Origin of the sequence: Dietzia aurantiaca, assembly GCF_021033825.1 — a bacterium.
Taxonomy (GTDB): Bacteria; Actinomycetota; Actinomycetes; order Mycobacteriales; family Mycobacteriaceae; genus Dietzia; species Dietzia aurantiaca.
This window is the reverse complement of sequence record NZ_JAIFXZ010000002.1, coordinates 345706-401319: the sequence shown is the minus strand read 5'-3', so window position 1 is coordinate 401319 and position 55614 is coordinate 345706. Positions and strand designations below refer to the sequence as shown.

The following is a 55614-nucleotide window of genomic DNA, read 5'->3' as shown; positions in this document are numbered from 1 at the left end:
TCCACCACGTCGCAACCGATCCACGACTCGTCGATGTTGGGCGCGATCCGCGCGATCCCCTCGTGGATGACGGTCGGTACGGCCACCCCCACCGGCCCGTCCCAGTTGAACTCGTCGACCATCTCCCGGATCGTCGCGGCGATCGCGTCGGGGGTGGCGGGCTGCGGGGTCGGCCTGAGCAGACGGTCGCCGATCAGCTCGCCGTCGGCCAGGTTCACCCGCCCGACCTTGATGCCGGTGCCGCCCACGTCCACCCCCAGGCCGACGGGGGCGGTGTCGGAGGAGTCAGAGGTCGTGTCGGCCAAGGAGAGCTCCCGGGTACGGGCCGCGATACACGGCGGGGATGGATCCGGCCCCGCGGGACGGGGCACGATGGGCGGTGGTCGCCCGCCCGACAGGCTATCCGCGGCGCCGGTCAGAGCGGGCCGATTGGACGACGACAACGACGACGAGGATGAGGATCGCATGACTGGAGACACGGCATCGGCGAGGTCGGACGACAGCCGTCCCGGGGTCATCGACGAGTTGCGGGAGCTCGCCGACCGGCTGGCTACCTCCGGGGGCGAGGTGGCGCGGCGGATGCTCGCCGAATTCGAGGGACAGGGGCTGGGTGCGCGGTCCAAGAGCTCGGCGACGGACCCGGTCACGGTAATCGACACGTCGGTGGAGAGTCATCTACGCGGGGAGATCACCGCGTACCGGCCCGGCGACGCGGTGTTGGGTGAGGAGACCGGCGAGGCCCCCGGCTCCGGTGCGGCCAGCCGGGTGCGGTGGGTGGTCGACCCGGTGGACGGGACGGTGAACCTGCTCTACGGCATCCCGTTCACCGCGGTATCGGTCGCGGCTGAACTCGACGGTGTCGTCGTCGTCGGCGCCGTTCACAACATCGTCACCCGGGAGACCTGGACGGCCGCGCTCGACCGCGGGGCCACCCTACGGGCAGCAGACGGTCAGGTGACCACCCTCGGTGTATCCGGCTGCGACGACCTGTCCCTCGCCCTGGTCGGCACCGGGTTCTCCTACGACGCGACACTGCGGGCCGAGCAGGGCAGAGCGGTCGCGGCACTCCTTCCCGTGGTCCGCGACATCCGACGCTGCGGATCCGCGGCGCTCGACCTGTGCATGCTCGCCACCGGCCGTCTCGACGCCTACTACGAGCGCTGCCTCAAGCCCTGGGACTATGCGGCAGGGGGCCTCATCGCGGCGGAGTCGGGAGCGATCGTCTCGACCTCCAACGACGACGCCGTGCCCACCGTCGCCGCAGGCCCCGGCGTCTCGGAGGCGTTCCGGCAGGCGCTACGGGATTGCGGGGTCCTCTAGGGGCGTCGGGCCAGCCGGAGACCAACCGGCGGCTTCAGGCCCCGGAATTGTCAGCAGCTGACGGAACGGGCGGCCGCGAGCTCGGTGGAGATCGGCTGGCGCCCCACCTTCAGCTCGTCGAGCGCCCCCACCGAGGACACCGAATCGGACAGTCTCGAGAAGGTGGTGCCCAGCACGAGATCCACGGACGCGTCGTCCCGGCCGTCGGTGACCAGCTGCATGCACGGCGCCGTCAGGGAGAGCGAACGGGCATTGGCCTCGCCCGCCTCGCCGTAGCGGATCTGCCCGTGGCACTCGAGCGCCTGGCCGTAAATCGGGTCGTTGCCGGTCGCGTCGGTGCCCGTGGGTTGGAAACCGCTCTCCGCGAGCTGAGCGGCGACGGCGCCCGCCTGACCGCTCTGCCCGTTGGCGTTGAGCACCCGCACACGGGTGTCGTCCAGGAGCGCCGGCTCGACCTCGTCCAGAGCGTTGGCCGACTGCGACTCCAAGCCGGCCCCCTCCGCAGCCTCCGGGATCGGACAGGCGACGGCCTGGGTCGCGGCGTCATTTCCACGGAGCGCGAACGCCCACACGAGGCCTCCGAGGACCAGCACCGCGACCACGAACAGCACGTAGGGGGCCCGCAGGCGCGCCATCCCCCGAGCGGGGGACGGGCTCGGAGTGCTCTGTGTGCTCAGGTGGGCGACCATCGATGGCCTTCCTGCAGGTGGGCGGCGTGACGGCCCGGCAGGGCCCTTCGGCAACACTGTAAACGCCGACTCAGTCGCGCCGCCGCCGGGACACGGAAGGAACCCGTGGATGAAATTCCGTGGGGATTCCGTTAATATGCGTGCGCCGGTCGGACCACGACCGATGCGCGAACCCCTCGACTCGGACCCGCAGAAAAGAGACTCATGGCAACCGACTACGACGCACCCCGCCGGACAGAGGCGGACGAGCTCGCCGGCGATTCGCTGGAAGAGCTCAAGGCCCGACGCGCCGAGGGCGCCACGGGCGAGGTCGACGTGGACGAGACCGACACCGCCGAATCCTATGAACTGCCGGGCGCAGATCTCTCCGGTGAGGAACTGACGGTCCGTGTGGTGCCGGAGCAGGACAACGAGTTCACCTGCGGCGAGTGCTTCCTCGTGCATCACCGGAGCCGCTTCGCCGAGGAGCGCGACGGCCTGCAGATCTGCGTGGACTGCGCGGGCTGAGACCCCGCCGACCGGCCACCGGGTGATCCCGGCGGCCGGTCGGGCGATGCCCCCGCAGAGCACTGACGCCGGGCCCGACGGGCCCGGCATCAACGCATCAGGTGTGGTGTCAGCAGTAGTGGTTGTCCGGCAGCGCCGCGGCGAGTCCCTCCGGGTCCCGGGTGCTGATCAACCAGTACGGCGTGGGATCCAGCGGGTCGTCCAACACGACGATCACCATCGTGGGGATGTAGCCGCGATGAACCACGAAGGCCTCGGGATCCAGCTGCCGGCCCATGGCGGCCTGCTTGGCGGTGGCGGGAACCACGGCCGTGCGGGAGATGGCGTCGAAGGGGAGCCGGGCCCGGCCGGCGTAGAGGGTCCCGCCGCCCTGCCCGTCCGACTCGACCTCGATCTTCTCGCGGCTGACAGTGACGAAAAGCCAGGCCGTGAGCGCCGGGATGACCACGATCAGCAGCCACATCCACCACCGGGCCCCGAGCGCGGCCGCCAGGGCCGCCGCTGCAGCGGTGATCGCGACCAGGGCGATCCACCACCACACGGGCACCCGGAGAGACTCCGAGTGAACCGGACGAGGAGCACGGTCGCGGGGTGGGCGGAGATCTTCTTCGGTCACGTGAACCAGACTAGCTACTATCCGGAGCGACGCCGTAGGAGGGCACAGACACCATGAACCACGTCCATGACACGAACGGATCGGGTCAGGTGCTCCGTCTGCAGCGACTCGATGCCGGTCTTCCGCTGCCGGTACGGGCCCACCCGACCGATGCCGGAATCGATCTCCACGCCGCGCACGAGTGCGAGTTGGCACCCGGTCATCGATCCCTGGTCGGTACGGGCGTCGCGATCGCCCTGCCGGTGGGCTACGTGGGGCTCGTGCACCCCCGCTCGGGACTGGCCGCGCGCGCGGGGCTGTCCATCGTCAACGCCCCCGGCACCGTGGACGCCGGTTACCGGGGCGAGATCAAGGTGAACCTGATCAACCTGGATCCCGCCGAGACGGTGCACATCGTCCGCGGTGACCGGATCGCCCAGCTGATCATCCAGCAGGTCGAACTGTGGGATGTGGTGGAGGTCGAGACCCTCGAGGACTCCGAACGAGGCGCCGGTGGCCACGGATCCACGGGTGGGCACGCCCGCCTGACCTGACCGGGGAGGCGGCTGTTGGGTAGCGTCGACCGAGACGGTCCTGTCCGGGACCGGGGCGCACGGGGAGAGGATTTCCACCATGTTCGGACGTAAGAAGGCGGCGACCGGGTCCCGCGAGTCCGCCGCAGCGGACGCGGCCGCTGCCTCGACCCCGCCGGCCGAGGGGCCTCACGACCGTTCGGTCATCGGTGATGTCCGCGAGTACTACACCGACCTCGGTTACGGGCACATCGACCTCGGCTCGCTGGCGATCGGTGTCCCGCCGGGTCGTGACCTGAACGTCGCCCTGGACCCCAACGGGCAGCCCGAGTTCCACGTCGTCACCCAGGTGTCGCGGGTCATCCCGCGCGCGTTCGCCGCGCCCAAGTCGGCGGGACAGTGGCGGACTATGGTCTCCGACATGCGTGAGCAGCTCGAGCAGCAGGGAGCGGACGTATCAGTCGTGGACGGCCCGTGGGGTCGGGAACTGGTGGCAGAGCTTCCCGGCGCGGTGTTCCGCGCGATCGGAGTGGACGGGAACCGTTGGACGGCCGAGGTCCGGGTCATGGCCACTCCGGAGCTCGCGGAGCAGGCGGCTGACGAGGGCCGCGAGGTCCTCCGTCATCTGGTGATCAACCGAGGTGACGGCCCGATGCCCGTGAAGGAACAACTCGCGCTGACCATCCCCGAGGAGATCCAGTCGGCCCTGACCCAGGCGCGTTCACAGCTCGCCGCGCAACAGCAGGCCCAGGCGTTCCAGCAGCAGATGGCAGCCGGCGGCGCGGACCGGCAGGCGACGCAGGGCGACTCCGGACAGCAGGCACGAGCCGCCACAGCGCCGGCGCAGCAGCAGGCAGCTCCGAACCCGGCTACTCAGAACCAGTCTGCCCAGAACCAGGCTGCTCCGGCTCAGGATGCACCGTCCGGCCCGGCTCGGAACGAGGGGCGTCCGGCCGCGCCGCGGCGCGACGGTAGCGCGATGGACCGGCTCCGTGACGGCGACGATCTGTAACCCGCCCGGCTATGGCGAGTAGCTGATGTCCACGTTGGCGCGAGCGCTGCGAAAGATCTCCGCGCGCCTGACCGACCCGGTCGAGGTACTCGACGCGGCCGAACTGGCGGGTCGGGTCACAGGCTCCGGATCACTGTGTGTCGTGGACGCGTCCCGGGGCGACCGGGCGAGCCTGACCGGTCGCATTCGCACAGTCGTCTCCGGTGGGGGCGATCACCATCTCGGCGTCACCGCCGAGGTCTTCGACGGAACGGGCGCGATCGAGGTCTGCTGGCTGGGGCGACGGTCTATTCCCGGAATCGACACGGGCAGGTATATCCGTGTCACCGGTCGTGTCGGACAACGGCACGGCCGCAAGATCATGTTCAACCCGCGCTATGAACTGCTGGCAGGGCGGCCGGGCCACACCGTGGAGGAATCAGATGACCGAGCCTGAGCAGCGGGCAGGCCGGACCACCGGCCCCCGATCGGCGTTCGGCGACCCCGACGCGTCGCTGATCGACCAGATGGGCGGGATACGCGGATTGGTGTTCTCCTCGATCCCGATCCTCGCGTTCGTACCCATCAATGCGATCTGGGGACTGACCGCGGCGATCTGGGCCGCGTTGGGTGTGGCGGTCGCGATGCTCGGCTGGTCGCTGGTTCGGCGTGAGAACCCGCAGCCGGCGATCTCCGGGTTCATCGGCGTCGCCATCTGTGTCTTCATCGCGTGGCGGACCGGAAGCGCGAAAGGGTACTTCCTGTACGGGATCATCACCCAGGCCGTGTACGGCGGAGCGTTCGCGATCTCCGCGTTGATCCGGTGGCCCCTGGCCGGTGTGATCTGGGGCTTCCTGGACGGTAGGGGTATGGCCTGGCGTCGCAATCCCCAGGCCAGGCGCTGGTACGCGGTCGCGACCTGGGTCTGGGCGGCGCTTTTCGCGATCCGCGCCGTCCTCCAGTACGTGTTGTACCTCAACGACGAGGTCAACTGGCTGGGCGCGGCCCGCATCGGGATGGGATGGCCGCTGGCGTTGGTGGCCTTCGTGGTCACGGTGTGGGCCATACGCCGTGCGATGACGCATGAAGAACCCGTGGAGACGGATGACACCGTCGTGGAATCGCAGGAGGCGACGGGGCAAGGAATTGAAGCCCGTGGTGAGCCCGTCGCGAGCAAGGTGGACGACTCGCCTGAGAATGATACGACGGTGGGCGGGTAGGAGCGCTGACTGTTTCAGCGACGAGTGATACCGCAAAGCCCCGGCGGCCAGGATGGCCACCGGGGCTTCTGAGTCCCCTCGGAAGGGTGCTGGATATGGTCAGACGGCGCTGGCCGCGGTACGGGAGAAGTCGCTCGGTCCGGTGATGGCTCGGTAGGCGACCGTGGAGGCCAGTGCCGTGATCGGGATCGCGACGAAGAGGCCGACGAGCAGGGCGATGAACCCGACGATGATGATCAGGACGTTCAGGATCGCCAGCAGGAAGAGATTTCCGCCATCAGACTTGATGGCGTTGAAGCTCGACTTGATCGCATCGCCCGGGCCCATGTTGCGGTCGATCACGAAGTGGAACGTCCAGTACAGGAAGAACATGATCGCGATACCCGGGATGATGAGCAGGACCAGCCCGACCGTCGTGGCGATTCCAACGATGATGCCGGCGACGACGAACGACCCGAAGTTGGTGAGCTTGAAGAAGCTGCCGATGTCCGGCTTGTATCCGTCGACTTCGAGCAGGGAGCCCCGGATCGAGAAGGCCTGGATCAGGAACCCGACCACGATGGTCAGGATCGAGCCCATAAGGGAGACGCCCACCGATTCGGAATTCGAGAAGTAGCTGGTGATGGCGTTGGCGAGGAACGACACGAGGGTGATGAGCACCCACGGCAGCGGGTTGTTCTTGAACAGTTGCCAGGCAGCGCCGATAGCCTCGGTGGCGGACGGCCTGCCGATCGCTACACCGCCTCCGCCGGCTCCTGCGTGCGGGTAGGCGGCGCCGTAGCCGGGCGCTCCGTACTGCTGCCCGTAATCCTGCTGGCCATAACCCTGGCCGGGGTACGGCTCCTGCGGTGACTGACCGTAGCCCTGGTGACCGTAACCTTGCTGACCGTAGCCCTGGTCGGGGTAGGGATCCTGGCCCTGCTGGCCGTAGCCCTGCCCGTAGTTCGAGTCGCCCTGCTGCTCCCAGCCCTGCTGGCCCGACCCGGTGTTGTACGGGTCGTTGTGCGAACCGTCTCCGGTCGGGGAGCCTCCGCCTCCGGTGGTCATGTCGTCTCCATATCGTCAGAGTGGCCGCAGATACTTTCCACGACACCTCCTACGAACCTAGTGCCGGCGGGGGCTTCTGGGGAGGTCCAACCCGCCGTGGAGCGTGAGCCTGATCCCGGGAAATACGAGATAGCCCCACTGACCGATCGTCAGCGGGGCTATCTCGATCACCGTGGGGTGAGGTCAGATGTTGGCGTCGATCTCGACGGCCTGTGCGACACCGGCGACCGTGGCGGCGACCTTGACGGCCTCCCACGCCTGCTCCTTGGTGAGGCCCTCCTTGCGGATGACCGCGTCGTGAGCGGCGGTGCAGTTCTCGCAGCCGTTGATCGTGGACACGGCCATCGACCACAGCTCGAAGTCAGCCTTCTCGACACCCGGGTTGGCGATGATGTTCATTCGAAGGCCCATGCGGACCTGGGTATAGTCCTCGCCCAGGAACTCCTTGGCACGGTAGGACACATTGTTCATCGCCATGATCGAGGCGGCGCCGAGGGCGGCGTTGAACGCCTCGTCCGACAGGTGCCCGCGGGCCTCATCCGCGATCTCCGACAGCACGGTGGCCGAGCGGGTGGCCGCGGCGGTCGCGAGGAAGGTGCCCCACAGCTGCTGCTCGTTGAGCTCCGTGGAGCGAGCGAGCGAGCTGAGGTTCAGCTTGAGATCCTTCGCGAACTCGGGGAGTCCGGACTTCAGGTTCTCGATGCTCACTTGATGCCCTCCTGCAGCATCTCCATCTTGTCGATGTTCTTGGTGGGGTCGTTCTTCTGCCAGTTGCAGGCGCAGACCTCGGAGGACTGGAGGGCGTCCAGCACTCGCAGGACCTCGTCGACGTTGCGGCCCACGGCGTCGGGGGTGACCGAGACGAACTGGATGACGTTGTCCGGGTCGACGATGAAGGTGGCGCGATCGGCCACGCCGCCGGCGTTCTCGACGCCCAGGGCCCGGATCAGCTCATGCTTGATGTCCGACAGGAGCGGGAAGGGGACGCCCTTGAGCTCATCGTTGGTCGCGCGCCAGTTGAAGTGCGCGAACTCGTTGTCGATGGAGCCGCCGAGGACCTGCGTGTCGCGGTCCTGGAAGTCCTCGTCGAGCTTGCCGAACGCGGCGATCTCGGTGGGGCAGACGAAGGTGAAGTCCTTCGGGTAGAAGAAGATCACGCGCCACTTGCCGGCGTAGGACTGGTTCGAGATGGTCTCGAAGTAGTCCTCGGGCTGCTGCGCGTTGACCTCGCGGAGGTCGCCGCCCTTCAGAGCGGTCAGCTCGAAGTCGGGGAACTGGTCGCCGATGGTGAGAAGTGCCATGTGATCCTCCTGAGGATTGGGCCGTTGTGGGACGGACAACGCCCACTATGCACGAGCCCATTCAACAGGTGAAGCCTAATGAGACAGAGATCACTCATAGCTGCAGCCGAATAATCATCGACTTCGGGCTATCTATCGGCCTAGGCTGATCGGCATGGTTGATCAACGGTTCGTTCCGAGCGTGATGCAGCTCAGGGTGTTCCTCGCAGTCGCGGAGAGGCTCCACTTCCGGAGCGCCGCGGAGGAACTGGGCATGAGTCAACCTTCGTTGTCGCAGGCGCTCGCGACGTTGGAGGACGGGCTGGGCCTCCATCTCGTCGAGCGCAGTACGCGATCAGTGCTCGTCACGCCCGCGGGTCAGCAACTGCTGCCGTATGCGCGCGCCGCGGTGGCCGCGATGGACGCGGTCGCCGATGCCGCGGCAGGCAGCGGTGGACCGCTCGTGGGCCAGCTGCGAATCGGCGTGATCCCCACGGCCGCACCGTACCTCCTCCCCGGGCTGTTGCCCGCGCTCGCCGAGAGATTCCCGGGCCTCAGGCCGCGGGTCGTGGAGGACCAGACCGCCAGACTCGTCGACGCGCTGCGCAGCGGCGCCATCGATCTGGCGCTGATGGCGGTTCCGACGGATGCGGCAGGGGTGGTGGCCATCCCGCTGTACACCGAGCGGTTCGCCCTGCTCGTCCCGTCCGGACATGATCTGGACGGCGTTGACGGGATATCGCCGGAAGCTCTGGCCGACGAGCCGCTGTTGCTGCTGGACGAGGGACACTGCCTGCGGGAACAGACCGTCGAACTGTGTCGACGTGTCTCGGTTCCGGTCCTGGGCCGGGAAGAGTCTCGTGCGGCGTCGCTTGCCACGGCCGTCCAATGCGTCGCCGGAGGTCTCGGGGTGACGATCGTCCCCGAATCCGCGGTCGGGCCCGAGACGCGGGATCCCGGTATCGGGGTCGCGACGTTCGCCGATCCTTCGCCGGGGCGGACGATGGCGTTGTTCTTGCGGACCGCGGCCGCCGCGGACGACGCGTACAGGGAGTTCGGCCACGTCGTCACGGAGGTCGCCGCGGAGGTCTTCGGCGCACGGGCCGTATAACGTTCAGCCCGCGTCGTCCGGGGTGTCTGCCGGGCCGGTGAGGGCGGTGGACGACATCCGCTCGAGCCGGTCCGTCGCCCGCACGAAGCGTGCACGCAGGGCTCCTGTCCGGACGATCCACTCGCGTTGAAACGCGACGAACTCGGCTCGGCCTCGCGCGGTCTCCACCGGAATCGGCTCCAGCCCCCATGCCGACAGGTCGTAGGGAGACGACCTCATGTCGACCTCTCGTGCATCGAACGCTGCGTCGAGGGCGTCCAACAGGAGTTCGCCGGGTGCGCCGGCTTCCAGCAACGCCGTGTACGAGTAGATGTCCATCCCGGCGTGTAGGCACGCGGGTTGCTCGTTCGCGATCTGCCCGTCCCGGGAGAGGGGCGGCTCGTTGAGTGGGGCAGCGGCTTCGGTGAAGAACCTGTAGGCGTCGAAGTGGGTGCAGCGCAGGCGGGAGCCGCGCACGACGCCGTCGATCGCGTCGGGGGATATCCGCAGTGGCACCTGTCCGTGCCTCGCCCCGTCGGCCCCTGCACGGTAGAGCATCGCCCATTCGTGGAGGCCGAAGCAGCCGGTCGCCCCGGGTCGGGTGGCGGTTGCCTCGACCAGGCTCCGCGCGCGTCGAATCCGGTCCCCGCGTCGAGCCATCACCGAATCCGGATCGACGACCAATCCGCAACGTCCGTAGAGGGAGTCCCGACGATAGTGGCGCCATTCCGCTCTGTCATCGTGGTGCGCGTTCTCGAGGATCACGCCCGGCCCGGGATGCCATCGGCGGACGGTACCGACGCTGGTGCGGTAGTAGGTGAAGAGGAAGTCGACGACCGGGTGCTCCGCGCCGCGCCGTCGACGATCCAGGTGGTCGCCCGTCATCGCGTCGACGAGTTGGTGATGACGGCGCTCCCTGGCTCGCCAGAGTGGTTCCGGCAGCAGAACGGGGGAGCGGGTCGGCGCCCGCATCGGTTCCCGCGCCACCGTCACAACCGCTTTTTCCTCTTGGGACGGTGGACCCGCGAGCGGGCGGGACGCCGGGTGGCGGGCTTGGGCGCGGGTTCGCGCCGCCGGCGGGGGACCTCGATCTCAGGCCCGAACACTGCGTCGAGCCGGGCCTGCGCGCCGGTGGCGTCGGCATCGACCCGGTCGATGCTCATGCCGGCTTTCTTCGCCTGCTCGATCACCCGCGTGGCCTCTCCGGGCCGCACGACCGCGGCCACCGTGCCGGCCGCGTTGCCGCCGCGGCCGGTCCGACCGGATCGGTGCACGAGGTCCTGGATGGAATGGGGAGGCCCGACGTGGACGATCTGTCCGATGTCCTCGAGGTCCAGGCCCCGCCCGGCGAGGTCGGTGGTGACGAGCACCCTGACGGCGCCGCTGGCGAGTTCTCCGAATGCGGTCGCGCGGCGGTTCGGGGAGGCGGAACCCGACACGCCGGCCGCGGGGACACCGACGTCGGCGATCGACGCCCGGAGCGGTTCGACAGCGTCCCTTCGGGCGACGAAGAACAGCGCGCGCCTGCATCGTGCGGACAGCGAGGTCGCGCATCGCTCGGGATCGTCGGCAATGAGGATGATCAGGTGTCGCGGCTGGCTGCTGTCCGCGGGTACGGCGGCCGCCGGCGATGTGGCCGGTCCGTCGCCCCGGTGGCCCGGGACGGCGATCACGGTTGCCGACTCGGGCGCGCCGGGGTCGTCAGCGCCCGAGGTCTGGTCGCCACCGCCTTCGATGCGGTGGATCCGGAGGTCGGGGTGACGACGACGAGCCGCGGCTTCGACGTCGGCATCAGCTGTGGCGGTGGTCGCCATCAAGGTGGCACCGGCGCATCGGGCCAGCAGGGCGGCGGTCTGCTCCCCGAACGACGCATCCAGCAACTGGTCGACTTCGTCCAGGACCACGATCCGGATATCAGCGGGGTCGAGGGCCCCGCTGCGGATGAGGTCGACGAGGCGCCCCGGCGTGCCCACCGCGATGTCGACGGGAGCGATCAACGCGCGTTTGTCCTTGGCGAGGGGCTGTCCGCCCACGAAGCTGGCGGTCCGGAGCCCGGCTCCGGCACCGACCTCGGCCAGGACCTCATCGTTCTGCAGCGCCAGTTCCCGGGTCGGGGCGACCACGATCGCCCGCGGTCTACCCGGGACGCTGGGTGCGCCGGAGATCCGGTGGACGACGCCGATGGCGAAGACGAGCGTCTTGCCGGAACCGGTCGGTGCGACGGCGAGAAGATTCTCGCCGTTGACGGCGTCGCTCAACGCGGCTGCCTGGATCGCGCTCACCGGTCCCGAGACGATCCCCGAGACGGCATGGCGGATGGGGACCGCGACCCCGAGCTCGGTGAGCAGGCGGTCCAGGGCGGGGCGTGCGTCGCCGGTCAGGCCCGGACCTCCGAACGATCGCCGCTCCACTGGGTGTGGTAGCTGCCTTCACTGTCGGTGCGCAGGTAGGTATGGGCACCGAAGAAGTCGCGCTGGCCCTGGATGAGGGCGGCGGGAAGCCGCTCGGTGCGGAGACCGTCGTAGTAGGCCAGCGCCGCCGAGAATCCGGGCGCCGGGATCCCGGCGCCCACCGCCGTGGTCACCACACGACGCCAGCTGTCGACGCAGTCGGCGAGAGCCTCGGCGAAGTACGGAGCCGCGAGCAGGGTGGGCAGGTCCGGGGTCTGCGCGTAGGCCTCGCGGATCCGGTCGAGGAAGGTGGCTCGGATGATGCATCCACCGCGCCAGATGGTCGCCAGATCTCCTCGTGCCACATCCCACCCGTGCTCGGCGCTCGCGGCGGTGATCTGGTCGAAACCCTGCGCGTAAGCGATGATCTTCGACGCGTAGAGCGCCCGCCTGACGTCCTCCACAAAATCGGTACCGGGCTCCGACGGGGTGGACAGACTGCCTGAGGGGAGTCCCTGACCGGCATCACGCTGGGGGACCGAGCTCGAGAGCGCGCGTGCGAAGACGGCCTCGGCGATACCGGTGACCGGCACGCCGAGGTCGAGTGCCGACTTGACCGTCCAGCGACCGGTGCCCTTCTGACCAGCCCGATCCACGATCACATCGATCAGGGGACCGCCGGTCGCCGCGTCGACCTGGGCGAGCACCTCTGCGGTGATCTCGATGAGGTAGGAGTCGAGCTCGCCGGTGTTCCAATCCCGGAACACCTCGGCCATGGGGCCGGGCTCGATTCCCGCGACCCCGCGGAGCAGGTGGTAGGCCTCGCCGATCAGCTGCATGTCGGAGTACTCGATGCCGTTGTGGACCATCTTCACGAAGTGGCCCGAACCGTCCTCGCCGATGTGGGTGCAGCAGGGCGTGCCGTCGACCTTCGCGGAGATGGACTCGAGCATCGGCCCCACGACCTCATAGCTGGAGGCCGGGCCGCCGGGCATGATCGACGGTCCTTCGAGGGCGCCCTCCTCGCCGCCGGAGATGCCGGCGCCGATGAATCGGATGCCGCGCTCGGCCATGGCCTTCTCGCGGCGGATGGTGTCGGTGTACAGCGCGTTGCCGCCGTCGATGATGATGTCGCCCTCGTCGAAGGCGTCGGCGAGAGCGTCGATCACGGCGTCCGTGGGCGCGCCCGCCTGGACCATCACCAGGGCCCGACGCGGCGAGCTCAGTGCCGCGGCGAACTCGTCGATCGTCTCCGTGCGGATGAAGCTGCCCTCGGAGCCGTGCTCGTCGAGCAGGCGGTCGGTCTTGCCCGCCGACCGGTTGTGTACGGCGACCGTGTAACCCCGGCGGGCGAAGTTTCGGGCGATGTTGGAGCCCATCACGGCAAGTCCGGTGACCCCGATATCGGCGGTTCCGGTCGTGGCGGTCGCGGTCTGCGCGTCCTCGCGCTCAGTACTCATGGGATCAAGGGTAGTCGACGCCGTTCGACACGGCGGACCTGCGGTGATGGAGGATCCGGTGGGGACTCGCTGCTGAGAGGCTTCTATGAACTATCTGACAGATCACAGTTGCACTCAGTGCAGAGTTTGACGGAACCGGCCGAAAATCCTTGGAGTTGCGTGGCGATGTGTTGTAACACTTAGTACCGGGCCGGGTGACGGGCGCCACTGCGGGACGGGGGGATCGGACCGCGTGGTGTGCCATCCCGAGGGGTGCCGGCCACTGTCAAGTGGGGATATACACAGGGGGAAGACCAGATATGACCAGCTCCGTTCTGCCTGGGCAGATGGTTGGTATGAGCACGGTGTTCGAGGACACGACCGAGAAGCTCGGCACGTTTCGGGCCGGATACCCGAAGTTCTATTCGATGGCGGACCTCGGGACCCAGTCCCGTCGCCGCTGGGTCCCGCTCGAGGACGCCGTGAACGGCGGTCGGGTGGAACTGATGTTCCGCAACTACTTCGCGGATTCCGGCGATATGCGATTTTCCACCTATCTCGTGGCGGAGGCGTTCACCCATGGAGTTCTCGGCCGTGCGGTCGCGAGTTTCGTGACCATCGGACGGGTCTGGGACACCGGCGCCGAGAACATGGCTGTGCGGACGGACATCGAGGGGGGCCTCGACTGGGCGGGCGTTCGCGACACGACGCTGCGGGTCCTGCGGGACGACCCGTGCGCCGGCTCGCCCGGCACGGTCGTGCTGCCGTGCGAGCAGGCGCTCGCCCAGTGGCTGGCCTGCCGCGCGCGGGGCACGCTGTCGACCGTGTTCGCCGGGCTCGCCGAGGTGAGCAACTGTAGCCAGGAGACGCTGTGGTCGGTGGCCGGCGAGAGCGTTCTGGGTGCCGCGACGATCGTCCCGACTTTCGCGGGGACCAGCCCCGAGATCGGGTACCGACGCGGGCAGCTCGTGCTGCAGGCCTTGCACGACTCCGGTCTGGCGGTGCGAAAGCGGAGCCGCCTGCCCCGTACGCCGGGCGCCGGTCCGATCCCGGTCCGCGACCGCGGGTGGCGTTCGGTTCGCTGACATGCCCTGACGCGCCTCCCCATGTCGAGCGCGCGGGTAGCCTCTGGACGGTCGCCCGGGCACTCCGGGCCGGACGGTCGCCCGGAGTGCCCGGGCCGGGAGAAGAGGTCAGATGTCGGAGACGAACAGCGATGTGATCAGGCAGGTCCGCGAGCATGAGGATGTGGGCTTCGGCGGGGTGATCGGTCTGGAGTACCGCGACGTGAGCCCGGATCGAGTAGTCGTGACCGTTCCGGTCGGCCCGCACCTCCATCAGCCGCACGGGATCGTCCACGGCGGCGTGTACTGCGCGATCGCGGAGACGGTCGCGAGCGTGGCGGGCTCCGTGTGGCTGGGCGGCGAGGGCCGGGTCGTGGGCGTCAACAACTCCACCGATTTCCTGCGCGCGGTCACCGAGGGGACACTCACCGCGACCGGGACCCCGGTGCACCGCGGGCGATCTCAGCAGCTCTGGCGGGTTGAGATCGCTGACGATCAGGACCGGGTCGTCGCGGTCGGTCAGGTTCGTCTCGCCAATCTCCAGTAGCACCGGGAACGGATCGCACGATGCGAGAAACCCCCGGCGGGACACTCCCGCCGGGGGTTTCTCGTATCCACCCGCGGCCGGCTGTGGAGGTCCGGAGCGGGCGGGCGGACTCGTCGGCTAATGCACGGACTCGGCGTCCTGTCCCGCGCGGTCGGCATTGCTGTCGGTCGCCGCCGAGTCGCGCCGGGCCTGCTCCGCAGTGCGCAGCGCCGCGGCTTCGTCGGCGGCGACCCGCTCGATCGCCTGTCGCGCGTACACCCACTGCTTGGTCGAGGTCAGCTGGGAGCGATGGTCGCCGCCCATGTGCATTCCCCAGGAGAACATGGTGGTGATGCGGTTCTTGAAGCCGATCAGGTATGCCAGGTGGACGATCAGCCACATCACCCAGGCGATGAAGCCGGAGATCTCGATCTTTCCCATCTTCACCACGGCGCTGTACCGGGAGACAGTGGCCATGGAGCCCTTGTCGAAGTACTTGAACGGGGGCCGGTCGGCCGGCGTCTTGCCCTTCTCGACCTCGTTGATGATCTGCTTGGCGGCGTATTTTCCGCCCTGGATCGCGACCTGGGCGACGCCGGGCAGATTGTCCAGACTCATCATGTCGCCCACCACGAAGATCTCGGGGTGCCCGGGCAGCGAGAGGTCCTTACGGACGAGGACGCGGCCGGCCCGATCGATCTCGGCGTCCGTCTGGTCGGCGAGCATCCGACCGAGCGGGCTCGCCTTCACACCGGCGGACCAGATCTTGCAGGAGGCATCGATTCGCCGGACCGAGCCGTCGGGATCCTTCACTTCGATGCCGTTGTAGTCGACATCGGTGACCATCGCGTTGAGCTGGATCTCGACGCCCATCTTCTCCAGACGGGCACGGGCCGCATTGCCGAGATTGTTGCCGAAGGGAGGAAGCACGGCCGGCGCGGCGTCCAGCAGGATGACGCGGGCCGAGGCGGGATCGATACGCCGGAAACTGTCCTTGAGGGTGTGCTGGGCCAGCTCGGCCACCTGGCCGGCCATCTCGACGCCCGTGGGGCCGGCGCCGACGATGATGAAGGTCAGGAGCCGGCGGCGCTCGTCCTCGTCGTCGATGACCTCGGCCTGCTCGAAGCAGCCCAGGATGCGACTGCGCAGCTCGAGGGCGTCGTCGACCGTCTTCATGCCGGGCGCCCAGCGCTCGAAGTGGTCGTTACCGAAGTAGGATTGGTTGGCGCCGGCGGCCACGACCAGGCTGTCGTACTCCAGGTCGAAGGCGATGTGACCGGCGGTGGCGTGAACACGCTTGCCGGCGACATCGATCTTGTTCACATCGCCGAGGACCACGGTCGCGTTCTTCTGGTCGCGCAGGATCAATCGCGTCGGTGGGGCGATCTCACCGACGGACAGGATCCCGGTCGCCACCTGGTACAGCAGGGGCTGGAAGAGGTGGTGCCCGGTCTTGGCGATCAGCGTCACGTCGACGTCGGCCTTCTCCAACTGCTGCGCAGCGAACAGGCCTCCGAAGCCGGAGCCGATGATGACGACACGGTGCCGGCGGGGCACCGGCGTGGCTGCGGTGACCTGGTCGGATGCGGGCTCGGTCATGGTGGCTCCTGTGAGGCTCGGTGTAGGTCGGGGCGCAGTGGCCTCATCGCTGTTCAGGGCTCGCGGGAATCGCGCGGGCACGGGTTCCAAGGATAGTGGTCGCGCGCACAGCGCGCACGAGGAGGCGGGAGGATCACAGTCCGGCGCCCCCGACGCGCCTGCCCGCCCCCGTCGACCGGCGGCGGTACGGTCCAGGTTCAGGCGAGCCCCGTGAGGAGGGAACCGGTGGTCAGAGTCGAACCGCAGACCGTCGACCTGGAACGCTGGCCTGCCCTGGCCCCGCCCGCCGGTGTCGGGGGGAGTTCAGCCGGACTCGTCGCGCAGTCGTTGCGCCGCGCCGCACGTGATCTCGGTATACGCATCGACTACCCGGACTCGTCGGCCGCAGGTGACTACGACGCGGACGTGCGGGTGGTCTTGAGGGACCCAGACCACTTCTGGGCGCGACTGGCCGCCGCCGGAGTCGTGGGGCTCGGCGAGTCCTTCATGGCGGGTGAGTGGGCGACCGCGGAGCTCGGTGCGGCTATCGCCGCTCTCGCGCCGTGGATCGCCGACAATCCGGACTGCGCCGACCCGGGGGAGCGGGCGTTCGGTCGCGACGGGCGGGGCCACTCCGGAGCCGGGGGGCGCCGCGATCGGGCGCAGCAGGTACCGCTGGAGGACTCGGTCCCGGGTGCGCTCACGTCGCTGTACACCGATGAGACCATGTCGACCTCCGGCGCGGTCTTCGCCTCAGGCGCTCGGACACGAACCCGTCTCGATGACGGGTCAGACGTCGTCCACCTCGAGGCGCCGGCCTCCCCGCCGCGACGCAATGACCTCGGCGACGCCCAGCGACGATCCGCGGACATGCTCCTGACCCTCGCGGGGGTGGGTGAGGGGGCCCGGGTGCTCATCGCGACACCCGGCTGGGGTGAATTGCCGATGCGTGCGGCTGAGCGAGGTGCGCACGTGCGGACCATGACGGGGTCCACGGAGAGACTCGCTGCGCTGGGTTCGCGGTTCGCGGCCGCGGGCCTGGAGGACAGTGTCTCCCTCTTCCTGGGGGAGCCGTCGGAGGCCGGAGGTGCCCTCGACGCGGTGGTGGCGACCGACCCCGGGGTCGAATCCGGATTGGCCGGCATCGGCGGGGTCGTCGGTGTGGCGGAGCGCCTTCTGGAACCGGGCGGCCGGATGGCGTTCCAGGCGTTGGTGTGCCCGGGACGGCCTGAACGTGCCCACGTGGAACTCGCGGCGTGGGGATCGAAGTACGTGGCCGAAGCGGGTCCGGCGCCGTCGTGGTCGGACCTCGTCGAGATGATCGCGCGTTCGTCCCGACTGCGGTTGCGCGGACGGATCGAGATGACCGCGCATCACGCGGAAACGGTCCGTCTCTGGTCGGAGTCGTTCGCGCTCAGAGGAAGAGATGCCGCGGCGCTCGGCTTCGACGCGGTCTATCGTCGGATGTGGGCGTTCCACCTGGCCGCGATGGAGGCGGGGATGCGCCACGGCTGGGTGGAGTCCGTCCAGGTGTTGGCGGACGTCCCCGACACCGCCGTCTAGCTCATGAGGCAGCCGGGGCAATAGGCTCTGCCCATGAGCAATATTCTCACCCCGGTCGCGATCTGGTTAGGGCGGCAGGACGCGACCCGAGAGAACTCCTCTCTCGTGGTGACGGTCGACACCTGGATGTCCCGCGTCTCCGGGGGGCGCCTGCCCCTCCTGCGGGTCGCCGGGCTCCCCACTCTCACTCTCCACGTGCCGGGCCGCAGGAGTGGCGCGATCCGAAGCACACCGCTTCTGTGCGCCTCGTGGAACAACGGGTTGATCATCATCGGCTCCAACTGGGGTGGAGAGAAGACGCCGGCATGGGTCTACAACCTCCGCGCGGCGGCCGACGGACTCGTCGAGATGAGCGTCTACGGGGCCCGGCTTCCCGTGGACGTCTGCGAACTCTCGGACGCTGATCGGGACTCGGCGTGGGCCGCGGCGGTCCGGGTGTGGCCGAACTACGAGCACTACGCCGCGCGCACGACCCGACTACTGCCGATCTTCCACCTCACGCCGCGTTTGTGAGTTGAGCCGGGCTGCCTGGAGCCGGACCCGCCGACCGCGGTCAGCAGGGCCGGCTCCAGGGGGGCGGGGGGCTCAGCGTCGCCGGGCGACCATGTTCATCGCGGTCGCGGTGAGGATCGGCTCCGCGTTCTGGTTGATGAGCGTGACGTCCGTGGTGAGGATCCCGCGGTCCGGCTTGGTCCGAGACGGACGCACTCCCGTGGTCTCGCAGATCAGGGTGAGCCGGTCGCCCGGGCGCAGGGGCCGGACCCATCGGAGCTCGTCGACGCCGGGTGAGGCCAGGCTGGCCACGCTGGTGAGGTAGTTGTCCGCGAACAGCCGCATCATCAGCGCGGCGGTCTGCCACCCGCTGGCGATGAGCCCGCCGAACGGGCCGCCCGCCGCGGCCTCCGGGTCGGTGTGGATGCTCTGGGGGTCGTACCTGTGCGCGAACGCGACGATCTCGTCGGCGTCCACCGATTCCTCGCCGAAGCGGTAGCGGCCCCCCTCGGCGTAGTCCTCGAGGTACCTGTCGTCGATCGGTGCGGTGAACTCGTCGAAGGTCTCGTCGTTCATGTCTTCTCCTCGCGTAGCGCGTGTAGGGTTTGAGTTAACCACGATTCACCGACTGGAGGGCGGGGATGGCCTACTTCGAACGACTCAGTGCGGCCCGGTTCCGCCCCACCGAGCACGTCAGCGGCGCGTGGGACGAGTCGACCCAGCACATCGGCCCCGCCCTGGGGCTGCTCGCCCACGCGGTCGAGTCGGACCTCGCCGCCCGTCGCGACGATCCCATGGTCATCTCCCGTCTGTCCTACGAACTCCTGGGGGTCGTCCCCATGGACGCGGTCGACGTGGCGGTCGAGGTGATCCGGCCGGGACGGACAATCGAACTGGTCGAGGTCACCTACTCCCAACGTGGTCGTACCGGCATCCGGATGCGGGCGTGGCTGCAGCAGTCCCGCGATACCGCCGGTATCGCCGGGGACGGCTTCGACCCCATTCCGCCCCCGGATCAGATGGAGCCCTGGGATCCCACCACGGTCTGGCGGGGCGGCTACCTCGCCTCAGCTCAGGTTCGTCGCATCTCTGACGGCCCGGGGCGGTCGCGCTACTGGGTGCGCACCGACGTGCCGCTGCTGGCGGGCGAGGAGGTCAGCACGACCGCGCGGATGGCCGCCCTGTTCGACATCGCGAACGGCATGGCGATCCGCGCGGACCCGACCGCTGTGCACTACCCGAACATCGACCTGTCAGCGCATCTGGTCCGCCCGCCGCAGGGGGAGTGGCTGGGCTACGACACCCGGGTCACCTTCGGTCCCGGCGGCCTGGGGCTGACCGCGAGCGTGATTCACGACGAGTTCGGCCCGCTCGGCACCATCGCGCAGTCACTCACCGTTCGGCCGTGATCGGCCGTCTCCTCTACAGCTGACGTAGATAACAGCGCATCCCGGAACCCGAGTCCGGGTCGACGTCGGAGAACCCGTGTCGGGCGTAGAACCTGCGAGCGTCGATGTCGTCGGAGTCGACGTTGATGTGCAGCTCCTCGCCTCCCCGGACCCGGACCTCGGCGAGGGCCCGGTCGAGTATCGCGCTCCCGACGCCGGCCGAGCGGTGTGCCGGACGGATGTAGAGGTCCTCGAGTTGGGCCAACGGTCCGTCCCAGTAGGGCGTGGGCCTGAAGGTGAGGAGTGCGAAGCCGATGTCCTCGGGGTCGCCTGCGCAGCCGTCGCCGTGCGCGGACGTCGTGGAGGAACGACCGGCGACGACGACGAGGACGTCCTTCCGCCGCAGCAGGGCATCGAATCGACGCTCCCCCTCCGCCGGGGTCGGGGAGGGGCAGTCGAACTCCGTGTTGAACTCGTGGAGCAGCAGCGCGACCCCGGCGGCGTCTACCGGGGATGCGATCCTGATCTCGGCCGTTGTGGCCTCGCCCCCGGCAGGCCTGGTGACGCCGCAGACCGGCGATCTCTCGAGGAGACGCTTGAGACGGCCGAGATCCGCGGCCACCATCGCGCAGTCGCGTTCGAAATCCTCGTCGTCGTCGCCCTCGAGTTGTCGGATCGAGAACACGACCTCGGCACCGGCCGGGTGGGGGAGGACCCGCATCGGGTTGTGGACGCGCGTCCCGTCGGGCAGCGTCACCTCATGGTCGAGGACACCCAGCGGGTTGCGATCGACGAAACGCACGCGGACGCGTCCCATCGGGGACTCGACCACGAACTCGTCGTCGTGGATCATCGCCTCGCCGGTCGCCAGGCCCGCAGCCCATTCCGGTAGGCGGGTCGGGTCGCCGGCGAGGTCATAGACCTCATCGACGGGGCGATGGACGACGACACTGACGTGGCGGCTCCGCATGGTCTGCAGATCCTACGGTCACAACGCGCGTGGGCGCACCGTTGGACGATGCCGCGGACTCACGCCGACACGGCCACGGCCGCACCCAGGAGGGCCGTCGCGCACACGACGGCGGTGGCCAGCGCCCGGGTCGCCGCACCGGGAAGTCGTGATCGGCCGGCCATGACCACGCCCACCGCCAACGCGACGCGCGGCGGCGAGACGATGATGGCGTACGACCCCGCGACGTTCTGACCCGCGAGGGCGGTGAGGGGATCTGCTCCCAGGCTCGCGGCCGCGCCGGTCGTGGCGGCGGAGAACATCGCGGCCGCGCCGGTGTTGGAGCCGGTGAGGTACCCGCCGAGAGCGCCGATCGCCGGGATCAGGGCCACGAAGACATCGCCCGCGCCGGTCGCCAGGGACGCGAGGTGGCCGGCCATCCCGGTCGCGGCCATCACCACGCCGATCAGCATGAACACCACCGCGTTGCCGGCGACGGTCGCCCACGTCCGCAGCGCCTCGCGGACCAACGGGACGACGGCGGGTCGAGGAACACCCGACGTGCTGATCGCGATCAGCGCCGCGATGTTGATCCACACCGCGGGGCCGGCGAGCCACTCGAGCGCCGGCGGGGAGCCGGCCAACCCGATCGCCGCGCTCGTGCCGAGGATGCCGGTGAGCAGGATGAGATAGGGGACCACGGCCCGCACGAGGGCACGATCGACCGCCGGGAGCGCGCCGTGGCGGACCCGCGAGATGCCGAGAAGGAGCACGGTGACCGCAAGAGAGGCGATGATCCCTGCGGGCGGAGCCCCGACGAACAGATTGGCACCGACCAGCGCGATCCACTGGGTGAGGATGACCGCCGCGGCCAGACCAACCAGCCACACGGTGGGGCGGCGGCCGAGCACCACGAGGACGCCGATCATGCTCACGACGAGCACCGGCAGGGTCAGCAGTGCTGACCGGTAGCCCAGCTCCACGAAGCCCTGCCCACCGAGTTCGGCGGCCACCAGGGTGCCCGGGGCCAGTGAGCCCCACGGGACGAGGACCAGTCCGAGCAGGCCGGTGACGACCGCCTTGACCGGCCCGAGCCCCATACGGACGAGCAGCGGTGCGGTGATCACCACGCCCAGTCCGAAGCCGGTGACGGACTCCATGAACGGTGTCAGTCCGAAGACCAGCAGAAGGATCGTCACGATCCGGTCGGGCCCGGGCTCGACCCTTTCCAGCCATCCGGCGATGCGTTCCTGCGCTCCGGCCCGCGACATGACCACGGAGAGCATGACGCCGCCGAGCAGAATGAGGGCGACCTCCAGGACGGTCGGTCCCATCTGGCCGAAGGATATGGAGATCTGGTCGGCGGTCGGGCGGAACACCGCGACGGCGGCGAGGACCGTGCCGCCGAGTCCGGCCGCCCCGGCGACGAGGGACGGCACCCGGAGGGCCAACAGCGCCAGCACCAGGGCGATGGGGGCGAGTGCGGCCGCGGAATCGAAGTGCTGACTCACCGCGGCCACCCGGGTCGGTGGGCGGCCCCGGCGTCCGAGGGCGGCGGGAACGTGCGGCCAGTCGGGCCGACGATCGGCCCGACCGACCTGTCAGTGCCGGTCAGCGGTTGACGAGCTTGAAGAAGGTGCTGCCCTCGCCGTCGGACTTGTGGTCCTGGTAGAGCAGCGCGAGATTCTGGGACTCGAACTTGTCGACCCAGGCGGGAATCTCGTCGTGGTCCGTCGTGGTGGTCGATTCTGACGTCATGCCTGGATACTCCTTCGGGTCGAGACCTACCGTAGTCCGTTGGTCAGGGTGTGGGCATGCCGCCGTTGACGTGCAACGTCTCGCCGATCACGTAGCTCGACTCCGATGAGGTGAAAAAGACATACGCCGGTGCGAGCTCGGTCGGCTGGCCCGCACGGCCCATGGGGGAGACCTGGTCGAACTTCGGAAGATCCTCCTTCTCCTGTCCGTCCGACACCTGTAGTGGGGTCCAGATGGGGCCGGGCGCGACCGCGTTGACCCGGATGCCCTTGGTCGCGAGCTGCTGGGCCAGCCCCTTGGTGAAGTTGTTGATGGCCGCCTTGGCGGACGCGTAGTCCAGCAGGTTGGGTGCCGGCTGATAGGCCTCGATCGAGGTCGTGTTGATGATCGTGGAACCGGGTGTCAGGTGCGCGAGCGCCGCCTTGGTGATCCGGAACATCGCCAGGATGTTGACCGCGTACGTATCGGTCAGTTGCTCGTCGGGCAACTCCTCGAGGCTTGGCGCGACGACCTGTTTGCCGGCGTTGTTGACGAGGATGTCCAGACCGCCGAGAGCGTCGACGGCGTCGCTGACGACCGAGGCGCACAGCGCCTTGTCGGTCAGGTCGCCCGGCAGGAGCACGGCCGTGCGGCCCTCTCGTTCGATGATCTCGCGGATCCTGTCCGCGTCGGCGTGTTCGTCGGGGAGGTAGTTGAGTGCCACGTCCGCGCCCTCCCGCGCGAAGGCGATGGCGACTGCCGCTCCGATACCCGAGTCCCCGCCGGTGATGAGCGCTTTACGTCCGTTAAGTCTTCCGGTTCCGCGGTAGGAGGACTCGCCGTGATCGGCCTTCGGCTCCAGTTCGGCGTCCAGTCCGGGCTCCGGCTGGTGCTGGATGGGCGGTTCCACCGTCGAATAGCGCGTGACGGGGTTCTGAAACGTCAGTTGATCACTGTCGGCTGCGGTGTTCGGTCGCGTCATCGCTGCTCCTCTCGGTGCTTCTACACAGCCGACCCTACGGTGGTTCGATCCCCTTGCAACTGGTCGAGCACTACACTGAACGGGCGCCCGGGGGTCACATTGGACGGATCGCGAGATCCCGGTGGTCGTGCACCGGGCCGTGTGACTGCCGAAGAACGCAGGGGAGAGGGGGAGGCTATGACACTCATCCGCAGGGAACACCGCGGCGACGCCGTTGCCATCAGGGATGTCACCGCGGCGGCGTTTCGCGCTGCCGAACACAGCGCGCCGCCGGTCGAGCCGGGCGGGCCACCTGGGGAGGTGAACCTCATCGACCGACTTCGTGAGGACGAGGGCTGGATCCCGGAACTGTCACTGGTGGCGGAGACGGCGGGGCGCGTCGTGGGCCATGTGGTCGGATCGAGGGCGTTCGTCGGTGGCGTGCCCGCGATCGGTCTGGGGCCGCTGAGTGTCGAGCCGGAACTGCAACGGTCCGGAATCGGTGCTGCGCTCATGCACGCGGTCCTGGGCGCGGCGGACGCGCTCGGCGAGCCGCTGGTCGGGTTGCTCGGCGATCCGGCCTACTACGGGCGTTTCGGCTTCGCGCCGGCCGTCGCCTTCGGCGTCGAGTCGCCGGACCCGGCTTGGGGCGACTATTTCCAGGTTCGCGCCCTCACCACCTACCGCGGCCACTCCGGGCTGTTCCGCTACGCGGCGCCGTTCGACGTGGTCTGAATGAGTCGCGGCCCTGGTGACGCCGGGTGGTGCGGTGCCATACTGGCGCCATGCCACTTCACGGGGAGTACGAGCCGAGTCCGAGCACGTGGGCCGCTGATCAGGCCGAACTGATCGAGTCGTCCGGCGGCACCGAGGGCACCAGCCTCCAGGGGCGGCCCGTTGTTCTTCTGACCACCAAGGGGGCCAAGAGCGGCAAACTGCGAAAGAGCCCGCTGATGCGAGTCGAGCACGACGGCGAGTACGCGATCGTCGCGTCCATGGGTGGGGCGCCCAAGCACCCGGTCTGGTACTTCAACGTCAAGGCAGAGCCACACGTCGAGCTCCAGGACGGCCCCGTGAGGCAGGACATGCGTGCCCGCGAGGTGACAGGGGAGGAGAAGGCCGGCTGGTGGAAGCGGGCGGTGGAGGCGTTTCCCGACTATGCGGTCTACCAGGCCAAGACCGATCGTGAGATCCCGGTGTTCGTGCTCTCGCCGATGTGACACTCTGTCGTACCCCGGTAGTTGAGATGCGGTGACGAAATGGAGCTACAACGCCGAGGTGGACCGTCCGGGTACACCACGATGTAATCGCCCTGGGACCGGTGCGGGTGAGCTGTCAGCGCACCCTCCGCATCCCCGAGTCGGGCCTGCACAGTCTCCCACCGGGCCTCGGGCCGTTCCCGCTGCGCCGAGTGGCGGACTACCCTGGGACCGCACCCGCAGAATGACTCGCTCGAGGCCGTGATGTTGCCCCTCTACCAGCGAGAGGCACTGTGGATCTCGCTGCACAGTGACGAGCCCGCGGCTCGCGCACCAGGATCCGGGCAGGTGGGAACCGGAGCGGTGTGTGCGATCAGCGGGGAAGCCTGGGACGACGCGCTTTCCCAGAGCCCCCGGAATTACGCTGTCTTGCCCGGTGAACCCTGGCTCGACGGCATCAACTCCGCTGACGGGCACATCCGGCAATGCGTCGCCGTCCCACTCGGTCGCGGAGCAACCGTCTAAGCTCAGGTCTCGGGCTCAGAGAAATACGGAGTGGTGCAGCTCCGGGCCGTGGGTCTGACCTCCGCCGCTCTGAAGTCGTGGACAGAGAGCCAGGACGGCGCAGGAGATCTCTGGACCCGGACACCGTTATCCACCTCAAGGACGCCGGTGGCGACCTCGTCGAGGACGGGGAGTGGTGACGCGGCGTATCGGTGCGTGTAGCCGCGATTGTATCTATTGCTCCCAGTTGGGACAGAAGGCCGAGTGCGAGGGCGCGATAAGGCCCGGACTGATATCACGGTGGGGTGAAGTTCAACCTCGCCGTCAACCTCGTCTTGGCCACCTGGAGCCTTGTGTACGTGGGCCGGTTGGTGACGACCGCACCGAATGACTGGGCTTCGGCATCGTTGTACCTGTGTCTGGCGCTCGCTGTGCTCGGCGCTATCTGGCGGGGGACCAAGTTCCGTCAGGAGCCGGCGGTCTTTGCTGCTGTGACTTACCTGCTGTTCGGGGCGATTGCCGTGGTCGCGGAAGCGATTGCCGGTGACCCCACTCGAGCGGTGATCGGAGCGATGCTGTCGCCGCTTGTTGCGGTCTTCGCAGTAGTGGAGCCGCAGTTCCGGCGGTGGATCAACCGCATTGCGCGGTACCCGGGGGGCCCCGCTCGACCATGAACTCGGCGCCCTAGCCGAGCGAGCCTGAACGCGCGGCGTCCATAGCGAACGTGTCAGATCTCGGTGGGCTGGTCGACCAGGCGCGGTTTGAGCCGTGCGGGTGAAGGATCGGCGCCGCGCCGAACCTCGGCACCGAGCTCGTCGGCGTAGGAGATGAGTCCTGTCGTATCGATTCCGTGAGGTGCGGGGCCATTACCGTGGCCGATACGCTCGGCCGCACGTTCGAGTAGCGTCAACGCGCCTTTGGTGTTGCCGCGCTGGATGTGGGTGATGCCGACGGCCAGTTGGGCCAGACCCTGCCAGAGCATGCGTTCGTCGTCGGGGCAGCTTTTCCAGGCGCCTTCGAGTACTTCGTGCGCGTTGAAGGCGAGGCCCCGGTTCAACAGGTCCTGCGCCCACACCAACGATTCGGCGGGCGTTAGATCAAGATCTTCGGGAATGCGCTCGACCCCGACGCTTCCTGGCGGCAGGGGGCGACCGAGCTCGTCGCGGGGACGTGAGTTACGCGCGCGACCGTCGGCGTCACGATCGCGTTCGGTGCCGTCAGAGGTGCGCATGACCTCATCGTCCCACCTGATGCAGCGGCTCGGTAGATGCCCGGAGGGGCGCGCTGGGTGTACTTTACATAATGTAGATTATCGGCACTTGGGGTACGTCAGACCTGGAGCGATGCGGGTTGCGTTCCCGCGCTTCGAATGGCCCGGCTCACCGCGTCCAGGGCCATCAGTCGGACCGTGTCGACATCTGCCGGTACCTCGCCAGTTGCCGCAGCGATGAATGCGTCACCGTCGTACCGCGTGTGCGGCGGCGTGAGCGCGCGTGACAGTCCGTCGTGCGCGCCCTGTGCCATGACGTAGCACGCCGTCTTGTCGAGCCGGGCGTTCGTCACCACCGCGCCGATGGTCGTGTGGGTTCGCTCGCTGCCGAAGTTGAATGGTGGCGCCAGGTCGGCTACGGCCGACAGGTCGACCTCGGCGTCACCTCCGTGGTCGATGTCCCCGAACGCGTTGACCGCGCACCATGCGCCCACCACGACCTCTCCGAGAGTGGTCTCCGCATACCGGAGCCCGCCCGGGCGGGCCGCGTCGCGGCCACGCCACCAGGACGTCAACGCGCCGCTACCTGCGCCGATCTGGCCGACTTCGAACTCCGGACCCGAAGCCGCCTGGGCGGCCGTGAACGCGTTGTCTGCGCTCGGCCGCACGGAGGCATCTCCGATTCCGAGGTCGAACAACGCCAGTGTCGGAACGATGGGCACGCGACCGCCGGGTGTCGGCACACCGCGGCCGGCGGCCTCGAGAAATCGCATCACCCCGTCGGCTGCGGCCAGTCCGAATGCCGAGCCGCCCGTGAGTACGACGGCGTCGGTTGAGTTCACGGCCTTGTCCGGAGCCAGCGCGTCGAGGTCCCGGGTGGCCGGCGCGCCGCCTCGGACCTCGCGGGACGCGACTGTCCCTTCGGGAAGGATCAGAACGGTGCACCCGGTTCGGGCGGCGTGTTCCGACCAATGTCCGACCGAGACGCCTCGCAGTCCGGTGCTCTGAAGTATGGCGCTGTCGGGGTGGCTCACGGCGCTACGGTATCCGGCTGTCGGGTTCGGTGGTGGCGAATTGCCCACGGTTCCCCGGGTTGTAACGTCTGGTCCCTTGGCCGTCCTAGAAACGTCACTGTGACGGTTTGGCGGGCTGGCGGAGGATGGTGCGAAGGCGATCCGGTGGTGTCTTCCGCGGGTCGGACAGATAGATCTCGTGATGACGTCCGGCGGCGACCATGCCGTGTCCCGGCAGGACCTCATCGTGTATCCGCGCGATGGTCGGGCCCTCGGCGTCGTAGGGGCCCACATGGAGCGTCTGGACCGCTGGCCCCTCAACGAGGGTCGCGTACCGTACGAGATCCTTGACACCCGGGATCTTCTTCGTACCCACCGTGTCCAACGCAGACGCTGCCACATCCGGGGTGATCCACTCGGGCTGCCAGATCATCATGGTCCAGTGCCATGCGCCTTTGTCCCGTGCGGTGAACACACTGAGATCGTCCGCGTACCAGAGGCCCTCGAGTGGTCCTACGGTGTGCACTCGTCCTAACCGGGACCGTGCTGCCGCCCGGATCGCATAGGCCGTTGTATACAAGGCCTCGACGGCACGGCGATAGTCGTCTGCGAGGTTCGGATCGCCGTGGCCGTCCGCCATGAGGAAACTCATCTCGGGTACGTCCACCACATCGAACCTGCCCGCTCGTCCGCTGTACAGGTCCCGACGGTTCTTCTTGACGTCGTAGTTCGCGGTGAGCCGACTCGCGGCCCCGGGGTCACCTGACATACACCGACCCTAGCGCTACCTCCGTATCACGAGCGTTGGCCAATCGCTGAGATCGCGAAGCAGTTGCCGGTCGTGAGTGGCTACGGCGACGGCACACGACGCAGTCCTCAGGGCGGCCGTGAGGGCGTCGACCAGGGAGAATGACAGATGATTGGTCGGCTCGTCGAGTATCAGCAGATCTGGTTTCTCCGCGAGGCACAGTGCCAGGTGGAGCCGCCGCTGTTGTCCCTGCGACATGCGCGACACGGGGGTCCCCACCGTGTCGGAGCCGAGTAGTCCGGTGGTCACCAGGCCGGGCGCGGACGTCGCTCCGAGCCGGTCCACGTGGTCGCGATAGATCTCCACCCCGGTCCGGTGCGGATCCCACCCCGGCACCTCCTGGCTGAGGAGCGACACCCGGGCGTCCGGGCGTCGATCCACTCGGCCTGAGTCGGGTTCGATCTCTCCGGTCAGCAGATCCAGCAGGGTGGATTTCCCCACGCCGTTCGGGCCGGTCAGCAGTATTCGGTCGCCGGTATCGATCGACAGGGACACCGCGGCGGTGAGTCGGCCGGTGACCCGCGGCTCGACGCAGGTGAGCACGGCACGTCCGGCGGGCACCGACCATTCCGGCCACAGGAACCGCGCGGGCGGCGGTGGCACGGTCACCCGGTGGCGATCCAGTGCCTCACGTCGCCGGTTGAACGCCTGCACGGCACCGGCGGCCCGTGTCGCCCTCTCGTGCCGACCGTGCCCCTTGGCGGGACGCCACGAATCGTGGAGTCTCCCACGCGCGTCTTCTGCCGCACGACTGAGTCGGTCGTGCTCGTCCACCTGTGCCGCGTGAGTCTGTTCCCATCGCACTCTCTCTCGGCGTCGGCCTTCGATCCAGCCCTCATAACCGCCCCCGTAGAGTCGCGGTACGCCATCCTGGCTCGGGTCCAGGTCCAGAAAGTGGGTCGCGACGTCGCGCAACAGGGCCCTGTCGTGGCTGGCCAGGCCAAGCGCGCCGGGGTGTTCCCGCAGTCGTTCCATCAGGAACGCCAGCCCGGACGCGTCGAGGTGGTTGGTGGGCTCGTCCAGCAGGAGTATGTCGTGTCGGGCGCCGAGGACGCATGCCAGTCGCACCCGGTACCGCTGCCCCACCGACAGCGATGACAGCGGCCGTGTCCGATCCGTGCAGGCGGACAGTCCCTCCAGTGCCACGTCCACGCGGCGGTCGGCGTCCCATGCGTCCAGCAGTATGGCGCGGTCCAGCGCGGATGCGTACGCGTCGTCGGCGCCGGGCCGTCCTTCGACCATCGCGGTGGTGGCACTGTCCAACGCCTGGAGAGCGTTGATGCTGTCGGCGATCTCCAGGTCCACGGCATCTCCGACGGTGCGGCCCTCGGAGATGTCGAGATGCTGTTCCACGGTGCCGACGCTCCCGCGGCGTGTGATGGTGCCGGCATCGGGGCACCGGGCTCCCGCCAGAACCTCGAGCAGGGTGGTCTTGCCCCGCCCGTTCTCCCCCACCACCGCCAGTGCGGTGCCGGCGGACAGGGTCACATCGACCCCGGTGAGGACGGGCCGGCCCCCCAGGGCCACTGAGGCGCCGGTCAGACGGAGGTGGGCGCGGGTGCCCGCGGGAAGATGATTGTTCGGTGTGTCAGGCATGGAGCTCTCTGCAGAGTTCGTCGCGGAGCCGGACAGCACGAATGCGCCGCCCGGCCGGTGGGCCGTCGACGGCGTGCAGAGATCAGAGGTGAAGTGTGGACCCTGCCGCCGTCAGCGGCGGGACCAGGGCTTCAGGGAGTACGCACCGGGATACATGTCGGACACCGTACATCAGTCGGCGCGCCCGTGTCGACGGAGCTCATCAACCCGCGCCTGTAGTTCATCGATATCACGCTGGTACAGGCCGGTGAGTCTGTCGATGTACTCGCGATCCCACCGTGGCGTGATGTGCTTGCTGCAATTGGCGTCCGAGGCAACGAGTTCCACGATGATCGCCCGCTCCACGTGGCCGGTGTAGGTCTTCTCCCCCATCGTGCGCAGTCGCTCGATCAGCGCGGGATCCTGCTCCGGCTCAACGATCCGTGCGTGCCCGAACACCTTGAGCCGGCTGCGCGTGGGGTAGTCGATGAAGAACAGGCACACCCGCCCGTCGGAGTCGATGTCGCCGGTGGACACGTACTGCTGGTTGCCGCGGAACTCCACCCAGGACAGCGTGGTGTCACCGTCGACATGGACGAATCCCGCGGGCCCGCCGCGATGTTGCACATAGGGCCACCCCGTTTCGGTGACCGTGGACAGGAAGAAGTGGTCCGCCCGCCTGATCTGGGCGATGTCCGTGCCCTCGAGCGCGAACTCGCCGGTCTGCTCGGGTCGGTTGACGCCCACGGCGTCCTGCCTCGCGCGTGCGGCGGGGCCGAATGCGATCTCCGGATAACGGTTGGCGGTCATGGCGTCGACACTAACGGCGTCGGCACCGGTCTCGGCAGCCCCGAGACGGAACGCGACGTCAATGAACGTTGACGAGAGGGTGGGGTCAACGTAGATTGACGTCGGGGGTGGTTACGGTGGAAACCGCACTGGGATACGACGACGACGAGGGCGGGCCGGTCGCCCGACTGGCCGCGATCGCGGGAGCCAAGGCAGATCTCGCCCGTGAGGAGGCGGCAGCCGTCCGTCACGCCCGTATTCATGGGATGAGCTGGGCGGAGATCGGACTCGTGCTGGGCGTGAGCAAGCAAGCGCTGCACAAGCGCTTCGGGAAGGTGGGCTGATCACTGTCGAGGACGACGAGGCCGGCGGCGGAGTTCCTCCGGCAACTGGTGACGCTCGCACCGAGCCCGCCGCGGTTGCGGAACGCGATCAAGGCGGGACTGACGGTTCTCCTGTGTCTGTCGGTCCCCACCCTGCTCGGACGACCGGACCTCGGACTGCTGACGGTCACGGGGACCTTCGCGGTCCTGTACGCCCCGGCTGCTCCCCTGCGCCGACGCGCGGTCACGGTGGCGGGGATCGGCCTCGGGCTGATCGGTGCGACGGCCCTGGGGGCGTTCACCGCGGGGTCCGTCGCGTTCTTTGCCGTCTCTGCGATCCTCCTCGCCATGGTGACCGCCGGGCTGTGTCTTGCGCTCCGGGTCGGGCCACCCGGCTCCTACTTCCTCGTCCTGTGCGCGGGAATCGCCTTTCTGCTCGTCGGTGAGCACGGAACCGCGCCCTGGCTCGTGCCGGCGATGACCGCGGTCGGTGCGACCGTCGCGTGGGCGGTGACGATGGCCGAGCTCATCCCCGACCCGCGACGGCCCGAGCGCCTCGCGGTGAAGGCTGCCGCCGATGCGGTGACCGCGTACGCCGCTTCCGAACCGGGGCCGGACGGCCGCCCGCTGCACCGGGCAGCCGCCTATGCCCTCGCGTCCGCGGAGGAAGCAGTCGCCGAAGGGATGTGGACCGCCGACCGGTCGCTCGCCGCCGCGCTGGAGGGTGCGCACCGCGAATACGCCGAGCGCAGTGCTCGGGCGAAGCTGCACGTCGTTCCCGGGGAGGAACTCGGGTGGGATCCCCGCAATCCCGACGCCGGTCGGTGGATCGAGGACGATGCGGGGCATGCGGACGTCGAGATGCCGACGGCGGAGGCCGCCGGACGTGTCGAGAACGCACTCTCCGACGATGAGTTGCGCAGCACGGGCTCGCTGCGACGTCGGCTGGCGGACGGACTGCGGTGGCCGGGTGAGCCGTGGTCGGTGGCGCTCTCCGTAGGAGTGGCCACGGCGATTTCGATACTCGTACTGCTGGCCATCAGTGGACCGGATCAGCCGCACCTGTACTGGGTGGTGGCCTTCTCGGCGCTCGTGCTCCACCAGGGCGGTCCCCGTGTCGCCCGGACCCACCGCGCTCTCCACCGGTTGACGGGGACGGTGCTCGGGCTGGGTCTGTTCCTGTTGCTGACGCTGGTCCATCCCTCGGGGTGGTGGCTGATCGTCCTCATCGTCACGCTGCAGTTCGCCATCGAGCTGCTCGTCACCCGCAACTACGGGCTGGCGGTCACGCTCATCACCCCGCTCGCCCTCCTCGTCGCGACCGGCGGGCAGATGCCGGAGGACCCGTTGGCGCTGACCGGTGAGCGGCTGCTCGACACGGTGATCGGCGTCGTCGTCGCCATCGTCGTCCTGTGGACACTCGGACGTCGAGCGCCCCACCGGGCGGTCCGCGGCGACACCCGTCGCGCTCTCGCAGAGCTCGCGGAGTTCGCCCGCGGCGACGCACAGACCCCGACGGAACCGACACTGGCCTCCGTGCTGCGCGACCTCAACACCAGCACGACCCTCCTGATCGCGGACGGGCACGGCGATTCGGCCGAGGCCCGCACCGCCGAGGCGGTCACCTACGCGGGCTACCTCATGCTCGGCACGCTCGATCGGCAGACCGTCCGCATGTCCGCACCGCGCTGGGTCGCGCTCGCCTCGGCCGAGCTGCCCTCCGGGGTGCGGTCGGTGGGCGCCGAGCACCCGGCGGACGTGGCGATCCGCCGCGAGTGCCGGCGGGCCGGCGCGGCGATCGACTGAGGCTCCGCAGTAACCGGAGGTGACTGGCCGCGGTCCGTGACAGGTTAGGACCGCGACGGCGCCTTCCCCACGTATTCGGCCAGGTGCTCGCCGGTCACGGTCGAGGGGTCGGTGATGAGTTCGGTGGGTGTCCCCTCGAACACGACGCGCCCGCCGTCGTGGCCGGCACCGGGACCGAGATCGATGATCCAGTCCGCGTGCGCCATCACGGCCTGGTGGTGCTCGATCACGATCACGGACTTGCCCGAATCGACCAGCCGGTCGAGCATCCCCAACAAGTTCTGTACGTCGGCGAGGTGCAGACCTGTGGTGGGCTCGTCGAGGACGTACACCTCGGCCTTGTCCGCCATCTGGGCGGCCAGCTTGAGCCGCTGCCGCTCGCCGCCGGACAGTGTCGTGAGGGGCTGGCCGATCGTCACGTACCCCAGCCCCACATCGCGCAGCCGGACGAGGATCTTGTGGGCGGCCGGGATGCGCCCCTCCCCCTGCCCGAAGAACTCCTCGGCGGTGGCCACCGACATCCCCAGGACGTCGGCGATATTCCTTCCACCGAACTCGTAGTCCAGCACCTCCGACTGGAAGCGTTTTCCCTCGCAGTCCTCGCACGTGGTAGCGACACCCGCCATCATCCCGAGATCTGAATAGACCACCCCGGCGCCCTTGCAGGTGGGACACGCGCCGTCCGAGTTGGGGCTGAACAGGGCGGGTTTGACGCCGTTGGCTTTGGCGAAGGCCTTGCGGATCGGCTCGAGCAGCCCGGTGTAGGTGGCGGGGTTGCTCCGGCGGGATCCGCGGATCGCTGTCTGGTCGATCGCCACCACCCCGTCGCGGGGCGAGACCGAGCCGTGGATCAACGAACTCTTGCCCGACCCCGCGACTCCCGTCACCACGCACAGCACGCCGAGCGGGATGTCCACGTCCACCCCGCGGACGTTGTGCGCGGTTGCGCCCCGCACCTCCAGCACACCGGAGGCCGGGCGCACGGCGTCCTTGAGCCTCGCGCGGTCGTCGAGGTGCCGACCGGTGACGGTCTCGCTCGCGCGCAGTCCTTCGACGGAGCCCTCGAAGCAGATCTCACCACCCTCGGAGCCGGCGCCGGGTCCGAGGTCCACCACGTGGTCCGCGATCGCGATGGTCTCCGGCTTGTGCTCCACCACCAGGAGCGTGTTGCCCTTGTCCCGCAGCCGCAGCAACAGGTTGTTCATCCGCTGGATGTCGTGCGGGTGCAGGCCGATCGTCGGCTCGTCGAAGACGTAGGTGACGTCGGTGAGGGCCGACCCGAGGTGGCGGATCATCTTGACCCGCTGCGCCTCGCCACCCGAGAGCGACCCCGCCGGCCGGTCCAACGAGAGGTAGCCGAGACCGATCTCGACGAACGAGTCGAGCGTGTGCTGCAACGACTTCAGCAGCGGGGCGACCGACGGCTCGTCCAGGCCTCGCAGCCACTCCGCGAGGTCGGTGATCTGCATCGACGAGACGTCGGCGATGTTCATCGCGCCGATGCGCGAGGACCGGGCGCCCTCGTTGAGGCGGGTGCCGCCGCAATCCGGGCAGGTGGTGAACACGACCGCGCGCTCGACGAAGGCGCGGATGTGGGGCTGCATCGCCTCGACGTCCTTGGCGAGCATCGACTTCTGGATCTTGGGGATCAGCCCCTCGAAGGTCACGTTGATGCCTTCGGCCTTGATCCTGGTGGGCTCGAGCCGCAGGAGACGGTGCATCTCCTCGTCCGAGAAGTCCTTCACCGGTTTGTCCATATCGAAGTATCCGGAGCCGGCATAGATGCGGCCGTACCAGCCGTCCATCGAGTACCCCGGCACGGTGATCGCGCCCTCGGCGAGCGACTTGGATCGGTCCACCAGGGCGTCGATGTCGAAGTCGGACACGCTGCCCCGGCCCTCACAGCGCACGCACATACCACCGGTGATCGAGAACTCCGCCTTCTCCCGCGTCCCGTCGGCCTTCTTGAGCACCCCCGAGCCGGTGGCCGACGCCACGTTGAACGAGTACGCCTTGGGCCCGCCCAGGTGGGGCTCGGCCAGGCGGCTGAAGAGGATCCGCAGCATCGCGCCCGTGTCCGTGGCGGTCCCCACGGTCGACCTGGGGTCGGACCCCATCCGCTCCTGGTCCACGACGATCGCCGTGGTCAACCCCTCGAGGACGTCCACGTCGGGCCGGGCGAGCGTCGGCATGAAGCCCTGGAGGAAGGCGCTGTAGGTCTCGTTGATCATCCGCTGGGACTCGGCCGCGATGGTGGCGAACACCAGCGAGCTCTTCCCGGAGCCGGACACGCCGGTGAACACGGTCAGGCGCCGCTTGGGCAGCTCGACATCAACCGACCTGAGATTGTTCTCCCGCGCACCGAGGACGCGGATGATGTCGTGGCTGTCTGCGGTGTGGATGCTCATCGCGGTTCTCCTCGTCGGGCCGGTACCCCCGATACGCTAGACCCGGCCGGGCGAGAAGTGGAACAGCCACGCGACCGCAGTCCTGCCATCGCACGGCGCGTCGGACCTCATCCGCGCGCCTGGGTCTCCATCGCCAGGTCGTGAAGGCGGGCGAAGCGACGGAACTCGTCGTCGTCCCAACCTTCTCGGCCGGTGGCCGCCGCCCACCCGTCGAGGATCTGGTGATCGTAGAGATGCCCGTATCCCTGCGATCCTCCGATCGCATTGCCCAGGTCCGCGGTCACCTGGAAGAAGGTGAGGACGGGCATGTAGAACATCCCGGGGTGGCGGCCCTTCCCCGGAGGTTCGGCCAGCCATGCCGGGCGCTCGAACAGCATGTTCGGGGTCCACCACACGACCGGGTCGGTCGCGTGCTGGACGTACAGCACGTGCGGCGGTATCCACGGGGTGTCATCGCTCCGGAACTCGGCCGGATCCTCCGAGAACCGGACCAGAAGCCCGTCCGCGTAGACCGGTTCGGTGACGGGCGACCCCGGGTCCCGTCGTTCGACGAGAGATTTCCAGATGCGGTTGGAGTTGGGCGGCCCCATCCACAGCACGCCGTCGACCGTGTTCCGGATGTCCCGGATCCCGGAAAACGCGGCCTCTCCCGCCTGGGTGCCCAGACTCTCGCCGTAGACGTACAGATTCGGACGGTGTGCATCCGGCGGCAGCGACTCACGCCAGTTCACCACGGCCTCGATGAGCGACAGGCCCGCGGCCTCGGCCTTCTCCCTGTCGGCGAGGAACGAGATCCAGCTCGGTAGGTACGAGTACTGGGTTCCGACGATGGCCACATCGCCCCCACTGAGCAGTTCGATCGCCTGGGCCGCGTGGGGATTGATCCAGCCGGTTCCGGTGGTCGGTACGATCACCACGGAATCGCGCTCCCAGGCCCGCGTGCGGTTGAGCTCCTCCACCACCAGGGCGGAGCGCTCGTCGTCGGTCGCAGCCGATTCGAGGCCCGCGTACAGGCGGATCGGCTCGAGAGCGTCCTCGCCCAGTAGGTCGCTCAACGCCGCCTGGTCGAGTCCACCGCTGATGAAACGCCGGCCCTGCATGCCGAGATCGTCGAAGTCCACGACCGAGCCCGGCCCCCCGGATCGCTCGGGCGTCGTCGGACGCGTCGCGCCCGGTACGCGTTCGTCGTTCTGAACCCCGGAGACCCGGTTGGCCGCCTCGAAGAACAGCCGGGGCACCACTCCGTCGACCACGCCGAAGAGCAGTGCCGCGATCACGACGAAACCGGTGAGTCGGGCGGTGTACTCCCCCAGGTTGAACTGACGGCGGATCGTGCGGACGAACGCCCGGTATGCGGCCCGGATGCCGCGGGCGAGTACGAGCAATCCCACGAACACCGCGAGGGCGATCCAGGGGATGCGCATGTAGTCGGCCCACGGGGGCCGGGGTGACTCCACCAGGTCCGAGACCTGATCCTGCCAGCGTATCGCGGTCGCGGTGGCCGTGATGAGGTACACGACCAGCACATACGGCGCTGACAGGCGGGCGAAGGCCAGTAGGCGATTGCCGAGTGCGTCGAGATCGCGGTGGACCCTGATGCGGGGAGCTGCCAGCCGCTGCCAGAGGGTCCGCAGAGCCACGCCGACGCCGTAGCCCACCGCCATGGAGACCCCGGTGACGATCCCCTGGTAGTGCCATGCGCGAGGCAACAGCGACGGCATGAGCGAGACCCATGCGGCCAGGGCCGCCATCACGAGCCCGGTGACCGAGGGGTGCCACCGGGTCCACCACCCCCGGAGAACTGTGACGATCGTGTTCACCGCAGCCGTTCGGCCCTTCTCGCGGCGGCCACCAGATCGGCGGACATCCGGGCCACCTCGGCCGGGTCCTCACCCTCGGCGATCGCGGTATCCAGGTCCTCACAGGCGCAGCGCAACTGGAACATCCGGTCCATCAGGTCGGCTGACTCCGTCTCGGTGAGCACGACCGTGCCCTCCGGGAGATCCTGCATCAGCAGGGACCGACGCTGCTCATAAGCGCGCTGACGGCACGATCGCCGACAGTACCGACGGCGGCGCCCGGTGCTGCCCTCGTCCACCGGGCGACCGCACCACGCGCACGAGGCCTCGCCCCGCCTGGGCGGGGCCTGCTCTGTCCTGACGTCGGTTTCCACGCATGTCAGGCTACCCACGAGGCCCCCGGGGTAGCACGGGACACGGGGGCGTGGGAACATTTCGGGGTTCTCTTGGCGTTGACAGGAGCAGGTACCACGCAGCGTCTGTGTCGATCCGCGGATATCGACCGAAGACGCGACACGGCAGAAGGAGTTCGCATGGCAGATCGAGTGCTCAGGGGCAGCCGCCTCGGTGCGGTGAGCTACGAGACGGACCGGGACCACGACCTCGCCCCCCGCCGGATGGCCAAGTACCAGACCCCCAACGGGGAGGTGTACGAGGTCCCGTTCGCTGATGACGCGGAGATCCCCGGCGCCTGGATGTGCAAGAACGGTCAGGAGGGCCAGCTCATCGACGGCCCGGCCGTCGAGGTGAAGAAGGGCAAGCCGCCGCGCACCCACTGGGACATGCTGCTCGAGCGCAGGTCCCTCGAGGATCTCGAGGACCTGCTCAAGGAGCGCATGGACCTGCTCAAGAAGCGTCGTCGCGCCGGGTCGCGCTGACGCTCCCGTCGCGCCGAGCCGGAACTCCCCGTCCCTGAAGCCCAGGGACGGGGAGTTCTCTTTTCTGGCTCGCGGGGCGGGCGCGGGCGTCAGGCCGTCAGCGGCCGAGGAGTTCCCTGAGCTGCCGCCGCCGTTTCTGCCAGCCCCAGCGGGCGACGTTGACCGCGGCCTCGCGGAATATCGACTCACTCATCTTGGAGTGCCCGACGGTGCGCTCGGTGAACGTGATGGGCACCTCGACGACCTTGCGTCCGTTGCCCAGCAGACGCCACGTCATGTCGATCTGGAAGCAGTACCCCTTGGACTCGATCGAATCCATGTCGAGCTCGGCGAGGGCGCCGGCGCGGTAGGCCCGGTAACCGGCCGTGATGTCCTTGATGCCCACCCCGAGCATGATGCGCGAGTAGACATTGCCTCCGCGCGAGATGACGTGCCGCTGCCACGGCCAGTTCACGATACTGCCACCGGGCACGTACCGCGATCCGATGGCCAGGTCGGCGCCGGCGTCGACCGCCTCGAGCATGGCGGGGAGCCGCTCCGGCGGGTGGCTGCCGTCGGCGTCCATTTCGACCAGGACCGTGTAGTCGCGGGCCAGGCCCCAACGGAAACCCGCGATGTACGCGGCCCCGAGCCCCTCTTTGCCCTTGCGGTGCAGAACGGTGATGCGGCCGCGCGGGTCCTCGGCGGCCAGCCGGTCAGCGACCTCGCCGGTGCCGTCGGGGCTGTTGTCGTCGGCGATGAGGACCGAGACGTCGGGCGCCGCGGCGAGCAGCCGCTCGACCACGACCGGCAGGGTGTCCCGCTCGTCGTAGGTCGGGATGATCACCAGAGTGCGCTCCGATGGCGCGGTGCTGCCCGGCATCGACGGATCGGTCACTTAGCTCTCCTCGTGGTCGTGTGCGGGCCGGCGTCGGGAGTGGATGACCGCCCAGGCCAGCCCGACGAGCCCGATGAGGCAACACACCACCTGCGGGATGCTGCCCGATCGGGTTGCCACTGTACCGGCCGAACCGATCTCCACCTGCGCCACCAACGCCGCGGGTTCGAAGATCTCCGTCTCCTGCTGAACGGCGCCGTCCGATCCGATCACGGCGCTGACCCCACTGGTCGCGGCGATGAGTACAGGGACGTGATGCTCGACCGCACGAACCCGCGACATCGCCAACTGCTGGTATGTCATCGGTGACCGGCCGAACGTGGCGTTGTTCGTGGGGATGGTGAGCAACTGCGCGCCGTGGGCGACCGGTTCGCGCGCGGCGGAATCGAACGCCACCTCGAAGCAGATGGCCACCCCGATGTCCACCCCGGCGGCGGTCACCACGCCGTCGCCGTCGCCGGGCACGAAATGCCCGGCGGTGCGGGCGATCGGGAACAGCGCCTCGAGAGGCGCGCGCAACGGCAGCCATTCGCCGAACGGTTGGATGTATTTCTTGTCGTGGCGGTCCGCGACCGGGCCCTCGCCGCGGTCGGCTGACCGTCCGTCCCACACCAGGTAGGAGTTCGTCGCCTCCCGCCCCTCGCCGGTCGGCAACACGGTACCGACGAGAATCGGCGCCCCGAGGCGGTGGGACAGTGCCGAGATCTGGTCGGCGGCTCGTCGATCGGCCAGCGGCGAGATGTCGGAGGCGTTCTCCGGCCACATGACCACATCCGGCCTCGGTACCTCACCGGCGTCGACGCGGTCGGCGAGCTCGCCGGTCACACGCAGGTGATTGTCGAGGACGGCGCGTCGCTGGGCGTTGAAGTCCAGCCCGAGGCGCGGAACGTTGCCCTGGATGACCGCCACGTCGAGTGCCTGTGTGGGGTGCTCGTCACCGGGGTCGATCGCGGCGGCGGCGACCAGTCCGGCCGTGACCAGCGGGACCGCGAGGAGCCCGGTGGCGGTCCGCACCGGCCGGTCGCGTCGGAGAAGCAGGACGACGGCAAACCCGAGTGCCGTGCCGAAGGCCGCCACGACGAAGCCCATCAGCGGTGTCCCCCCGAGCGAGGCGAGCGGCAACAGGGGGCCGTCGGCCTGGCCGAACGCCAGCCTCCCCCACGGGAAACCGCCCCACGGCCACGACGAGCGGATCCACTCCCACAGTGACCACCATCCCGCGACGCCGAGCAGAGCAGCAGCTGCTCGTCGGCCGTCGTGGCCGCCGGGGGTCAGCCCTGCGCGCAGGATGACCGCCGCGCCGGCGCCGAACGCCGCCAGGTACAGGGCCTCGACCACGGACAGACCCCAGGCGGCGTAGGCGCCCACGTACAGGCCGACCCACGGCACGAGGAGGAGGAAGAACACCAGGCCGGCGAGGAATCCGACGAGTGCCCCGGTGCGCGCCCGGGGCGCGGTGCCCCGGACCGGAGAGAGGACGACGACGAGAACGGCGATCGCCGGCGGTGCCATCCACCAGAGGCCGACCGGAGGGAACGATGCGGCCAGCAGCGCACCGGAGGCGGCGGCTCCGACCAGTCGGAGCAGAAGCGGGATCACTCCGCCCGGCCGGCGGGTTCGCCGTCCACGACGAGGGCCCGCAGGACGGGGTCCGGGCCGGTGAGGTCGGGCATCGGGGGGACCCCGGATCGCGGATCGGTGGACCAGCGCTGGACGGCGTCGTCGGCCGCGACCACGGCGAGGTCACCGGTCTGCCAGCGGGCGAAGGACGCCGGGGCCCCCGGAGCGAGCGTCCCGGACAGCCCGTCCCGGGCGCCGGCCGCGCGGCGGGCGCCGCGGGTGGTGGCGGTGAACGCGGCCCGGGGCGACAGCCCCCGCCCACCGGGGACTCTGGTCAGGGCACGCAGGGCGTCCCACGGGCGTACTTCGCTGCCGGCGCGGACGGAGGCGGCCAGCGCCACTCCCGAGGCCGCGATCCGGACCAGGTCGAGACCGGTGAGGTCATCGACGAGGGGGCGCAACAGCAGGACCGTGCCGACGGCCGAGAGCGCCGCCAGGTCGTCGTCACTGATCTCGGCCGCGCCGATCAGGATCGGTGTGCACCGCGCCACTGCCGGGCGGCCCAGCTCGTCGGCGAGCCGCGTCAGCTCCCCGGCGAGCCGAGTGGGCTCGGTCCCGGGTTCGAGGACGACCCGCTCCCCCTCGCGCGCCCGGTCCGCGACGGCGTCCGGCCCGTGGGCTGCGGCCAGCCCCGTCAGCAGGATTCCCGACGCCGCCGCGGTGGCCGCGTCGATGGTGGTGTCGGTATCGACCCCGCCGACGACACACTCGACGAACGGCGGAGCGACCCAGTCCCCCGCCAGATCGAGGTGGTGGGCATCGGGGAACAGCGCGGGGCCGGGCGCGTCGGATCCGGCCCAGACGACCTGCCCCTCCTCCCACGCCAGCGCGGTGGCGTCTCGCGAGGCGGGGGTGAGGACGCGGCCTCCGGTGGCGAGAGTTGCAGGCATGATCCGAGTATCCCCGAGCCTCGCCCGCTGCGCGGAACCCGGCCACCCGCAGGGCTGAACTAGGCTCGGGAGCCATGACGGCCCCCGACTCCCCCGCCGGCTCCGCCGACCGATGTCCAGGAGTCCGGCGGGTGCACGCCGCAGCGGACGGCGGACTGGCCCGCCTCCGGTTCCCCGGCGGCCGACTGCAGCCCACGGACTGGGCCGCGCTCGCCCGGATCGCGGCAGACCACGGCAGCGATCTTCACCTCACTTCGCGGGGCAACGTACAGATCCGGGGCGTGCGGGACGAGGCGCTCCTGCAGAAGCGTGTCGCGAAGGCGGGGCTCCTGCCGAGCGCCGCCCACGACCGGGTACGCAACATCCTGGCCTCCCCGATGTCCGGCCGACTCGCCGGACATCATCACCTCGGCGCTCTGCCGGAGCGGCTCGACGCGGAGCTCCTGTCCAGGGACGACATAACGGCACTCAGCGGGCGCTTCCTGTTCGGGTTCGACGACGGCTCGGGTGATGTCCTGGCCCACCGGCCCGACCTGGCGGCCGTCGCCGGACACCCCGACGGGCTCCTCCACCTGCACGTCCGTGGCCGTGACACCGGGATCGGCACCGCGATGGCGGACGCGGCGACCGTCCTCGCGGACGCCGCCGCCGCTTTCGTCCGGAGCGCGGAACGGCAGTGGCGCGTCCCGCCGGTCGGGGAACTGAACGACCTCGTCGTCGTCGCACTGTCCGAGCACCCACTGACCACCGGCCAGGCGGGCACCACCGGCGAGTCCAACTCGGGAGGTCCCGTCGATGAGGCCGGCGACCCCGCCGGCGGCGGCGCCCACACCGCGGCGGTGGAGGTGCCGCCGGTCGGCTGGATCGATACCGACGACGGCCTGGTCACTCTCCTGGCCGTGCTGCCCTTCGGCGTGGTCCCCGCCCGCCTGGCCGAGTTCCTCGGCGCGATCGAGCGGCCCAGCACCATCTCGGCGGAACGCGTGATCGGCCTACACGGTCTGACCGAACACATGGCCGAGCAGGTCGTCCGGGTTCTCGCCCCGATGGGCATGGTCTTCGACGCGGCGTCACCGTGGGTGGATGTGACCGCCTGCACCGGCCTGCCCGGGTGTTCCCGCTCGCACACCGACGTGCGCGCCGACGTCGCCGAATCGGTGCGCGCCGGCACACTACCCGTGATCGGCAGACAGCACTGGGTGGGTTGCGAACGGGCCTGCGGTGACACCGGGGCGGGTGAGCGCGTCACGGCGTCGCCGAGCGGCTACCACGTGGGTCGGTAGGCGCGGGTCAGCGCGAGCCGAAGCGTTCGACGAGCCAGCGGGCCGCATCCTCGATCCGGTGAACGGTCTCGGGGGCGGGCGGGGCGTCGGCGGTCGTGGTGGTGCTGCGCGGCCGGTCGACCATCACCACCGGGATGCGCAGGGCCCGCGCCGCCTCCAGCTTGGCCGCAGATGCGCGGCCGCCGCTGTTTCGGGTGACCAGCACGTCGATCCGGTGCCGCGACATGAGCGTGCGCTCGGACTCGACGCCGAACGGCCCGCGGTCCAGGACGAGTAGGTAGCGGTCCGGCAGCGGGCCGGGCGGTGGTTCGGAGCACCTGATGAGGTACGAACCGCGGGTGTCGTCGGCGAACGACGATGCCCCGAGCTTGCCGACGGTGAGCATGGGGCGACGGAACCGTTCCCGCACCACCGCGACCGCGCCCTGCACGTCCGGGACGTGGATCCACTCGTGGCCCCCGGTCTCCGACCATCCAGGACGCTCCAACCGCAGCAGCGGGACCGCGGTCGCTGCGGCGGCGTGGAGAGCGTCGACCGAGATCTGCTCCGCGAACGGGTCGGTCGCATCGATCACCGCGCTCACGGAGTTCTCCCGCAGCCAGTGCGCGAGTCCCTCGGCGCCGCCGAACTCGCCGATCCGTACCTCGCCGCGGGGAAGCCGGGGGCGGGCCACCTTCCCGGCCAGGGCGGTCACCACCTCGAGCCCCGCGGTGACGAGCAGTTCTGCGAGATCGCGGGCCTCACCGGTGCCGCCCAGTACGAGGATGAGGCCGGGCCCGCCGACGGGTAGCCCCGATGCAGCAGCTCCACCGGCCGGCCGGGCGGCCCTCGTGTGGTCGCCGGCCGCGTCTGCGCGCGATGCCCCGAGGGCCGTGGGGAAACCGGGATGCGGAATCCCGGGCACGACCTCCCAGGAGACCCCGGCAGTGTCCAGAGCTTCCGTCAGCTGCGAGGCCTCGTCATGCTGATCGGGAGTCCCGGCGAACAGGCACGCGACACGGTCACCGCGCTCGAGAGCGGTCCGGATCTCGTCGAGCGCCCGGGTGTCCGAGAGCCCGGAGCCGTCCACGACCCTCGCGGTGGGCGGCATTAGGGACATGGCCTCCCGGGGCACGAGGCCGTGGGCGTAGAGGCAGGTCCCGCTCATCGCGATCAGGCGTGAGGCCCGTACCGTTAGCAGGTCGACAGGGCCGGGTCCCACCCCGACGAGGTGCACCTGCGCGGGCTCGCCGGACGCGGGCCCTCCCGGGCGGTCCGGGCGGCTCACCGGGGCATCCGTCGCCAGACCGGCTGGGGTACGAGACGGGCGACGGCGAACATCACCCGCAGCTGCCACGGTATCCACACGACACCCGCGCGGCGCGCGAGAACGCGGGCGACCACGGCGTCCGCCACCTCGTCCGGGGTCGAGGAGAACGGTGCGGGATCCATCCCCGTGGTCATGCGACCGATCACGAAGCCCGGCCGCGGGATCACCAGGGTGACGCCGGTGCCGTGCAGAGCGTCGGCCATCCCGGACGCGAAGCCATCCAGCCCCGCTTTGGCCGACCCGTACACGTAGTTGGCGCGCCGGACGCGCTGCCCGGCGACCGACGAGAACGCCACGAGCACGCCCTGCCCGCGGGACTTCATCCGCTCGGCCAGCGTCGTCAACAGTGCGGCCTGGGCCACGAAGTCGGTGTGGAGGATCTGCGCGGCGGCCTCGGCGTCCCGCTCGGCGACCTCCTGGTCACCGAGGATGCCGAATGCGAGGACCGCGATGTCGACGGGGCCGACCCGGGACTCGATCCGGTCGACCACCGCGGTATGGGAGCTGATGTCGTCGGCGTCGAAGTCGATGGTCTCGACCGCGGCAGCGCCCGCCGCCTCGAGCGGAGCGGCAAGCGTCGAGACGTCGCCGCCCGGCCTGGACGCCAGCACGACGGTACGACCGGGCGCGAGGCGGTGCGCCACGGCCAATCCGATCTCGCTGCGGCCGCCGAAGATGACGACGACCTCGCCACCGGGCCGGGAGGACGACGATGCGGGTGTGGGCATGTGCTCAGTGTTTCACGCAGGCCCGCGCCGGCGGGCCTCACGGCCCACCTCGGCGATTCCTGACAGCTGTGGCAGTCTCGAGCGCATGGCCCGCACCCTGACCGAGCTGTCCGACGAGGCTCACCAGTTCCTGTCGACCTACCATCTGGGCACACTGACCACCCTCCGTGCCGACGGGTCCCCGCACGTCGTGGCCGTGGGCTTCACGATCGATACCGAGGGCGGGCTCGCCCGGGTGATCACCAGGCGCGGGTCACAGAAGGCGCGCAATGCCGAGCGGGGCGGCCGCGCGGCGGTGTCCCACGTCGACGGCGGCCGCTGGCTGACCTTCGAGGGTCCGGTCCGGCTGCTGACAGACGCCGACGCGGTTCACGAAGGCGAGCGCCGCTACGCACTACGGTACCGGGAGCCGCGCCCGAACCCCGAGCGCGTGGTGGTCGCGATCGAGGTCGACCGCGTGCTCGGATCCGCCCGGATGTTCACCGACGCCTAGTCCCTCTACAGGACCCGGAGGCCCCGCTCGCCGTTGTTGAGATCGCGACGGCCGTCCGCGGTCACCGCGACGATGTCCTCCAGCCGCGCACCCCAGTGCCCGTCCAGGTAGATACCCGGCTCGACGGAGAAGGTCATCCCCTCGGCCAGCACGGTGTCCGCACCGGGCGCCACGAACGGCGGCTCGTGCAGCCCGAGCCCGATCCCGTGACCGGTGCGGTGGATGAACCGCTCCCCCAGCCCGGTCGCCGCCAGGTACTCACGTGCCGCCGCGTCGACCTCGCCGATGGCCACCCCGGGCCGCACGGCCTCGCGTGCCAGTCGCTGCGCCTCCTGCAACGCGGCGTAGTCCCGGGCGACCTGCCCGGACGGCTCGCCCATCGAATAGGTGCGGGTGCAGTCGGAGTGGTAGCCGCTGGGCAGCGGCCCGCCGATGTCGACCACGACGACGTCGCCCGCCTGTACCACACGGTCGGAGACCCCGTGGTGCGGGTTCGCACCGTGCGGGCCGGAGCCGACGATCACGAACTCGGCGTGCGTGAGCCCCACCGCCTCGATGGCGGCCGTGATGAGTTCACCGACCTCCGACTCGGTCCGTCCCACCTGCAGGAACTCGCCCATTCGCTCGTGCACGGCATCGATGCGGCGGGCGGCCTCGGCGAGCTCGCCCACCTCGTGCGCGTTCTTGACGGCCCGGACGTGATCGATCACGTCCGAGGCCAGCACCACCTCGCCGTCGACGCCCTGCTGTAGCGGCACCAGGTGCAACGCCGGCATGGCGGTCGACACCGACACCCGTCCGGACACCATCCCCGCGACCAACGCCACTGCGTCCGTCCCGTCCGCCCACGGGTGCACGGTCGCGCCGACCTGCTCGGCGGCACGGCGGACCGGATCGGTGAGCTCGAGTGACGGCAGGATCAGCAGCGGCGCGTCACCCGCCGCGGGGATCACCAGCGCGGTGAGCCGCTCGTGGGACTCCATCCGTAGACCTGTCAGGTAGGCCATGTCCTCCCCGGAATAGACCACCACGTGGTCGATCCCGATCTCCCGCGCGCGGGCGCGGACGGCGTCGAGGCGGTTCGGGTAGAGATCCGGGGCGTCGGCATTCATGTCCCCCAGAGTAGGCCGAGCCGCGCATCGCCCGCCCCCGTCGGCGGCTAGCCTGGCGGGGTGGTCCAGACCAGATCTCCAGGAGGCGCGATGTCCCAGGGTCCGTTGATGGTTCTCGACAGCGCCGGACTGTGGTTCCGGGCGTTCCACTCGGTCCCGGAGAAGATCACCGGCCCCGACGGCGCCCCGGCCAACGCGGTGCGTGGGTTCTGCGACATGGTGGCGGTTCTGGTCGAGGAGTACTCGCCGAGCGGCCTCGTGGCCGCGCTGGACCGTCAGTGGCGGCCGGATTGGCGTGTGGAGTTGTTGCCGTCGTACAAGGCGCATCGTGTCGGCGACGACGGCGAGGAGGACGCCCCCGCCTCGTTGGCGCCGCAGGTGAATTCGATCCGTGCGGTCCTGTCCGCGGCGGGCATCACCCAGGCGTGGGCCGAGGATGCGGAGGCCGACGACGTGCTCGCCGAGCTCTCCGCCCGCGATCGAGAGGTACTGGTCGTCACCGGCGACCGTGATCTGTTCCAGCTCGCATCGCCGTCCACCACGGTGGTGTACGTGGGCGCCGGGATGAAGAAGCGGCGGGCGTACACGCCGGCGGTGGTGGCCGAGCGCTTCGATCTACCCGAGGCCGCCGATGCCGGCGTGTACGCCGACTACGCGGTGTTGGTGGGGGACGCCTCGGACGGGCTGCCCGGTGTGGCGGGCGTCGGTGCCAAGACCGCGGCTACGCTGCTGCGCGAGTACGGCGATCTCGACGGGATCGTGGCCGCGGCGACGGACCCGGGATCGGGGTTGACCGCGCGCCAGCGTAGCTCCGTCCTGGCGGGCGCCGACTATCTCGACGCGGCCCGCGGGGTGGTCCGTCTCGGCGGGCGGGTCTTCGAGCTGGAGTTCGACGGCGACACCGACGGCCGACGCGGTCCGGTCGACGATGGGCGACTCGACGAGCTCGGCCGGGCGATCGGGCAGGCCCGGGCGATCGGCCGGCTGGTCGAGGCGACGGCGACGCTGGAAGAGGCCTGAACCCGTCCCTCCCCCGATATTCCCCCGCCGCGGCCAACATCGAGAAGAGCGTTCGACGCACCTGTCTCTCGCGTTTCGTGTGCCGAACACTCTTGTCGATGCGGGAGTGGGCGCGGGAGTGGGCGGGTCAGGCCATGTGGTCGAGGACGACGCCCCGCCGCAGCGAGCCGACGGCGGATCGTGCGGTCCGGGCGAGGTCGGGTTCCGCGACCTGGCCCACCTGCGCGAGTACGTCCACCACCAGGCGGGCGGACCGGACGAAGTCACCGGCGGTCAGCTCCACGCCTTCCTGCCACGAAGCGGCCAGGATCGAGGACAGGGCGCCGCCGGATACCCAGTGGTGGAGAACCGGCGCGAGACCGGCATCCAGGTCGGGGGTCGCGGGCAGTCGGTGCGCGCGTTCGACCCCGGCGACGTCCGAGGCCACCCGTTCGGTGTCCGCCAGGGCGGTACGCAGAGACTCGTCCGACGGTTCGCGAACTACCGATTCGCTACGCGGGTGCGCGACCACGGTGGCGATCACGGCGGCCAACCCTGCCGGGTCGAGTCCGCGCCAGACGCCGCGTCGGAGGCACTCGGCCACGAAGAGGTCCTGTTCGGTATGGACACCCGCCAGGAGTCTGCCGGCATCGGTGGCGCGCAGGGCGCCCTCGTTCTCCTCTAGGTACCCGAGCTGTTGTAGCAGCTCGACGATGCGGCGGAACCGACGGGCCAGCGAGTCGGAATCCGCATCGACCTCGGAGGTGAGAGCGGTGACATCGGCATCGGCCTTCGCCCATCGCTCATGCAGGCGGGCGAGCGTGTCGATGCCGGGATCGTCGTGGAGCGGATGCTGGCGCAGTACTCGGCGCGCGGCGGCGATGCGGGGATCCTTGCGCACCGGCTTCCCGCCGGAGTTCTTCATGCGTCCCTTGGCCTTGCCACGCAGGTGCTCCATGCGTTGGACGAGCGCCCTCTTGGCGCGCCCGTCGAGCTTGCGCCGGCCCCTGGGAAGGTCTACCCGGCCGACGGGGACGGGCGGCACGGAGAAGTCGTGCTGGTGCAGCCACCCCGTCCAGCCGGTGTCGGTGAGGCACAGCAAGGCAGGGTCGGACTGGATGTCGGTGCGTACCTGCAGGACCGTGGCGACGATCCCGTATCGCTTGCGGCCGACCGTGATGACCGAGCCCGCGGTCTGCTTGAGCATCGCCGCACGGACGGCGGAGAGCCGGTCGTCGCGGGAGGATTTCTCGACCTTTCGCTCGAGCCGACTCAGATTCGAACGGGCCGCCATGTACTCATCGAGTTCCTCGTCACCCCCCGCCTCGACGAGGGTGGCGCGCATCCGGTCACGCTCGTCGGCGCGGCGCTCGATCGCGCGGGAGCGTGAGACGAGTGACCGGTCCGTCTGGAACTGCGCGAAGGACCGGCCGATCAGCGAGGTGGCCTCGTTGACTCCACGCTGCTCGACGAGGTTGACCGCCATCGAGTAGTCGGGTGCGAAAGCGCTGTGCAACGGGAAGCGCGGAGTGTCCACGAGGGCTGCCAACGCGTCGAGGTCGAGATCGGGCTGACTCAGGACGACCGCGGTGCCCTTGGTGTCGATACCGCGCCGGCCGGCGCGGCCGGTGATCTGTGAGTACTCGGACGAGGTGAGCATCGCGTGGGTGTCGCCGTTGAACTTGGTGGTCTTCTCGAGCACCACCGCGCGCGCCGGCATGTGGATTCCCAGCGCCAGGGTCTCCGTGGCGAACACGACCTTGATGAGCCCCGCCGAGAACAACTCCTCCACGACCGTGCGGAACAGCGGGAGCATCCCCGCGTGGTGCGCCGCGATCCCGCTGACCAGCCCGGCCCGGAACGCCGGGTAGTCGAGGGCGTCCAGGTCGTGCTGCGGGACCGGGGCGCACGCGGCGTCCACATGCGAGGCGATGCGCCGGGACTCTTCCCCGGTCGTCAGCCGCAGCCGGGCGCGGCGCATCTGCGCGACCGCACCGTCACACCCGGCGCGGGAGAAGACGAAGTAGATGGCGGGCAGCAGACGCTCGTCGTCGAGCTTGTCGATGACATCCCGGCGGCGGGCCCACTGCGCGCCCTGACGGGGGGCCACCCGCTCGTCGTGGTACCCGGCGCGGGCTCGCCGCCGCTGTTCGGCAGCCGCCCGGACGGGGACCAGGTCTCCGTCGGTGTAGAGCATGTGGGCCAGGGGCACGGGCCGGTGATCGGAGAGCACCACGGCGGTGTCACCGCGGATCTCGGTGATCCAGTCGCCCAGCTCGTCGGTGTTGCTCAGCGTGGCCGACAGGCCGACCAGTCGCACAGCGGGGTCGAGGGTGAGAATGATCTCCTCCCACACCACGCCTCGTGACCGATCCCCCAGGTAGTGGATCTCGTCCATCACCACGCAGTCGAGATCGTGCAGCGCCAATGATCCGCTGTAGACCATGTTCCGCAGGACCTCGGTGGTCATCACCACGATGGGCGCGTCCGCATCGATGGAGTGATCGCCGGTGAGCAGGCCGACGTTCTCCGGGCCGAACCGCTCGCGGAACTGACGGAACTTCTGGTTACTGAGGGCCTTGATCGGCGTCGTGTAGAAGCACCGGCCCCCGCCGGCGAGAGCACGGTAGGCCGCGTACTCGCCCACCAGCGTCTTGCCGGAGCCCGTGGGAGCCGACACGAGCAGGTTGCGCCCGGCGTCCAGGGCGGTGAACGACTCGAGTTGGAACGGGTCCGGGGTGAATCCCTCACCGGAGAGGAACGAGTCGAGCAGCTCTCCGGAATGGTCTCCCTCGTCGGGGCCGGCGATGTCAGGTGATGTCGTCATACGGTGACCCGCCGCCGGTGGGCGCCTGGAGCGGGCTGGAGTTGTGCGGCGTGGCGGCGCCGCCGGCGGGAGCGGAGGTGCGCACCGGTGCCGGACGACCCAGCGGCCCGGAGGCGCCGATCCCACCGGAGGAGTCGATGCCCCCGGACGCCTCGATCGGGGACGCCGATTCGTCGTCCACCTCGAGCCACTCTGCTCGGGCCTTCTTCTTGCGCTTGTCGTGCAGGCGGGCGAACTGGATGGAGAACTCGACGAGGATGCACACGGCCACGGCGAGCGCGAGCATCGAGAACGGGTCCTGCCCGGGCGAGGCGACGGCGGCGAACACGAAGATGCCCATGATGATCCCGCGACGGGACTTGGCGAGCATCTCGTAGCTGAGCACCCCGGCCACGTTGAGCATCGCGAGCAGAAGGGGGATCTCGAAACTCACGCCGAAGATGAGGATGAGCTGGATGAGGAAGGTGAAGTACTGGGTTCCCGACAGTGCTGTGGTCTGGACGTTGTCGCCGATCGACAGCAGGAACTCGAGGGCGTGGACGATCACGATGTACGCCAGCACCGCCCCACCGATGAACAGCACGGCGGCGAGGGTCGTGAAGACGATGCCGTAGCGCTTCTCATTCTTGTGCAGCCCGGGCGTGATGAATGCCCACAACTGGTAGAGCCAGACCGGACTGGAGATCACGATGCCCGCGGTGGCCGACACCTTGAGCCGGAGCATGAACTGCTCGAACGGGCCCGTGGCCAGGAGGCGGCACTGGTCACCGTCCCCGAGCTGAAGCCGGGCGCCCGGCGGGATGTCACAGTACGGGCCGGTGAGGATCTCACCGAGTGATGGGATCACGCCGATGCCACTGCCGTACCACCAAAAGCCGAAACCCATGAACACCACAATCGCCGCCATGGCGATGAGCAGCCTGGTGCGAAGCTCGTAGATGTGCTCGATGAGCGGCATCGTGCCGTCAGGGTTACGCCGACGACGACGGCGCTTGGACAGCAGGCGACCGGCGCCCCCCTGTGGGGAGGCGCCGGTTGTCGGGGACCCGGAATCAGTCATCGATGAGGAGACCTACTGCCCCTGTCCGCCCTGGTACGGACCGGTGGGATCCGAGTGCTGCTGCGGCTGCTGCGGCGCGGCGGGAGTCTGGTGCTGCTGAGGGTGGGGCTGCGGCTGGGAGACCGGCTGCTGATAGTGCGGGGCCGGTGCCGGCTGCTGGCTCGGCGGCTGCACGTACTGGGCCGCGTTCGGCTGACCCTGGGTGAGGGCCTGGGGCTCGTCGGTCTCCGCCGGGGAGCCGTCGTTCTGCATCTCCTTCATCTCGGACTTGAAGATGCGCATCGAACGCCCGAGACCGCGCGCGGCGTCCGGGAGCTTCTTCGAACCGAACAGCAGGAGCACCACCGCGAGAACGATGAGCCAGTGCCAGATGCTCAGCGCACCCATGTCAACCTCCGTTTGTCTGACAACGTCTCCATGCTAACGCACCCCGCGCGACCGCCGACACCGCGGTATCGGCGTTTACCGGCGGTGACCTGCACGTTCACGGAAAATTCACATCCCTGGCGCGGGCTCTTCTTCCGTCGGTTCCGGCACACTTCCGGTATAGACGGCCAGACCAGCGGTGGCACGCTCCGCGATCTCCCTCGCGAGCACGGGATCAGCCGGTGTCACCACGTCGGCGTGGCCCAGCAGGAACCGCACGAGCCAGGCCCGGTCGAAATAGGCGATCTCGACGTCCAGATCGCCGTCCGGGCGGCGGGCCACGGAATGGAAACCGAACTCGTCGAGGAACCAGGCACCGGCCGCGGGGACGATCGCCCGCTCCAGGCGGCGCTCACCCTCGCCGTCGTCCTGGGGCTCGGGTCCCAACGCGCGGCGCGGGCCCACCTCCTCCACCCGGCTCATCCGGTCGGTCCGGAACGTGCGCCACGCGCCCGAGCCACGGTCCATCCCGTGGACGTAGGAGTGGCCGTCCGCGACCGACAGCCTGGCCGGGTCCACCACGCGGATGGTCGAGCTGTCCGAGCTGGCGGAGTGGTAGACGAACCGGAGTGCGCGACCCGAGCGGACGGCGGTGCGGACCACGTCGGCGTCGGAATCCCCTGTGTCGGATCCCTGGGGCGCGCGAGCGCTCTCGGCGCCGGCCGCCGTCCGCAACGTGGCCAGCAGATCGCGGAGCGCGGCCTGTTCGACGACCTCGGGGCGGTCCAGGAACACGGCCAGTCCGGTCTCCAGGGTCACGGCCTCGGCGGCGGTCAGCCGCACGGGCCGGTCGATGCCGGCGGTGAACGTCACCTCCACCATCTCGGCGTCGTCGAGATCCTCCGCGGAGAAGGCGAGGTCGATGAGGTCGCCGGGCCCGTAACCGGGTAGGCCGCAGGACCACAGCTGCCACAGGGCGGACCGCAGCGCCTTGTCGGTCATCCCCAGGTCGCGCGCGGCCTCGGAGACGGGGACGGCGCCGCGGCTGTGGAAGTACGGGACCACGCTGAGCAGGGTCGCGAGCGGGACCGAACGAGTGCTCATCGGATCGCCTCCTCGGCGGCGGTCAGGATCGACACCACGCGGACGCGGAGTTCGGCCGGCCGCAGGGCCACCGCGTCGGCCCCCTGGGCCGCGACGAGCGAGGACAGTTCACCCAACGGTGCGGACAGCTCGAGATCGGTACCACTGCGATCGAAGCGATGGGCCGACGTCTCCGCGCGGGCCATGGCGCGGAGCTCCGCTGCCCGGCCCCCGGCCGCCCACACCGTGGCCTGCACGACGGGGTTGAGCCTCGACACCGCATCGTCGAGCAGTTCGAGAACGCGCTCGGTGGGCGGCACCGGTGCGGTGCGCCTGCCGCGGCCGAGACGAACGTCCGACATGCGGATCAACCGGAACGTGCGGGGCTCGCCGCGGTCCTGGTCATGGCCCACGAGATACCAGTGCCCGTGCCGTGAACCGGTCCACCAGGGCTCCACGCGACGGTCGCTGGACTCGGTGGCCCCCGCGGGGGTGTGGGAGAACGTCACCACGGCGCCCTCCGCTGCAGCCTCGGCGACGACCGCCGCGGTGGCCAGTTCGGCGGGGTCCTCGACCGAGACGGTCGTACCGACGTCCCGGACCGGATCGATGCCCGCGGCCGTGAGCTTGGCCAACGCCCCGTCCGCGCGGGCGGACCGCTCCCCTTCGCGCCAGACCTCGGCGGCCACCGCGAGGACTCCGGCCTGCTCGGCCGTCAGGGTGATCTCGGGGAGCTCGTAGTCACGAGCCGGGATCCGGTACCCGGCCGGCGAACCGTGGGCCAGCGACGCCCCCTGCTCGAGCGGCACGCCGGCGTCGCGGAGTTCGCGCTTGTCCCGCTCGAACATGCGCAGGTAGGCGGCCTCGTTCTCGCAGTCGTCGTAGCCCTGCACCATCCGCCGGATCTCGTCGGCCGACAGGTAGGCGTTGGTCGAGCGCAGACAGATCACCAGGTTGACCAGTCGCTGTGACTTCGAGGTGGACACGTGCAGGAACGCTATCGTCCGAGCGCGGAGATCAGGTCGTCGACACGCGGGTCCTCGTCGGCGAACGGGTCCGTCAGCGCGACGGTCGGCAGGGTGCCGTCGGTGACCTTGAGGTGCACCCAGTCCACGGTGTGGTCCCGCCCGGCCTCGCGCGCGGCGGTGATGAATCGACCACGTAGTGCCGCCCGGGTCGTCTCGGGGGCGACCGCCCGTGCGTGCTCGACCTCGGCGTCGTCCACCACCCGGGAGACCAGACCGCGCCGCTCCAGGACGGAGTGCAGACCTCGGCCGGGCCGGATGTCGTGGTAGGTCAGGTCGATCTGTGCGAGCCTGGGGTGGTCGAGGTCGACGCCGGTCCTGTCCTGGACCTGCCGGATCAGCCGGAGCTTGGCCGCCCAGTCGATGTCTGCGGCGATCGAATCGTGGTCACCCGATTCCACGGCGTCGAGTACGCGCTCCCACAGGGCGACGCACTCGGTCACCACGTCCCGGTCGTCGCGCTCCCAGCCACCCGCGTCCAGGTACCGGTGGACCGCGGCCAGGAACTCCCGCTGGATCTCCAGAGCGCTCATCGTGGTGCCGTCGGTCATGGTCACGGGGCGGGTGCCGGTCAGGTCGCGGCTGATCTCGCGGATCGCACGAACGGGGTGCGCCACGGCCATGGGACGCAGCTCGATCCCAGCCTCGAGCATCTCCAACACCAGCCGCGTGGTGGCGATCTTCAGCAGCGTGGTCTTCTCGATCATGTTGGAATCGCCCACGATCACGTGCATGCGCCGGAACCGGGTGGAGTCCGCGTGGGGTTCGTCGCGGGTGTTGATCAGCGGCCGGGACCGGGTGGTGGCCGAGGAGACCCCGTCCCACATGTGCTCGGCCCGCTGCGAGAAGCAGAACGTCGGTCCCGGGGTCTGGTCGAGCCCGACACCGGGGGGCGTGCCGGGCAGGATCTTGCCGGCGCCACAGTAGAGCTGCCGGCTCACCAGGAACGGCAGCAGTGTGGTGCCGATGCTGCGCACCTGGGTGGCGCGGTCGAGCAGGTAGTTCTCGTGGCACCCGTAGGAGTTGCCCACCGTGTCGGTGTTGTTCTTGAACAGGTAGACCTTCGCATCGATCCCCTCGGCGGCCAGCGACTGTTCGGCGCACAGTCCGAGCTCGTCGACGATCCGCTCCCCCGCCCGGTCGTGGGCCACGAGCTGGCGCAGGCCGTCGCATTCGGCCGTGGCGTACTCGGGGTGCGAGCCGACGTCCAGGTAGAGGCGCGAGCCGTTCTCGAGGAAGACGTTCGAGCTACGCCAGCGCTCCACGACGGGGCGGAACAGGTAGCGCGCGATCTCGTCGGCGCCGAGCGAGCGGGCGCCCTCTCCCCCGACGCTGGTGATCCCGAACTCGGTCTCGATCCCGACGATGCGACGCAGCATGGGGTCTACTGCCCGCCCTTCTGGACGTAGGACTTCACGAACTCCTCGGCGTTGGTCTCGAGGATGTCGTCGATCTCGTCGAGCAGCGAGTCGGCGGCGCTGGTGTCGGTGGCCTTGGCGACCTGGCCGGCCTCGTCGTCACCCTCGCCGGGGCCGCCGGCGTTCTTCTGGATCTGGGCCATGGTGGTTGCTCCTTGTTCACTGGTGCTCTGCTGTCGGCGGTGATCAGGTGGTGGGGCCGTCGGGCCCCAGGAAGCCGGGGTTGGCCTCGCAGAACTCCCGGCTGCCGGTGTAGGGGTCGGAGAGGTCGACGTGCCGTTCCCGGCCGCGGGTGTCGACGACGACGACGTGGTCCCATCCGGCGGCGTGGACACGATCCCCGAGTTCGGCCAGGAAGCGTCCGCGGGCCCAGGCCCGCGTCGTCTCCGGCGGGGTCGTGATGGCGGCGTCGATCTCGTCATCACTGGTGAGCCGGCGGATCGCACCCTTGGCGGCCAGTCGGTTGTAGAGGCCACGCCCGGGATCGATGTCGTGGTACTGGAAGTCGATCAGGGCGAGCCTGGCGTGGTCCCAGCCCAGGCCGTCTCGGGTTCGGAAGCCCTCCAGCAGCCGGAGCTTGGCCGGCCAGTCGAGCCGGTCCGCGCACGACATCGGGTTCTCCTCGAGGGCGTCGAGGATCTCCCGCCACTCGGCGAGCACCTCGAGAGCCCACGCTGGTCGGCCGGAGCCGTCGCCCACCATCTCGGTGACCCGCGCCAGGATCTCCCGCTGCATCGCCAGTGCGGTGATCTCACGGCCGTCGGCGAGCGGCACCGTCGCGGTGAGGCCCGGGTCGTGGCTGATCGTGTGCACGGCCTCGACCGGGTCCTCGGGGAGCAGATCCGCGAAGTCG

The 55614-nt window shown here is 69.5% G+C and carries 58 protein-coding genes (2 of these 58 cut by a window edge); 21 read left to right on the top strand and 37 right to left on the bottom strand.

Going from position 1 to position 55614, the window contains the following annotated elements; genetic code table 11:
• Positions 1-305, bottom strand: the start of a protein-coding gene (gene ppgK, locus K3888_RS17815; protein ID WP_230929018.1) for a polyphosphate--glucose phosphotransferase. 541 nt of this gene lie to the left of the window's left edge; the window shows 305 of its 846 coding nt (coding positions 1-305); its start codon is at positions 303-305; its stop codon lies off the left edge, out of view.
• Positions 306-465: 160 nt separating this feature from the next.
• On the opposite strand from ppgK, the gene K3888_RS04475 reads away from it, so the two are divergent.
• Positions 466-1320 carry an inositol monophosphatase family protein gene (locus tag K3888_RS04475; protein ID WP_230929017.1) on the top strand — a complete coding sequence of 285 codons (855 nt, stop codon included), beginning with the start codon at positions 466-468 and terminating at the stop codon, positions 1318-1320.
• 50 nt (positions 1321-1370) lie between these two features.
• On the opposite strand, the gene cei is transcribed toward K3888_RS04475, so the two are convergent.
• The gene (gene cei, locus K3888_RS04470) at positions 1371-2009 is read right to left on the bottom strand and encodes an envelope integrity protein Cei (protein ID WP_230929016.1); all 639 of its coding nucleotides are present in this window, start codon (positions 2007-2009) and stop codon (positions 1371-1373) included.
• A gap of 204 nt (positions 2010-2213) precedes the next feature.
• Here cei and K3888_RS04465 point away from each other — a divergent pair, with 204 nt between their 5' ends.
• Positions 2214-2516, top strand: a complete 303-nt coding sequence (locus K3888_RS04465; protein ID WP_230929015.1) for a DUF4193 domain-containing protein — start codon at positions 2214-2216, stop codon at positions 2514-2516.
• 109 nt (positions 2517-2625) lie between these two features.
• Here K3888_RS04465 and K3888_RS04460 read toward each other — a convergent pair whose 3' ends face one another.
• Positions 2626-3132, bottom strand: coding sequence for a DUF3093 domain-containing protein (locus K3888_RS04460; protein ID WP_230929014.1), 507 nt, complete (start codon positions 3130-3132; stop codon positions 2626-2628).
• 53 nt (positions 3133-3185) lie between these two features.
• Here K3888_RS04460 and dut point away from each other — a divergent pair, with 53 nt between their 5' ends.
• The 4 genes from dut (at position 3186) to K3888_RS04440 (ending at position 5855) form a co-directional block, all read left to right on the top strand.
• On the top strand, positions 3186-3665 hold the full coding sequence (gene dut, locus K3888_RS04455) for a dUTP diphosphatase (RefSeq protein WP_230929013.1): 480 nt from the start codon (positions 3186-3188) through the stop codon (positions 3663-3665).
• A 79-nt stretch (positions 3666-3744) separates the two neighbouring features.
• Positions 3745-4656: a DUF3710 domain-containing protein gene (locus tag K3888_RS04450; RefSeq protein ID WP_230929012.1), complete on the top strand. Its 912-nt coding sequence runs from the start codon at positions 3745-3747 to the stop codon at positions 4654-4656.
• A gap of 25 nt (positions 4657-4681) precedes the next feature.
• Positions 4682-5092, top strand: a complete 411-nt coding sequence (locus K3888_RS04445; RefSeq protein ID WP_230929011.1) for a single stranded DNA-binding domain-containing protein — start codon at positions 4682-4684, stop codon at positions 5090-5092.
• Positions 5079-5855 (top strand): DUF3159 domain-containing protein, encoded by a 777-nt coding sequence (locus K3888_RS04440; protein ID WP_230929010.1) that lies wholly within the window; start codon positions 5079-5081, stop codon positions 5853-5855. Before K3888_RS04445 ends, K3888_RS04440 begins: the two co-directional genes overlap by 14 nt.
• 99 nt (positions 5856-5954) lie before the next feature.
• Here K3888_RS04440 and K3888_RS04435 read toward each other — a convergent pair whose 3' ends face one another.
• The 3 genes from K3888_RS04435 to K3888_RS04425 all read right to left on the bottom strand — a co-directional run bounded on the left by K3888_RS04435 (position 5955) and on the right by K3888_RS04425 (position 8203).
• Entirely contained in the window at positions 5955-6902 is a 948-nt protein-coding gene (locus K3888_RS04435) for a DUF2189 domain-containing protein (protein WP_230929102.1), read from the bottom strand.
• A 183-nt stretch (positions 6903-7085) separates the two neighbouring features.
• The gene (ahpD, locus tag K3888_RS04430) at positions 7086-7610 is read right to left on the bottom strand and encodes an alkylhydroperoxidase, AhpD family (RefSeq protein ID WP_230929009.1); all 525 of its coding nucleotides are present in this window, start codon (positions 7608-7610) and stop codon (positions 7086-7088) included.
• Positions 7607-8203 (bottom strand): peroxiredoxin, encoded by a 597-nt coding sequence (locus K3888_RS04425; protein WP_230929008.1) that lies wholly within the window; start codon positions 8201-8203, stop codon positions 7607-7609. Before K3888_RS04425 ends, ahpD begins: the two co-directional genes overlap by 4 nt.
• A 154-nt stretch (positions 8204-8357) precedes the next feature.
• Between K3888_RS04425 and K3888_RS04420 the strand changes: the two genes are divergently transcribed.
• Positions 8358-9293 carry a hydrogen peroxide-inducible genes activator gene (locus K3888_RS04420; protein ID WP_230929007.1) on the top strand — a complete coding sequence of 312 codons (936 nt, stop codon included), beginning with the start codon at positions 8358-8360 and terminating at the stop codon, positions 9291-9293.
• Positions 9294-9296: 3 nt separating this feature from the next.
• On the opposite strand, the gene K3888_RS04415 is transcribed toward K3888_RS04420, so the two are convergent.
• From K3888_RS04415 to gnd, 3 genes are all read right to left on the bottom strand, one after another.
• Positions 9297-10157: a hypothetical protein gene (locus tag K3888_RS04415; protein ID WP_230929006.1), complete on the bottom strand. Its 861-nt coding sequence runs from the start codon at positions 10155-10157 to the stop codon at positions 9297-9299.
• A gap of 104 nt (positions 10158-10261) precedes the next feature.
• On the bottom strand, positions 10262-11683 hold the full coding sequence (locus K3888_RS04410; RefSeq protein WP_230929005.1) for a DEAD/DEAH box helicase: 1422 nt from the start codon (positions 11681-11683) through the stop codon (positions 10262-10264).
• Complete coding sequence (gene gnd, locus K3888_RS04405) at positions 11650-13122, bottom strand: NADP-dependent phosphogluconate dehydrogenase (RefSeq protein ID WP_230929004.1); 1473 nt, start codon at positions 13120-13122, stop codon at positions 11650-11652. The genes K3888_RS04410 and gnd overlap by 34 nt, the downstream gene beginning before the upstream one ends.
• Positions 13123-13457: 335 nt before the next feature.
• On the opposite strand from gnd, the gene K3888_RS04400 reads away from it, so the two are divergent.
• Together K3888_RS04400 and K3888_RS04395 are read left to right on the top strand one after the other, a co-directional pair.
• Positions 13458-14186 carry a hypothetical protein gene (locus K3888_RS04400; RefSeq protein WP_230929003.1) on the top strand — a complete coding sequence of 243 codons (729 nt, stop codon included), beginning with the start codon at positions 13458-13460 and terminating at the stop codon, positions 14184-14186.
• Positions 14187-14298: 112 nt separating this feature from the next.
• Positions 14299-14712, top strand: coding sequence for a PaaI family thioesterase (locus tag K3888_RS04395; protein ID WP_230929002.1), 414 nt, complete (start codon positions 14299-14301; stop codon positions 14710-14712).
• 117 nt (positions 14713-14829) lie between these two features.
• Here the strand turns inward: K3888_RS04395 and K3888_RS04390 are convergent, their stop codons facing one another.
• Positions 14830-16290, bottom strand: a complete 1461-nt coding sequence (locus K3888_RS04390; protein ID WP_230929001.1) for an NAD(P)/FAD-dependent oxidoreductase — start codon at positions 16288-16290, stop codon at positions 14830-14832.
• Positions 16291-16515: 225 nt separating this feature from the next.
• Between K3888_RS04390 and K3888_RS04385 the strand changes: the two genes are divergently transcribed.
• Positions 16516-17832: a class I SAM-dependent methyltransferase gene (locus tag K3888_RS04385; protein ID WP_230929000.1), complete on the top strand. Its 1317-nt coding sequence runs from the start codon at positions 16516-16518 to the stop codon at positions 17830-17832.
• A 33-nt stretch (positions 17833-17865) separates the two neighbouring features.
• On the top strand, positions 17866-18345 hold the full coding sequence (locus K3888_RS04380; protein ID WP_230928999.1) for a nitroreductase family deazaflavin-dependent oxidoreductase: 480 nt from the start codon (positions 17866-17868) through the stop codon (positions 18343-18345).
• 72 nt (positions 18346-18417) lie between these two features.
• Here K3888_RS04380 and K3888_RS04375 read toward each other — a convergent pair whose 3' ends face one another.
• Positions 18418-18900 carry a MaoC family dehydratase gene (locus tag K3888_RS04375; protein WP_230928998.1) on the bottom strand — a complete coding sequence of 161 codons (483 nt, stop codon included), beginning with the start codon at positions 18898-18900 and terminating at the stop codon, positions 18418-18420.
• A 65-nt stretch (positions 18901-18965) separates the two neighbouring features.
• Here K3888_RS04375 and K3888_RS04370 point away from each other — a divergent pair, with 65 nt between their 5' ends.
• Positions 18966-19733 carry a thioesterase family protein gene (locus K3888_RS04370; RefSeq protein WP_230928997.1) on the top strand — a complete coding sequence of 256 codons (768 nt, stop codon included), beginning with the start codon at positions 18966-18968 and terminating at the stop codon, positions 19731-19733.
• A 13-nt stretch (positions 19734-19746) separates the two neighbouring features.
• On the opposite strand, the gene K3888_RS04365 is transcribed toward K3888_RS04370, so the two are convergent.
• The 4 genes from K3888_RS04365 to K3888_RS04345 all read right to left on the bottom strand — a co-directional run bounded on the left by K3888_RS04365 (position 19747) and on the right by K3888_RS04345 (position 23380).
• Complete coding sequence (locus tag K3888_RS04365; protein WP_230929090.1) at positions 19747-20238, bottom strand: GNAT family N-acetyltransferase; 492 nt, start codon at positions 20236-20238, stop codon at positions 19747-19749.
• Between the two features lie 503 nt (positions 20239-20741).
• Positions 20742-22172, bottom strand: coding sequence for an L-lactate permease (locus tag K3888_RS17810; protein ID WP_230928996.1), 1431 nt, complete (start codon positions 22170-22172; stop codon positions 20742-20744).
• A 100-nt stretch (positions 22173-22272) separates the two neighbouring features.
• Positions 22273-22419, bottom strand: a complete 147-nt coding sequence (locus K3888_RS04350) for a hypothetical protein (RefSeq protein ID WP_230928995.1) — start codon at positions 22417-22419, stop codon at positions 22273-22275.
• A gap of 43 nt (positions 22420-22462) precedes the next feature.
• Positions 22463-23380, bottom strand: a complete 918-nt coding sequence (locus K3888_RS04345; protein WP_230928994.1) for an SDR family oxidoreductase — start codon at positions 23378-23380, stop codon at positions 22463-22465.
• Positions 23381-23557: 177 nt separating this feature from the next.
• Here K3888_RS04345 and K3888_RS04340 point away from each other — a divergent pair, with 177 nt between their 5' ends.
• The 3 genes from K3888_RS04340 to K3888_RS04330 all read left to right on the top strand — a co-directional run bounded on the left by K3888_RS04340 (position 23558) and on the right by K3888_RS04330 (position 25736).
• Entirely contained in the window at positions 23558-24094 is a 537-nt protein-coding gene (locus tag K3888_RS04340) for a GNAT family N-acetyltransferase (RefSeq protein WP_230928993.1), read from the top strand.
• Positions 24095-24144: 50 nt separating this feature from the next.
• Positions 24145-24579, top strand: coding sequence for a nitroreductase family deazaflavin-dependent oxidoreductase (locus tag K3888_RS04335; protein ID WP_230928992.1), 435 nt, complete (start codon positions 24145-24147; stop codon positions 24577-24579).
• A 788-nt stretch (positions 24580-25367) separates the two neighbouring features.
• Positions 25368-25736: a hypothetical protein gene (locus tag K3888_RS04330; protein ID WP_230928991.1), complete on the top strand. Its 369-nt coding sequence runs from the start codon at positions 25368-25370 to the stop codon at positions 25734-25736.
• Positions 25737-25789: 53 nt separating this feature from the next.
• Here the strand turns inward: K3888_RS04330 and K3888_RS04325 are convergent, their stop codons facing one another.
• The 5 genes from K3888_RS04325 to K3888_RS04305 all read right to left on the bottom strand — a co-directional run bounded on the left by K3888_RS04325 (position 25790) and on the right by K3888_RS04305 (position 30478).
• Positions 25790-26293: a DUF309 domain-containing protein gene (locus K3888_RS04325; RefSeq protein WP_230928990.1), complete on the bottom strand. Its 504-nt coding sequence runs from the start codon at positions 26291-26293 to the stop codon at positions 25790-25792.
• A gap of 98 nt (positions 26294-26391) precedes the next feature.
• On the bottom strand, positions 26392-27306 hold the full coding sequence (locus tag K3888_RS04320; protein WP_230928989.1) for a P1 family peptidase: 915 nt from the start codon (positions 27304-27306) through the stop codon (positions 26392-26394).
• Between the two features lie 94 nt (positions 27307-27400).
• Entirely contained in the window at positions 27401-28054 is a 654-nt protein-coding gene (locus K3888_RS04315) for a GyrI-like domain-containing protein (RefSeq protein ID WP_230928988.1), read from the bottom strand.
• 15 nt (positions 28055-28069) lie between these two features.
• On the bottom strand, positions 28070-29689 hold the full coding sequence (locus K3888_RS04310) for an ABC-F family ATP-binding cassette domain-containing protein (protein ID WP_230928987.1): 1620 nt from the start codon (positions 29687-29689) through the stop codon (positions 28070-28072).
• Between the two features lie 171 nt (positions 29690-29860).
• Positions 29861-30478, bottom strand: coding sequence for a pyridoxamine 5'-phosphate oxidase family protein (locus tag K3888_RS04305; RefSeq protein ID WP_230928986.1), 618 nt, complete (start codon positions 30476-30478; stop codon positions 29861-29863).
• A gap of 116 nt (positions 30479-30594) precedes the next feature.
• On the opposite strand from K3888_RS04305, the gene K3888_RS04300 reads away from it, so the two are divergent.
• Positions 30595-30801: a hypothetical protein gene (locus K3888_RS04300; protein WP_230928985.1), complete on the top strand. Its 207-nt coding sequence runs from the start codon at positions 30595-30597 to the stop codon at positions 30799-30801.
• Between the two features lie 48 nt (positions 30802-30849).
• Positions 30850-32586, top strand: coding sequence for an FUSC family protein (locus tag K3888_RS17805; protein ID WP_230928984.1), 1737 nt, complete (start codon positions 30850-30852; stop codon positions 32584-32586).
• A 44-nt stretch (positions 32587-32630) separates the two neighbouring features.
• On the opposite strand, the gene K3888_RS04290 is transcribed toward K3888_RS17805, so the two are convergent.
• The 3 genes from K3888_RS04290 to K3888_RS04280 all read right to left on the bottom strand — a co-directional run bounded on the left by K3888_RS04290 (position 32631) and on the right by K3888_RS04280 (position 37167).
• Entirely contained in the window at positions 32631-34994 is a 2364-nt protein-coding gene (locus K3888_RS04290; protein WP_230928983.1) for an ATP-binding cassette domain-containing protein, read from the bottom strand.
• Positions 34995-35101: 107 nt separating this feature from the next.
• Positions 35102-36814, bottom strand: a complete 1713-nt coding sequence (locus tag K3888_RS04285) for an alpha/beta hydrolase (RefSeq protein WP_230928982.1) — start codon at positions 36812-36814, stop codon at positions 35102-35104.
• Entirely contained in the window at positions 36811-37167 is a 357-nt protein-coding gene (locus K3888_RS04280; protein WP_230928981.1) for a hypothetical protein, read from the bottom strand. The genes K3888_RS04285 and K3888_RS04280 overlap by 4 nt, the downstream gene beginning before the upstream one ends.
• Before the next feature lie 159 nt (positions 37168-37326).
• On the opposite strand from K3888_RS04280, the gene K3888_RS04275 reads away from it, so the two are divergent.
• The gene (locus K3888_RS04275; RefSeq protein WP_230928980.1) at positions 37327-37671 is read left to right on the top strand and encodes an RNA polymerase-binding protein RbpA; all 345 of its coding nucleotides are present in this window, start codon (positions 37327-37329) and stop codon (positions 37669-37671) included.
• Between the two features lie 97 nt (positions 37672-37768).
• Here the strand turns inward: K3888_RS04275 and K3888_RS04270 are convergent, their stop codons facing one another.
• The 3 genes from K3888_RS04270 to K3888_RS04260 are packed head-to-tail and all read right to left on the bottom strand — an operon-like array spanning position 37769 to position 41058.
• Positions 37769-38533 (bottom strand): polyprenol monophosphomannose synthase, encoded by a 765-nt coding sequence (locus K3888_RS04270; RefSeq protein WP_230929089.1) that lies wholly within the window; start codon positions 38531-38533, stop codon positions 37769-37771.
• A 15-nt stretch (positions 38534-38548) separates the two neighbouring features.
• The gene (gene lnt / locus K3888_RS04265) at positions 38549-40147 is read right to left on the bottom strand and encodes an apolipoprotein N-acyltransferase (RefSeq protein ID WP_230928979.1); all 1599 of its coding nucleotides are present in this window, start codon (positions 40145-40147) and stop codon (positions 38549-38551) included.
• Positions 40144-41058, bottom strand: coding sequence for an amidohydrolase (locus K3888_RS04260; protein WP_230928978.1), 915 nt, complete (start codon positions 41056-41058; stop codon positions 40144-40146). The genes lnt and K3888_RS04260 overlap by 4 nt, the downstream gene beginning before the upstream one ends.
• 74 nt (positions 41059-41132) lie before the next feature.
• On the opposite strand from K3888_RS04260, the gene K3888_RS04255 reads away from it, so the two are divergent.
• Positions 41133-42341 carry a ferredoxin-like domain-containing protein gene (locus K3888_RS04255; protein WP_230928977.1) on the top strand — a complete coding sequence of 403 codons (1209 nt, stop codon included), beginning with the start codon at positions 41133-41135 and terminating at the stop codon, positions 42339-42341.
• Between the two features lie 7 nt (positions 42342-42348).
• Here the strand turns inward: K3888_RS04255 and K3888_RS04250 are convergent, their stop codons facing one another.
• Together K3888_RS04250 and dprE2 are read right to left on the bottom strand one after the other, a co-directional pair.
• The gene (locus tag K3888_RS04250) at positions 42349-43608 is read right to left on the bottom strand and encodes a cobalt-precorrin-6A reductase (RefSeq protein WP_230928976.1); all 1260 of its coding nucleotides are present in this window, start codon (positions 43606-43608) and stop codon (positions 42349-42351) included.
• Positions 43605-44378: a decaprenylphospho-beta-D-erythro-pentofuranosid-2-ulose 2-reductase gene (dprE2, locus tag K3888_RS04245; protein WP_230928975.1), complete on the bottom strand. Its 774-nt coding sequence runs from the start codon at positions 44376-44378 to the stop codon at positions 43605-43607. The genes K3888_RS04250 and dprE2 overlap by 4 nt, the downstream gene beginning before the upstream one ends.
• A gap of 85 nt (positions 44379-44463) precedes the next feature.
• Here dprE2 and K3888_RS04240 point away from each other — a divergent pair, with 85 nt between their 5' ends.
• Positions 44464-44871, top strand: a complete 408-nt coding sequence (locus K3888_RS04240; RefSeq protein WP_230928974.1) for a PPOX class F420-dependent oxidoreductase — start codon at positions 44464-44466, stop codon at positions 44869-44871.
• Positions 44872-44876: 5 nt separating this feature from the next.
• Here K3888_RS04240 and K3888_RS04235 read toward each other — a convergent pair whose 3' ends face one another.
• Positions 44877-45983: a M24 family metallopeptidase gene (locus K3888_RS04235; protein ID WP_230928973.1), complete on the bottom strand. Its 1107-nt coding sequence runs from the start codon at positions 45981-45983 to the stop codon at positions 44877-44879.
• Between the two features lie 90 nt (positions 45984-46073).
• Between K3888_RS04235 and K3888_RS04230 the strand changes: the two genes are divergently transcribed.
• Positions 46074-47003, top strand: coding sequence for a 5'-3' exonuclease (locus K3888_RS04230; protein ID WP_230928972.1), 930 nt, complete (start codon positions 46074-46076; stop codon positions 47001-47003).
• Between the two features lie 127 nt (positions 47004-47130).
• Here the strand turns inward: K3888_RS04230 and K3888_RS04225 are convergent, their stop codons facing one another.
• The 8 genes from K3888_RS04225 to dop form a co-directional block, all read right to left on the bottom strand.
• The gene (locus K3888_RS04225) at positions 47131-49809 is read right to left on the bottom strand and encodes a DEAD/DEAH box helicase (protein ID WP_230928971.1); all 2679 of its coding nucleotides are present in this window, start codon (positions 49807-49809) and stop codon (positions 47131-47133) included.
• Entirely contained in the window at positions 49793-50767 is a 975-nt protein-coding gene (tatC, locus tag K3888_RS04220; protein WP_372459533.1) for a twin-arginine translocase subunit TatC, read from the bottom strand. The genes K3888_RS04225 and tatC overlap by 17 nt, the downstream gene beginning before the upstream one ends.
• Positions 50768-50881: 114 nt before the next feature.
• Positions 50882-51256 carry a Sec-independent protein translocase subunit TatA gene (gene tatA / locus K3888_RS04215; protein ID WP_230928969.1) on the bottom strand — a complete coding sequence of 125 codons (375 nt, stop codon included), beginning with the start codon at positions 51254-51256 and terminating at the stop codon, positions 50882-50884.
• 108 nt (positions 51257-51364) lie between these two features.
• Positions 51365-52339 carry a helix-turn-helix transcriptional regulator gene (locus tag K3888_RS04210; RefSeq protein WP_230928968.1) on the bottom strand — a complete coding sequence of 325 codons (975 nt, stop codon included), beginning with the start codon at positions 52337-52339 and terminating at the stop codon, positions 51365-51367.
• On the bottom strand, positions 52336-53304 hold the full coding sequence (locus tag K3888_RS04205) for a helix-turn-helix transcriptional regulator (protein WP_230928967.1): 969 nt from the start codon (positions 53302-53304) through the stop codon (positions 52336-52338). Before K3888_RS04205 ends, K3888_RS04210 begins: the two co-directional genes overlap by 4 nt.
• Before the next feature lie 11 nt (positions 53305-53315).
• Entirely contained in the window at positions 53316-54722 is a 1407-nt protein-coding gene (gene pafA, locus K3888_RS04200) for a Pup--protein ligase (protein WP_230928966.1), read from the bottom strand.
• 5 nt (positions 54723-54727) lie between these two features.
• Positions 54728-54904 carry a ubiquitin-like protein Pup gene (locus tag K3888_RS04195; RefSeq protein WP_230928965.1) on the bottom strand — a complete coding sequence of 59 codons (177 nt, stop codon included), beginning with the start codon at positions 54902-54904 and terminating at the stop codon, positions 54728-54730.
• A gap of 43 nt (positions 54905-54947) precedes the next feature.
• Positions 54948-55614, bottom strand: partial view of a depupylase/deamidase Dop gene (dop, locus tag K3888_RS04190; protein ID WP_230928964.1) — the end only. The gene runs 842 nt beyond the window's last position; the window shows 667 of its 1509 coding nt (coding positions 843-1509); the start codon falls outside the window, past its right edge; its stop codon occupies positions 54948-54950.

Excerpts from the sequence above, each read along its gene's own strand:
- K3888_RS04395 (WP_230929002.1), top strand. The coding sequence starts at position 14,299 with ATGTCGGAGACGAACAGCGATGTGATCAGGCAGGTCCGCGAGCATGAG.
- K3888_RS04425 (WP_230929008.1), bottom strand. The coding sequence starts at position 8,203 with ATGGCACTTCTCACCATCGGCGACCAGTTCCCCGACTTCGAGCTGACC.
- K3888_RS04475 (WP_230929017.1), top strand. The coding sequence starts at position 466 with ATGACTGGAGACACGGCATCGGCGAGGTCGGACGACAGCCGTCCCGGG.
- K3888_RS04400 (WP_230929003.1), top strand. The coding sequence starts at position 13,458 with ATGAGCACGGTGTTCGAGGACACGACCGAGAAGCTCGGCACGTTTCGG.
- K3888_RS04435 (WP_230929102.1), bottom strand. The coding sequence starts at position 6,902 with ATGACCACCGGAGGCGGAGGCTCCCCGACCGGAGACGGTTCGCACAAC.
- K3888_RS04450 (WP_230929012.1), top strand. The coding sequence starts at position 3,745 with ATGTTCGGACGTAAGAAGGCGGCGACCGGGTCCCGCGAGTCCGCCGCA.
- pafA (WP_230928966.1), bottom strand. The coding sequence starts at position 54,722 with ATGCTGCGTCGCATCGTCGGGATCGAGACCGAGTTCGGGATCACCAGC.
- K3888_RS04325 (WP_230928990.1), bottom strand. The coding sequence starts at position 26,293 with ATGCGCACCTCTGACGGCACCGAACGCGATCGTGACGCCGACGGTCGC.
- tatA (WP_230928969.1), bottom strand. The coding sequence starts at position 51,256 with ATGGGTGCGCTGAGCATCTGGCACTGGCTCATCGTTCTCGCGGTGGTG.
- K3888_RS04290 (WP_230928983.1), bottom strand. The coding sequence starts at position 34,994 with ATGAGCATCCACACCGCAGACAGCCACGACATCATCCGCGTCCTCGGT.
- K3888_RS04445 (WP_230929011.1), top strand. The coding sequence starts at position 4,682 with ATGTCCACGTTGGCGCGAGCGCTGCGAAAGATCTCCGCGCGCCTGACC.
- K3888_RS04345 (WP_230928994.1), bottom strand. The coding sequence starts at position 23,380 with ATGACGCGACCGAACACCGCAGCCGACAGTGATCAACTGACGTTTCAG.
- K3888_RS04415 (WP_230929006.1), bottom strand. The coding sequence starts at position 10,157 with ATGACGGGCGACCACCTGGATCGTCGACGGCGCGGCGCGGAGCACCCG.
- K3888_RS04375 (WP_230928998.1), bottom strand. The coding sequence starts at position 18,900 with ATGAACGACGAGACCTTCGACGAGTTCACCGCACCGATCGACGACAGG.
- K3888_RS04255 (WP_230928977.1), top strand. The coding sequence starts at position 41,133 with ATGACGGCCCCCGACTCCCCCGCCGGCTCCGCCGACCGATGTCCAGGA.
- K3888_RS04310 (WP_230928987.1), bottom strand. The coding sequence starts at position 29,689 with ATGCCTGACACACCGAACAATCATCTTCCCGCGGGCACCCGCGCCCAC.
- K3888_RS04230 (WP_230928972.1), top strand. The coding sequence starts at position 46,074 with ATGTCCCAGGGTCCGTTGATGGTTCTCGACAGCGCCGGACTGTGGTTC.
- dprE2 (WP_230928975.1), bottom strand. The coding sequence starts at position 44,378 with ATGCCCACACCCGCATCGTCGTCCTCCCGGCCCGGTGGCGAGGTCGTC.
- K3888_RS04390 (WP_230929001.1), bottom strand. The coding sequence starts at position 16,290 with ATGACCGAGCCCGCATCCGACCAGGTCACCGCAGCCACGCCGGTGCCC.
- cei (WP_230929016.1), bottom strand. The coding sequence starts at position 2,009 with ATGGTCGCCCACCTGAGCACACAGAGCACTCCGAGCCCGTCCCCCGCT.
- K3888_RS04340 (WP_230928993.1), top strand. The coding sequence starts at position 23,558 with ATGACACTCATCCGCAGGGAACACCGCGGCGACGCCGTTGCCATCAGG.
- K3888_RS04335 (WP_230928992.1), top strand. The coding sequence starts at position 24,145 with ATGCCACTTCACGGGGAGTACGAGCCGAGTCCGAGCACGTGGGCCGCT.
- gnd (WP_230929004.1), bottom strand. The coding sequence starts at position 13,122 with ATGAGTACTGAGCGCGAGGACGCGCAGACCGCGACCGCCACGACCGGA.
- K3888_RS04240 (WP_230928974.1), top strand. The coding sequence starts at position 44,464 with ATGGCCCGCACCCTGACCGAGCTGTCCGACGAGGCTCACCAGTTCCTG.
- K3888_RS04315 (WP_230928988.1), bottom strand. The coding sequence starts at position 28,054 with ATGTCAGGTGACCCCGGGGCCGCGAGTCGGCTCACCGCGAACTACGAC.
- K3888_RS04380 (WP_230928999.1), top strand. The coding sequence starts at position 17,866 with ATGAGCAATATTCTCACCCCGGTCGCGATCTGGTTAGGGCGGCAGGAC.
- K3888_RS04305 (WP_230928986.1), bottom strand. The coding sequence starts at position 30,478 with ATGACCGCCAACCGTTATCCGGAGATCGCATTCGGCCCCGCCGCACGC.
- K3888_RS04225 (WP_230928971.1), bottom strand. The coding sequence starts at position 49,809 with ATGACGACATCACCTGACATCGCCGGCCCCGACGAGGGAGACCATTCC.
- tatC (WP_372459533.1), bottom strand. The coding sequence starts at position 50,767 with ATGCCGCTCATCGAGCACATCTACGAGCTTCGCACCAGGCTGCTCATC.
- dut (WP_230929013.1), top strand. The coding sequence starts at position 3,186 with ATGAACCACGTCCATGACACGAACGGATCGGGTCAGGTGCTCCGTCTG.
- K3888_RS04260 (WP_230928978.1), bottom strand. The coding sequence starts at position 41,058 with ATGCCTGCAACTCTCGCCACCGGAGGCCGCGTCCTCACCCCCGCCTCG.
- K3888_RS04210 (WP_230928968.1), bottom strand. The coding sequence starts at position 52,339 with ATGAGCACTCGTTCGGTCCCGCTCGCGACCCTGCTCAGCGTGGTCCCG.
- K3888_RS04420 (WP_230929007.1), top strand. The coding sequence starts at position 8,358 with ATGGTTGATCAACGGTTCGTTCCGAGCGTGATGCAGCTCAGGGTGTTC.
- K3888_RS04465 (WP_230929015.1), top strand. The coding sequence starts at position 2,214 with ATGGCAACCGACTACGACGCACCCCGCCGGACAGAGGCGGACGAGCTC.
- K3888_RS04350 (WP_230928995.1), bottom strand. The coding sequence starts at position 22,419 with ATGACGTCAGAATCGACCACCACGACGGACCACGACGAGATTCCCGCC.
- K3888_RS04370 (WP_230928997.1), top strand. The coding sequence starts at position 18,966 with ATGGCCTACTTCGAACGACTCAGTGCGGCCCGGTTCCGCCCCACCGAG.
- K3888_RS04235 (WP_230928973.1), bottom strand. The coding sequence starts at position 45,983 with ATGAATGCCGACGCCCCGGATCTCTACCCGAACCGCCTCGACGCCGTC.
- K3888_RS04270 (WP_230929089.1), bottom strand. The coding sequence starts at position 38,533 with ATGCCGGGCAGCACCGCGCCATCGGAGCGCACTCTGGTGATCATCCCG.
- K3888_RS04275 (WP_230928980.1), top strand. The coding sequence starts at position 37,327 with ATGGCAGATCGAGTGCTCAGGGGCAGCCGCCTCGGTGCGGTGAGCTAC.
- K3888_RS04195 (WP_230928965.1), bottom strand. The coding sequence starts at position 54,904 with ATGGCCCAGATCCAGAAGAACGCCGGCGGCCCCGGCGAGGGTGACGAC.
- K3888_RS04440 (WP_230929010.1), top strand. The coding sequence starts at position 5,079 with ATGACCGAGCCTGAGCAGCGGGCAGGCCGGACCACCGGCCCCCGATCG.